The following is a 57,671-nucleotide window of genomic DNA, read 5'->3' on the forward strand; positions in this document are numbered from 1 at the left end:
ATCATAAAAAATTCCCCATCCTTGATCATTATCTGTCTACACTCCAAGTTGTTTTTGAGATAATTATCCGTTATTATTGGGGAATTTCACACCGTTGTTATTAGGGATTTTACCACCGTTGTTTTCAATGGTCTGAAGAAAAGCTGGGTTCTCTACAAAAGCTTGATTATGATACAAGTTATCGTGTTTATCGGAAAACACATTTTGATAGTACCTTGTCTTATAAAGGTCATAAATGGCTGCTTCCAAAAGAATTTGCAGTAAAAGAAATTCTAGTGAAACAATCGCTATCTGGAGTGATGCGTTTCTATTATCAAGGTGAAGAAATTACGGCCATACAAACATCTGCATCTGTTATTTCTTTAGCAGACCAAATAAAAAAGAAACAGAGTGCCGTGGTTGCCGCCCCGCATTCTGTTCCCACAATACCGGTAAATACTCGTTCTCTCTCCGTTTATGACGACCTCGTGAGAGGTGAATCATGAACGAAAACATGAATGAGTATTGCCGAAAGCTAAACTTGTCTGTCATCGCTGAACAATGGTCAGCGATTGCCGATCAAGCAGCTAAAAATAATGTACCATATTCTTCGTTTCTCTTCAGCCTTTTAGAGGCAGAAGTCATTGAAAGACATCAAAGAACGACCAAAACACTTATTAAGCTTTCGAAACTTCCGTTCCGAAAGACACTAGATGAATTTGATTTTACGGTTCAGCCCTCTATTGATGAACGGCGAGTAAAGGAACTAATGACCTTGTCCTTCTTAAAGAACCATGAGAATCCTATCTTCTTAGGCCCACCCGGAATTGGAAAAACACATCTAGCTGTTTCCATCGGACTGCAAGCCATCTCTCATGGGTACAAAACATATTTTATTTCAGCTCATGATCTAGTTTCGCAATTGAGGAAAGCAGACCTTGATCAAAAGCTAGAAAAGAAACTTCGATCTTTTGTAAAACCTAGCCTACTCATCATTGACGAGATGGGCTATATGAAACTTGATAATCACAGTGCTCATTACTTGTTTCAAGTGATTGCACGACGTTACGAAAGAGGTTCAATTATTCTTACATCCAACAAATCATTTGGTGAATGGGGGGATATCATCGGGGATCCAGTAATAGCAACTGCCATGCTAGATCGACTCTTACATCACTCACGCATATTCAACTTAAATGGAGAAAGTTATCGGATGAAAGAAAAGAAGTTACAGAACGAAAAACAGAAGGGTTCGTAAGAACTCCTTCTGGGGATTTTTAAACCGGACATTTTGGGGAAGTTATAGCTGGCCTTGACATCTAACTCAATTCCAAAATTCCGTTGAAGAAAGTGGATGACTTCAGAAGAGAAAATACTTATATCCTTACCTACTGGATAAATTTGTTTATGGAGATTTATAATTCTTTTCAAAGCGCCATGCATCACGACACATTGCAATAATATCACGTTTGGCTGTCCATCCTAGTTCCTGTTTTGCTTTTGAAGCATCGGCATAGCAAGAAGCAATATCCCCAGATCTTCGATCTACGATTTCATAAGGAACTTCAATATCATTAGCTTTTTCAAAAGCTTTCACTAATTCTAGTACACTAGTACCTTTACCGGTTCCCAAATTATAAACATGAACACCTTCAGTTAGATTTTCCAATGCGGCAACATGGCCCTCAGCAAGATCCGCTACATGAATGTAATCGCGAACCCCAGTACCATCCACCGTAGGATAGTCATTTCCAAACACACGTAATTTCTCAAGTTTACCTTTTACTACTTGAGTTACATATGGCATTAGATTATTAGGAATTCCGTTAGGTGCCTCACCTATTTGTCCGCTCTCATGGGCACCTACTGGATTAAAATATCGAAGAATTGAAACTGAAAAAACAGGGTTTGCATTTGCTATATCAGTTAATATTCGTTCACTCATAGCTTTCGTTTCACCATAGGGATTCGTTGTTGGTAGGAGATCCATTGTCTCTATAAAAGGTACTTTATTATCTCCATACACTGTTGCTGATGAGCTAAAGACAAATCGATTTACACCATATTTCTGGCAAGCCTTAGCAAGAACCAAGGTGCTGACGATGTTATTATAATAATAGTCTAGTGGTTTTTCTACAGATTCACCCACTGCCTTAAGACCAGCAAAATGAATAACACCATCAATCTTGTAATTTCTGAAAATAATATCAACAGCTTCTGCATCTGTTACATCTATCTCGTAAAAAGTAACTTCTTTATCAGCTATATCCATGATTTTCATAATAGTCTCACTCTTACTGTTAGAAAGATTATCAGCAACAATGACTGAATGCCCCGCTTCCAACAAAGCAATGCAGGTATGTGAGCCTATATATCCAGCTCCCCCGGTAACTAGAATGTTCATAGAACAATATCTCCTTTTTATAAATTAAATAATCCTTTACATGTAATGCCTATATAATAATTGTTCCTCTTCTCAATGCAACTGTTTGTTATAATATCTCTTTTGTGCACAAAATATTTTAAAAATGAATCTTTTAATAAACCTTTTCTTCTTAATTCCAAGTAACTTTATTAACTTTTAATTTTTTCCAAGGCATCTAAATTCCCGCCTTACCGATATTTCTATATTAATTACAAAAAACTCTCTAGTTTCTTGCAAGTGTTTTAATTTTATTTATACTCTTTGATATCTCATTCCTTTTAACTAAAAGGTAAAATATATAAACAAGACCATAAAACACAAAAGCTGTCCAAGTATTTAAAAACCAACTAGAAATAATAAATAAAGAAACCATATAAATTTCTAATATTATATCTTTAGTTACTTTAATTTTTAGGCATTTTGCTAATAATACCTCAGAAAAAATAGATTTAAATACTAATGCTATTAGGAATGATAATATAGCTAGTTCTAAATTTTTCAAACCAACAGTAAATATTACAGTTAATAGCACACTAAATAATAATGAAATAGCATTGACCATTAGCATTAACCTTTCTTTTCTTAAAGCTTTTAAATAAGTATTTATTAACAAAGCTGTCTTCCCTTCAAATACTACCATTGGAAAAACTAATACCATAAAAATCAAACTCTCTTTATAATTAGGTAACCAATACATTAAAGCTATTTTTATGGGATAATAAAATATTAGGATCAATAACAAAGATGCGCCTAACAGGTGTCTTATTACATTATAAACTTCTGGGAGTTTATCTTGATCAATCCTTTTAAGAATCGGAAAAATTATTATACCTATAGCAGTTATGAAAATCATCAAAAAGTTGGAAATACTTAATGTGAGTGATACTTTTGCAAAGGTAGCTATATCCCACGTTCTTTCAACTCCAAATCGTACAACTCCTATAATTAACATTCCAGCAATGTTAGCAAACATTAATTTATATCCAGCATTTATATTCTGGATTGTTTCTCTAATATTAAAATGAAAGTTTTTCAATGTATTAAATATTATATCTTTACAAAAATATATAGCTACAATCAATGAAATCAATTTACCGATGACGTCAGAAATGATAAAAAATTTAAAACCTACCATATCAAATAGTATAAATAAAGTAACTGAAAAAATAAAAATTACTTTCTCTAACAGAGTAATTTTAGCAAATTCCCTTATCCGATTAGAAGCCTGGAATATATGTATAAGTATATACCGAGAATTTACTATTACTACTAATAATGCAATCATCTTAATAATATATAACCTATCTTTATCATCTAATAGAAAGCTTGATACAGTTACAATAATAATCGAGATAAATAGTTGTGATAGAACTAACATTATGAATTGATTATTAAGTAATCTATAATTCAACTCTTTATAATGTAATCCACCATACCTTAAATATATACCATCGCTCCATCCAAAATGTAAAAATCCTACGTATGATGCATAAAAAACAAACAATTGAAAATAACCATATTCCTCAACACCTAATACTTTTGGCAATATTAGAACAATCAAAATTGATACCGACATTGATATTAAATTCGATATAAATGTGTATGAAAAATTTTTAATTAGATTTAATGCTTTGATATTCATGTTTATACCCCACTAGAATTTTAGACGAAGTAATAATATTCCATATTTAAATTTTCATTTTTGTTGAGTATCGACCAGTTTTAACAAAGATTAGTACTTCAAAATTCACCTTTATTGTTGGTTAAGTTGTCTAATAGCTTGCTCAAGTGTACTCAAGTAGAAAACTATTTATCATTATCGCTTAAGACCTTCAAGAACTTTAAACTAATCGAGTGAGTGGGGGAAATTCTAAAACATTTCCGAACTATGTGATACAATATTACATTAGCTGATTTCATACCAATTTCTTAATCTTTTGCAGGAGTATGGAACCCCCATTGTAACCAAAAATTAACCAAAACATCTTTGCAACACTATACTTCCGTCCTCTTGTGTCATTTAATATGTGTTTATGAGATTGTATAAAACGTAAAACATTTCTTAAATCAACTTTATTCCTTAAATAGGGTAGAAGTGAAATAGTGTTTGCAAATTTATTCGCAAAAAAGGTTTTTACTTGTGTTTTCTCATTTTGTTTTTCACTTTTATATACATGATAATTATTGTAAAAAACCTGAAGCTGGCCCATTATAGCAGAAGATGACATTACATTAGTTATAGATCCCTCTCTCTCTAATCTATAATTCACAACCGGTGTATTAATTAGAAAAAAACTTTGACAAAGACGAATATATCGCATAAAAAATTCACAGTCCTCTGCCCCTATTAAATCAAATTTAAATTGCAACTTATTTTTTTCAATAATTGATCTGCGATAAACATTTTTACCAGCACCCCAAAAAGTGGTCCTACTAATTATCATCTTTGCCAACATATTATTCTGATCAAGTAATTGATGTTCACTATTGATAGGTAAATAATCAATTATTTCTTGACCGTTTGGGTACGTTTTTATTAAAGGACAAATTAGCATATCTATATCAATAATATTCCGCTTAAAAGCTTGCATAATTTTTTCTAGTGTTAATTCCTTCATATAGTCGTCTCCATCTATAAAAAGGAGATACTTTCCTAAAGCAACATCTAGTCCTGCATTACGTGCATCAGATAATCCTCCGTTTTTTTTATGAATAACTTTTATACGGTTATCAGAGGCAGCATATTGGTCACATATATTAGAACAATTATCAGGTGACCCGTCATCTACTAAAATCAATTCAAAATCATTAAATGATTGCCCCAATATACTCTCAATGCATTGAGGTAAATATTTTTCTATATTGTAAATAGGTACTATAATACTAAGAAAAGGCAATCTAATAACCTCCTTTATTACTCAATCTATAACTAGATGTTTTCAATCTGACTCTACGATTTATACTAAAGAGGAACCATGGTAATAAAAAGTACATAATAAAATTTCCAAATATTATCTGAACATTAAATCCCATACTCATAGCAAAAAACAACCCTGTATATGCATATATATACTTAAATTCTATATGTTCTTCATTTTGTGACTTAAAATCAAATCTTAACATTAACCATTGTGCAATTAGCATAAATAATACTGGGAAAAAGGGAAAATATGCATAACTATTACCTATCATCGGAATAATATGAGATACATTTCCTACGTTCAAATAAAGATTAAAATAAACATTGATACGATCATTTTGATCTACATAATTGGAAAGTAAAGGAATAGTTCCCAAAAAATCATTGACTAAAGTAGATAAACCCATTTGGCCTCCAAAAATACCCACCATATCTAAAGACTGGGCAACTACTCGTGGTCCAGAAAAATACTCCTGAAACTGCCCAAAAAGCACATTGAAAATACCTCTATATGGATTTAGGGATGAATCTAGTGCCCAGGTAAATTTATAAATAGAAATCGAGGCAAATATTACCACAGTCATTGAAATAAGAATTCCATAAAATACTTTAGGAGTTTTTGGGAACAAACGAGCCATTACTAACATACATACAATACTTGAAAAAACAATGATCCAACGAGATGTCGAAATGAGCATACCCAAATAAATAAATACAACTAACCAAGCTAAAATTATTAAAAATCCATTATTACTTTTGTCATATATCTTTTTAATAAAGGATAAACTGACCAGCAAAAACCCTAGCCTTAATACCGGAATAATTAGTAAAAAGAATCCTGACATCGGTAATTTAGATATATTTTCAGTGTTATCACCTATTGAGGATAGAGTATTAGGTATTAAAGAATCCGGACTTACTGCTAAAATTATTGGTAGTGTTAACGCCATAAAAATAATAATAATACTTTTATTACTAAGAACCTTAATTGTCAGTTCGGAGCTTGATTGTTGTTTCTTTTTATAGTACAAAATAGCAAATATCGTTATGAAATAAACTGATATAAGTTCGAATACCATTAAGATTATCGCTAAACTCATACTGGTTTGTGATGGATTAGGGCCAAAGCCGAGACCACTATATGCTGACGAAAATACAATTGAAAAAGGTGTTAAAACGTACCGAATAAATATGATTATGTTAGCAACTATAAATACCACACCGTAGTTATAATTAATTTTAGTGAAAACTCCATAATATACTAGGGTACTCACAAAATAACCAAACGGCAATAACCATAGTAAATTATAAGTGGTATTAGTTGTAAATAATAAAGTGTAAATTGTAACGCCAAATGCTAAAATTAACGTGGTAAAAAAAAATCTCTTTTTAAAACCATTTTTAAACTGTAACTCACTTCGCTGTTTCATTGAACCGCTCCTATTGGTTTACACGTTTCACTTTTACAAATTTATAAGCCCTAAACCGTTTTTACGTTATCTACAAATCCTTTATAAAAATTCGTCCTCTTCTTATCTAAAAATTCCTTATCAAATTCTTTAGCCTTTTTAAAACTCCTCTTAGCTTCGGACAGCATCATTTTTTCATCCATCTTTTTAAGCAACTCACATATTTCATCAACTGCACCATTTCTAAATATAAAGTCTTTATTTAATAACTCAGGAATTCCCCCTGTTTTTGATCCTAAAGAAGGACACCCTCTACTCATCGCCTCAACCAAAGCCCTTGGCAATCCTTCTTGCTTACTTGGCTGAATATAAATATCTATATTATCGAGGTAATCAAAAACTTTATCATGAGGTAAGGCTCCTAAAAAGAAAACTTTATCTTCTACACCATATTCTTTTGCAACAGACTTTAAATATTGGTTGTCACCACCTCCAGCGAGATGATATTCAAAATTATGACCTTCTTTATTTAATTTTGATACAGCTTTGATTACATATTCTTGACCCTTATACCGCACATTCACTGCTGCGGTTGTACCAATAATAATTGGCTTGCCTTTTTCCACAAGATTAATTTTTTCGATTCGCTTCTCTAAAGTACCTTTTTCTAGTCTAGGTAGTACCACATCTGAGCAACCAATTGATTTTCCTTTAGTTGGATATCTGCTTTGTAAAAACTCATTCGTAACATATACGGCATACGGGGCATCTGTTAATGTTTTTCTTGTGAAAAGCCACATAAATGGGGCAATTATTTTACCTTTTAAGCTATGATTCCAGAATGCATCCCAAGGGCACCCAACTACTTCAACCAAATATTTTCTATTCATTTTTTGGGCATATCTTACAGCCACTATTCCATAAAAACTTGGCATCCTTACCACAATATAATCATGATTATATACTGCTTTTTTTACTTTTCTAATCACAGTTATAAAGTTCCGAAGATTAACTTTTGTATTAATCAGATCTAAATTTACATTAGTAACTTCGTTATTATCGTTAATTAATTTGGCATGTTCTTTCGTAGCAGAACGTTCATTTGCAAATACAGTTACTTCACCAAACCAATGTAGATATCTTTGAAACACCCCATTATTTAATGAACCACTTGTATAATATTTACCATTTTTATTTATAAATTTATGGCCATGAAAAAAGATCATAATTGCTTCTCCTTTAACCTATCAGATAACTCATGGTGTTTTTGCTCAATAATTTGTCTTTGTTTTTGCAGTTTTAGTCGAATAGTTTCTTGATTCTTGCTTAATTTAACAAAACTTTGAATTGCTTTCTCAGCATCGAACTCACTCATAGAAATTGCATAATCTGCTAGGCCTAAATCTTTCATTATGCCTTGCCCTTTATTCCCTCCATAAGTTATAGCGATTGAAGGTACACTTTCAGATAAAGCAAATATTACTGAATGAAACCTAGTTCCTACTACATAATTAAATCCACTATAAATAGCCTTTAGATCCCTGCTAGTGTAATCTTTGTTCTCGATCATAGAATACTCATCGTTTTTTAACTTTGAAGTAATTTCTAATATACAACTCTTATCACTTTCGTGAGTTGTCTCAGACAATGTGTGATCGATAAAAACAGGGAGGTAATCATTTTCAAAAAGCCATTTTGAAAATAAAACCATATTATTGATATAGTTTTCGTATTTTGTTTTAGGGTCACTACTCCCTGGAAATCTATATGGTCGAGCTGTTATAGCAACTAACTCTCTATTTGGGAAAATTTTTCGTAGTTCATCTAATTCATCATTAGACCGTTCATTTTTATTTAAAGAAAACCCTAGGTCTGGGTACAACTGTGACTCTACGCCAATATCTGAAAGCATTTTTTGCGATATACTCTCCCGTACAGTCACTAATTCGCATCGGCTTAATACTTTACGCACCAACCATTCTACTCTAAACCCCTGAAATGGGCCAAAGGAATTCGGCATCACGTAGATCGGTTTTCTGAATGATTGAGCCAGTAGGATATGAAAAAGTAAATAATATATAGTATAAGAATCGGTTAGTTTCCCACTGGAATGAATAAATCCACCGCCTTTTACGAAACAAGCTTCACTTTCCTTAATCGTATTTAACGTCTGTTTACTTTTTTTAGATAAAAATGGATATAAAATAGTTCGTGTGACCTTTGGAAATATTAATAGACTTCCTATCAGGTCAAATAGAGCGACAGAACCCCATTTTAAAAGTAGTTTAATATTGTAATCATTGTTTTTATTAGACTTAAATTTTCTACCAGGATGTTTTAAAATTGGATTAAGCACTTTAATCCCTATCGATCGAGATTGTTCAGTTAAAGACTCCTTCTCAGCTAACATATAAAATTCTCCATCTAACCCGGACCTCTTAGCTACTTCTATAGTTTGCCAAATAAGTGCTTGATCACCTCGGTTCAAGTCATTATTTGCTGGAAGAATTACGATTTTATTCATCTATTTAGACCTCGCCTTATTAATTTTGGTTATGATGCCGCTATATTTCTTTAATACATTTTCAAAATAGAAATCTTTTATTCTTTTTTTATTTTCCATTGCCATTTTCTCACTTAATTGCTGATCATTCATTATAGCTTTGATATTTTTTGAATATCCATGTACATCTTCTGGACTTATTAAGTACCCACCTTTACCATTGTCGACTAGGTCTGAATTCCCTCTTATATCGGAACCCACTACAGGTAACCCTGCGGCCATAGCCTCCATTAGGGATAAAGAAAGACCTTCCCTATAAGATGGGAAAGCAAATAAATCAGAAGCCTTACAAATTTCATCTATATCATTGCGATAACCCATTAGGATTAATTGTTCTTCTATACCTAATTCTTGGGCCAATGCTTTTAATTGGCTCTCCAAGGGCCCTTGTCCGCAGATTAAGTATTTAATATTTCTATTTTTTATCTTCGCTATTGCTTTAATGATTACTTCATGGTTTTTATTTTTATTTAGCTCGCCGACGGAGAGAATTATAAAGCTATCTTTTTTTACTCCTATTTCTCTTTTCTTTTCGTTCTTATCCACTTCTATTTCATTAAACCTTTTATTATCTAGACCAACACCTGGTATATATTCAATACTATTGGCCTTAAACTTTTTTGCTCTTTTATAATCCTCTTTATTTAAAGTAAGTAATATATCTGTATATCTTGAGAGCCATTTTTCAACAGGGTAATATATCAACCAATTCAGAAATGGTGCTCCTTTGTAAAAATGGAACCCATGTGCTGTATATATAACATTAGTATTTTTTTTCCTAGCATCTTTTGCAGCTAGACGGGTTAAAGCTCCACCCACAGGTGTATGACAATGAATAATATCAAATTCATTGGAGTCAATAATATCTTTTAGTTGTTTATATGTTTTAAAATTATTATATTTAATTGGAGACCTCTCAAAAGGAAGGTTATAATAATTATCGCAATAAGGTATGACACAGTCTTCTTTATTTTCATAATCGTTCTTTGCACAAACAGATGTCTCATACCCATTCTCCTTATACCATTTTAAAAAGGGAATATGGAACACCATGATATGAGCTTTTACGACAGTAGCAACAAACAATACTTTTTTCTTTTCCATTTTCATTTCTCCGTTAATCTTATAGATGTTTCAAAATCATAAATCGTATATCTATTTTTGTATTCATCTATTTGCTTGTCATATACCAAGTCACCAAATACTTTCTTTATTGTGCTAATACTAATTAGTCTTAGGATTAAATTAAACAATTTAGTCATCCTCATCTTGGTCCCATGTAATTCTGCTATCATTTTGACCATTTCTGATGTACATACATAGTCAGCATTCTGAGGGAAGAACAAACCAGATTTAGATTCGTCTATTATTAATCGTAAAAATTCACATAGATTACCAATGTAAATCATACTACGCTTATTCTCAATACTTGGAAATATTGGAAGTTTTCGTGCGAGATTTCCTAATCTTGCATAGTTACCTTTACAACCTTTACCATAAATCATTGGTGGACGAATAAATGCAATCTTAAATTCATTACTCCCTAAGGGGTTTATTAATTCCTCTGCTTGTAGTTTAGATTTGCCATAATTACTTTTAGGTTTAAGTGGGGAGTTTTTATCAATTACACCACTTTCAATTCCATAAACACTCATGGAACTAAGGAATATGAACTGTTTAACACCTTCTCTTTTTGCTTTTTGAGAAACTTCATACGCCAAGTCACGGTTTACCCTATAATAAAGGTGTGCGTTTTCCTTTGTTTCCTTTATATGTGCTATCCCAGCTACATGAAGTACCACATCATACACCGAGAATTCCTTTTCTTTCCAACCATTATTTCTTAAGCTAATACAGTCTATAGAATATTTATCGGGATTTTTTCCAAGCCACTTCACTAGGCTCATCCCTACGTAACTATTTTTACCTGTTATTAATATCTTCTTCATTTAGAAATGCTCTCCTTACTACTAGCAACTTCCTTCTTAGCTCCAGTCCCACCTTCAACAACTCCATCGCTCTTCACAACACTTACAATGGTACCAAAGAAACACTTAACATCCATCCCAAGACTAATCTTCTGAACATACTCCCCATCCAACTTTGCCTTTACCTCAATAGGAAGTTCGTCTCTACCATTAATCTGCGCCCATCCGGTAAGTCCTGGAGGAACATCATTAGCACCATATTTATCTCTTTCTTTTATCAAGTCATACTGATTCCAAAGTGCTGGTCTTGGCCCAATAATACTCATCCGCCCAACAAAGATATTCCAGATCTGTGGTAGCTCATCAAGTGAAGTTTTCCTCAGGAATTTACCCATCTTTGTGATATACTGTTCTGGATTACCTAATAAATGAGTTGGAGTGTCCTTAGGCGTATCTATTCTCATGGTACGAAACTTCAAGATATTAAAATGTGTCTTGTTGATACCGACACGTTTTTGCTTAAACAGAACCGGCCCTCTTGAGTCAATCTTAATAGAAATGATTAAAATTAAATAAATCGGTGATAATACTATAAGTCCAATTAAAGAAAGAATAATATCTATCAATCTTTTAATTTTCATATACATGCGTGTAACACTCCTTAAAAAGCTATTTTTTAGTAAGTTAGGACTTAGTTGGAAATCATTAGACTCTCCATCCAACTACTAATCCACTAAACAACCTAATTAATATACCTGATGTAATATCTATTCAATCTACAAAACATATACAAGAAAATTATTCACTTCATTACACAATAGCCGAGTTTCTACTATTATATATACCTGCAATATTAGCTTCTTTCTTACCTACCCAACATACAAGCGGGATCCTTACAAAAAAGGACCCCACTTGTTTCTTTAATTCACATTCTTCACTAATAATGTTTCTTTTTTATTTGCTAACTCCAAAACATAATCAGATAAAAAACGAGCATCAAATGATTGATGATTTTCAATGAGGTTAGATACTCTCTCATAATCAAATTCGACGGTTTTCCCTATAAAAATCTTTGGGAAAACCTCTTTTTTGTGCACTTCATTTTCCCCTAAGAGTTCTTCATACATCTTCTCACCAGGACGAATACCTGCATATTTAATCCCGATCTCTTCGATGTTGTATCCGGAAAGATGAATAAGGTTCTTTGCTAAGTCTACAATCTTAACGGGTTCTCCCATATCCAAGACGAAGATTTCTCCACCACGAGCTAACGCACCCGCTTGCATAACTAATCGTGAAGCTTCTGGTATCGTCATAAAATACCGGGTCATATCAGGATGTGTAACCGTAACTGGCCCACCAGATTGAATTTGCTTTTTGAACAATGGAATAACTGACCCTCTGCTACCCAAAACATTCCCGAATCGTACAGCTACATAATTTGTCTGGCTTGTTTTATTTAATTGTTGAATGACCATTTCAGCTATTCGTTTCGTTGATCCCATTACATTAGTTGGGTTTACAGCTTTATCAGTAGATACAAGTACAAATGTCTTTACTCCGAACATATCTGCAGCTTCTGCCACATTTTTTGTTCCGATTACATTGTTCTTAACCGCTTCTTTCGGGTTATATTCCATTAACGGCACATGCTTATGAGCAGCAGCATGATAAACTACATCTGGCGCATGTACACTCATTACTTCAAAAATACGGTCACGGTCTTGTACATCTGCAATAATAGGTATAATTTCAAAATCTTTACCGTGTCTATTTCGTAATTCCATGTCGATTTGATAGATGGAGTTTTCACCATGCCCTAATAATAGAAGTTTATTTGGTTTGAATTTGCTTACTTGGCGGCAGATCTCGGAACCAATTGATCCACCAGCCCCTGTAACAAGAATGGTTTTACCCGTAATTTTCTTAGAAATACTTTCCATGTCTAACTGAACGGGTTCTCTTCCTAGTAAGTCCTCAACTTGAACTTCACGGAATTGGTTGACTGCTACTTTACCAGAAACAATATCCTCAATCATAGGCATGATTTGAGTTTTTGCATTTGTTTTGCTGCACTCTTGATATATCTTCTGAATTTCTTTTTTACTTAATGAAGGAATGGCGATAATGATATTTTCAATGTTAAGTTTTTCTACTAATGTCGGAATATCTTTTGTTCTTCCGAAAACCGTTACCCCATAAATTTGCAGCTTTTCTTTTTTAGGGTCATCATCTACAAATCCTACTGGTAGAAGGTCTGTATCGTGACTCTTAATCAACTGGCGTACTAACATGGATCCTGCAGATCCAGCGCCAATGATTAGAGCACGGCTTTTTTTCACTTCTGGGCGTAAGTAATAGTCTCTATACATTCTCCACGAAAAACGAGAACCACCAATTAGAATAATATGTAGCATCCAAGTAATTCCCAATACACGTACATAAACATTACCATTAACAATAAACTGTATAATTGCAGCTGATAGTATAGATAGTGTTACAGCACGTACTATACCCAGCATTTCCCCAATGCTTGCATACTCCCACGCTTTTTGATATAGACGATATTTGAATGCAAACAAATGATGGCTAGCGAGTAAAGCGATGGAGCTAATGACGAGTGTTTTAAATGTATAGATGTTGAAGTAAGGATGAAGAGTGAAATAGCCCATATAAATGGCTGTTAAAACAATCACTGAATCAAGTAAGATCAACATCGATACTCGTTTTTGATAGCTCAAATTAAATCCCTTCTTTTCATTGTATTTATAGGTGTTTAATTTTCATTAAGTTAAGTTCTATTCAACTTAACTTTATTACGTACTAACTTTTATCTTTTCCAGAAGCCGTTCAAGCTCTAGTAATAGCTGAGGACTAATTTCTTTGTCTTTTAACGCAAATTCAATTGTCGTCATAATAAATCCGAGTTTTTCACCAACATCGTAACGAGTTCCTTCAAAATCATAAGCAAACACTCTTTGATACTTATTTAACTTTTGAATTGCATCCGTTAACTGGATTTCTCCGCCTGCACCGGTTTCCTGTTCATCAAGATAAGTGAAAATTTCTGGCGTTAAGATATAACGCCCCATTATCGCTAAGTTAGAAGGAGCAGTACCTTGCTTCGGTTTTTCTACAAAGTTTTTAACACCATATAAGTTATTAAAGCTACTTGATGGTTCAATGATTCCATAACGATGTGTTTGATCTTCTGGCACTTGTTGGACACCAATGATAGAAGCGGTCGTTTCTTCATACTTTTCTATCAGTTGCTTCAAACATGGTTTTTCCGCTTGGACGATGTCATCCCCGAGTAGTACGGCAAAAGGCTCATCTCCAATAAATTTTTTCGCACAATTTACCGCATGACCTAAACCTTTTGGCTCTTTCTGCCGAATATAATGTATATCAGCTAATTTTGAGGACTGTTTGACTTTCTCTAATAAGTCAAACTTACCCTTCTCAAACAGGTTCTGCTCGAGCTCGAAGGCATGGTCGAAATGATCTTCAATCGCTCGTTTGCCTTTACCTGTCACAATAATAATGTCTTCGATGCCCGATTCGATGGCTTCTTCAACGATGTACTGAATCGTTGGTTTGTCCACAATCGGCAGCATTTCTTTAGGCATGGCTTTAGTTGCCGGCAGAAAACGGGTCCCTAATCCTGCTGCCGGAATAATGGCCTTTCTTACTTTTTTCATTATTAAGGTTGTCCTCCTTTAAAAGATTCCTAGAAACTTCTTTTTCCGAATATGAGAAGGAGGTTCAATTAGTATGCTTTCTCCTCTCAAGACTAACTCCGCATTCTCTTGCAGATAATATCTTGTGCTTATTCCATATTGTTTTTCGATGATCTCATATGCTTTTGTGAGATGAAAACCGCGACTGCTCGTATTATGTGCATCTGATGCAATAAAGTGTGCCATGTTTGACTTAATCAGATCGTGTGAGAAATTCATGATTTTCTTTCCAAAGTTACCGATTATAGAATTAGCTGTAATTTGAGTGAGAGCACCTTCAATAATGAGGTCGTATAATAGGACTGGATTCTCTATAATTTCGCTGTTACGTTCAGGGTGAACGATAATCGGTGTATAGTTTCTAAGACTTAATTCATATAGAGTTTCTGCGGCGTATGCTGGGACATTACTTGAAGGAAATTCAATAAGTATATATTTCGACTGGTGGTGCAACGGCAATAAAACATCCCGATCAAGGTCATCAATTAATTCTTTATACAGTCGAATCTCTTGTCCGGGTAAGATATGAAGCGGAATATTTCTTTGACTTAGTTCTGCATTTAATAGATGTACATTCTCTAAAATGGAGCTTTTTTCATTTTCATATCTTCCATTTCGATGATGTGGTGTTGCATAGAGATGCGTGATCCCCTCTCGCACGGCAGCTTCTGCCATTCTTACAGCATCCTCTAAATTCTGAGCTCCATCATCAATTCCCGGCAAAATATGACTATGTATGTCTATCATAGAAGTTCTCCACCTTTTAAAGGACTATAGAACTAGTACTTTTTGTGTACTAGTTCTATTTACTTAATTTCGGAAATCTATCGTTATATTACCATAGATACATAATTTTACAACGGTCATCTTTTGTCGAATAAACATGAATATTGTTAAGTAATTATTAATTCGATCCGTAATAGTAGTAATAATTATCATTTTTCATTTCTTTTGCGTTTAAAACGGTTCCTAAGATCTTCGCATTCGCATGTTCCAGCAACTCTTTTGATTTAACCGCTGCTTCAATTTCTGTCTTTCCACTTGAAATAACCAGAATGACGCCATCCACGCGATGGGCTAACAACTGAGCATCCGTTACGGCCATAACGGGCGGTGTATCAAATAAGACGTAATCGTATAATGAGCTTGCTTCTTCTATTAGATGAGTCATAGACTTTGAATCTATTAATTCAGATGGATTCGGCGGTACTGGTCCACTCGGCAGTACGTCTACATCTGGAATCTTTGTCGAGACCACCGCATCTTTAAGCGTGGTTTGACGCGTTAAGACATTTGTTACACCATAAATATTACTCACTTTAAAGGTGTAATGGACTGTTGGTTTTCGAAGGTCTCCATCAATGAGAAGTACTCTTTTCCCTTGTTGTGCGAGGACTACCGCTAAATTCGCAACCGTTGTGGACTTCCCTTCTCCAGGGCCTGATGAAGTAACCATCAACGTTTTAAACTCTTTATCGATCGAAGCAAATTGGATGTTTGTACGAATGGTACGATATTGTTCTGAAATCGGTGATTTTGGATTAATGTGTGTGATTAAGCTTCGCTGGGTTAGATCTTGAATGGTCTTTCTGAACTTACGACTCAAGGGTTTCACTTCCCATCCGTTTACTTGCTGCTTTCTTTGAAAAAGGTGCTTTTTCATCGTCTACTGAAATCTTAGGTATCGCCCCAAGAACAGGCAGTCCAAGTATGTTTTGAATATCTTCTTCTGTTTTTATGGTGTTATCCAAGTACTCCAGTAAGAACGCAATTCCGATACCTGCCATCAATCCAACCACTAATGCGATCGCAATGTTTAGCAATGGTTTCGGTTTGATTGGAGAAGGGTTGTCTTTTAGCACAGCCGGAGAAAGAATCTTTACGTTATTAATTTCCATAATTTCATCCACTTCATCTCTAAAAGTTTCTGAAATGGCATTTGCAATCTTAACTGCTTGAGCAGGATCTTCATCTTGAACCGTTAAACTGAACACTTGTGAATTTTGTTCACTGTTGACGGTAATTTTACTTATTAATGTGTCAGTTGATTGCTTCAACTTTAAATCTTCAACCACTATGTCTAAAATGGCAGGGCTTGTTATTATCAATTTATATGTGTTGATCATTTCTACGTTCGTACGGATTTGGTTTGGATCTAGCGTGGCTTGTTCATTAGATTTTTGGTTAACCAGAATCTGCGTCGAAGCTTGGTAAACCGGTGTAAGAATAAAATAAGAGATCACACCACTCACTGCCACAGCAACTGCTGCGATAAGCGCAATTAACATCAAACGTTTGCGCAGTGTTTGAGCAATATCTTTCAAGGAAATCGTTTCTTCCATAAATGCCTCCATCTATGTATTGATTAATTTTTAAGTTCGTTGTATTATATCATACTTATTTGTCAAATTAGGGATTTTTTTATAAAAGTTTGTAATACTTGGCAGGTTATTAACATTATTGTAACATAATTATTACAAAAAATAATTTGTTATTGTATTTAGATTATTCAATAAAAGATTGACGTGGTATACTTTTTGTAGCGATCGAATTCAAAAGGAAAGAAGCGAATAAATCACATGATCAAATTCTTGAAAATAGCAGCAATTGTTCTCGGACTAGCTGTAGTTGGAGTTGGCGGATATGTTTATTATCTTTATGATTCCGCAAAAGATGCCGTAACGGAAATGCATGAAAAAGTAGAAACGGATAAACCGAAGCCAATCGTAACGGGTAATGAGGAAGATTTGAAACCAATCTCTATCGTGCTGCTTGGTGTTGATGAGCGTGAAGGTGATAGCGGCCGATCGGATACGATGATCATTGTTACCGTTGATCCGAAAGACGACAAGATGCTTATGTTCAGCATCCCCCGTGACACACGGACCGAAATTGTTGGAAAAGGTATGGACGATAAAATTAACCACGCTTATGCGTTCGGTGGAACACAGATGGCGATGGATACGGTAGAGAATTTCCTTGATACACCTATTGACTATTATGTAAAGGTTAATATGGAATCGTTTCGAGACATCGTGAATGCAGTTGGCGGTGTGGAAGTAAATAATCCATTTGCATTTAAAGAAGGAGAATATACATTTCCAGAAGGACCTCAAGAGCTAAATGGTGATCAAGCCTTAGCTTATGCAAGAATGAGATACCAAGATCCGAAAGGTGATTTGGGCCGTAACGATCGTCAGCGTCAAGTCATCACTTCTATTATTGATAAAGGGGCACGCGTTTCTTCTATTACAAAGTTCGATAACATTCTTGATATTTTAAGTGAAAATGTGAAAACAAATATGACGTTCCAAGAGATGAAAGACATTCAAAAGAACTATAAAAGTGCTAGACATAACATCAAATCTACTGAAATTAAGAGTTCAGGCAAGATGATCGGTGGCACCTATTATGGGATTGTCGATGAAACTGAAAAAGAACGTATCCACAATCTTTTGAATGAATATTTGAAATAATAGGTATTTGGAACCAGACCTTGTAATGGTCTGGTTTTTTGTTATACTTTTTTAATGTAATAATTTTTGAAGAGAATTGTTGATAAATAAATAGTGATTGTGTTATTTTTTGCACTTAATATTTTTGTGAAAAAGTAATTATTTTTTCGTAATATTTCGACAAAAAATCTTAATTTACACCCATTACCAATTTCATATGAATATGATACCATGATTATAGTAGTATTAAACGAGGAGGAACCGTCTTTGACTACGATTTCCGTTTTAATGGTAGAGCCGTCAAAACGCCCGTCCATTGTGTCGATCGATAATGATTTGAGAACGTTTGAAAACATCGTGAATGGTCCTTTAGATATGCAGCCATTTTACCGTTCACCTTTTAAGATTGTATGTAACGTCGATAATGGCTATGAACTTACATACGGCAAGAAAAAACCGCGTGACAGCTTTTTCATCGTAAAGCACGATGGCCAGTTTAAAGGCATTGACCGAGCTGAAGCTGAAGAAGTCCGTGATTATCTCAAAGAGAAAATGAAGAAGTGGAAGTAATGAAAAGCTAGCATTTGATGCCGGCTTTTTTATTTTGGCTAAGGTTAAGCATCCAGCCAGTTGTATGAAGGTCTCGTTCTAAAAGCAGCGTGATGTAACGAGTGTTTCAACCTTAGCGTTCTCTACTCCTACTAAGCGGACACTATACTGACTTAACACTTCAAATGGGATGAATGTGTCGAAAGGTGTCGGCCTGTGAGTATATTTTATTTTCTGTGAGAATACAGTAAAAACTCGTGAGATTAAGATTCGTTTTCGTTAGATTATCGGCAAAACCCGTGAAATTAACCAACCTAGGAGCTTTTTAGCCTAGGAAAAGTGCTAAAAAAATCAGTTTAAAAGCATGTACCATGTTTATTCCATTGTGAGATGGGAAGAAAGGAGTTATGAGAGATCAAAAAGGAGTGATGTAGAAAATGTCTAACCAAAATCATCCAACAGGACAACCCGCTCAGCACCAAAACCAACAGCCAGGTGTGGAATCGGAAATGACACCACGTCCACAATCTGAAAGTCCAACTTATAAAGGAAGCGGAAAACTGAAGAACAAATCTACCCTAATTACAGGTGGTGACAGTGGAATCGGTAAAGCAGCTGCAATCGCCTTTGCAAAGGAAGGCGCTAATGTAGCCATCGTTTATTTAGAGGAATCTGGTGATGCAGAAGAAACAAAGAGACAAATAGAAGAAGAAGGCGTGAAGTGCTTACTTATTCGAGGAGATATTGGAGATGAGTCGTTCTGTGAACAGGCAGTTCGTGATGTGGTCGGTTCGTTCGGCGGACTTGACGTACTTGTGAACAATGCAGCAGAGCAGCACCCTCAGCAAAACTTTGAAGATATTACAGCTGAACAATTAGAAAAAACGTTCCGCACAAACATTTTCTCTATGTTCCACTTAACAAAAGCCGCTCTTCCTCATTTGAAACAAGGAAGCAGCATCATTAATACGGCTTCAATCACGGCGTATCAGGGACACCCGGAACTGATCGATTACGCTTCAACAAAAGGAGCGATCGTTTCGTTCACCCGTTCGTTATCGAATAACTTAGTGAAAAAAGGGATTCGCGTGAACGGAGTGGCACCTGGTCCGATCTGGACGCCGCTCATTCCTTCAACTTTTACAGCGGATAAAGTGGAACAGTTCGGAAAAGATACGCCGATGGGTCGTCCGGGACAGCCGGAGGAACTTGCACCAGCTTATGTGTACTTGGCAAGTGAAGACTCTTCCTACGTTTCCGGGCAGATGATTCATATTAATGGTGGTAATGTTGTGAATGGATAATGAAAAAAGCCGGCGCTGGTAAAATAGCGTCGGTTTTTTAAATGGTATAATCCAAACTTGGCTGAAACTCTCTGAACTTGTAGTGTACCAGTTTTGAAGTATTCCACCTTTTCTCCATGAGATTCAATTTCTTTTTTACGTAATCAAAAGGAGCAGTTCCTTTATATTCATCACCAAGGTAAATCTCACATTCGTTATTTCCTAAATAAACGACCTTTATAATGTAGCCATTCAGATGACAGATATACAAACCGTTGCCTAAGCGGATCACGCTTCACACCTCTTCTTTCAAGGAATGTTTCCAAGCTTCATAGGCAAGGAAAGCACGTATTTCTTCCTTATTAATTCCTATTTCCTTCGCTTGCGTAACAAGCTCAACCCATTCAGGATCAAGCTGCTCGACCTGAATATTTAACAGTTGTTCCACAGGTACCTCCAACGCTTTAGCCAATTTTTGTATCATATGCGCAGACGGGTTGGTTTTATGACTTTCAATGCTGCTTAAATAGCCTTTTGATATTCTTGCCTTCTTGGCAAGCTTCGTGATGCTGAGACCTTTTCTTAATCGAAGCTTTTTTATTTGCTTTCCGAGACTATCATTCATGATTAACAACTTCCTTTGCTATAAAACCTCCTCTTTATCCAGAACAGCTTTTACAATATAGCGGTGGGTTGGATTTTTCATGGGATGACACGTAATCAAGGTAAGGGTGCTTTCAGATGCATCTTTTTTGAGCACTGACAAATCATCAGGCAGCACGATCATTTCGTCGATAATTCGATATGTAAGCTTTTTGTCTTTCGTTATTACGCGGATCGTGTCCCCCACTTCCACTTCAGGCAAGCGGTTGAACTGCTTTCCATACGTGTAACTCCGATGAGCAGCAATCGCCGAATTTCCAACCTCCCCAACAGGAGAGGTGCCTTTTAGATGTCCCGCTGCTACTTTTAAATTAGCTTGGGAGGCACCTTCCATGATCGGGATGGTTAAATCGATCTTGTTAATTTCGAGCTTGCCGATGATTCCGTTCTTTGTTTTTTGAGGAGTGGGTGTGTTCTTAGGCTGACTTTCATCTAAAAAAACATCATCCAGCTGTTGGTAGCTCTGTAGGATTTCAGAATCTTCATCGCTAGATTCCCAGTCTTCCAACAGCTGCTTTTCCTGATAGGAGTAGTACATACTTTTAGCTTTCGGATAAAACATCGTACTCAAGCCTGCTGCAATCAAGAGATAGGCGAGCCACTTCATCCCTTACCCTCGTTTAAAAGGATTTGGAATGATAGATTTCTTGATGAGCAACAGACCAAGTCCAGCGAGTGAGATGAAGAATCCAGACAAAATGATGAATATCGGATTATCCTCACCAGTCTGTGGCAGTGAACCTGTATTTTTGCTTGGCGGGTCAGCCGGTTTCGTTGGTGTCGGGTTGTTGCTTGGTGGTTCATTTGTACCCGGCGGCTCATTATCGTTCGGTGGCGGTTCGTTGTCATCTGGAGGATCCGGTGGGTCTCCATCGTCCGGTGGATCTGGTGGATCTCCGTCATCTGGCGGATCTGGTGGATCTCCATCGTCTGGTGGATCCGGTGGATCTCCGTCGTCCGGAGGATCTGGTGGGTCTCCGTCATCTGGTGGGTCTGGTGGATTGTTTCGACCCTCAGCATACAAAATGAACTCAACTTCAGTACCTAAACCTTGGAACTCATTACCTGATGAGAAAGGAAACTCAACGGTTAGAGTTATTTTTTCTTGAGAATGACTAGAGAGTGCCCGCGGGGCCAAACCCGTAAACGAACCTAGGCTCCCATCATATAAAACAGTCGAATTGTCCTTAACTTCTAGTTGAAGCTGATTGTATAAAAGATCAGACCCGGATTTTTTACGAGAATTAAAATTATAGGTGAAGTTTTGGTTTCCGTTATTTTGAATCGTAAGTTCACGAATCATTAGATCTCCGGGTTTGAGATTTGATACATTAAATAACACGTCTGCAGGTAAAGTAGCCAGATCAATTTCCTTTACAGCTGTATCTGCACCTGTTTTTCCCGTTGGTAAAAACAAGACAACAGTTAGAATAAAAATTGAATAGATAGCAATTAATTTTAAGTGTGATTTTTTCATTGTTTAACCTCACTTTAAATTCGTTTGAGGCTATAGCAAAAGGCGGGCTAAACCCGCCTTCTCTTTTAAAAATTAACAATATCTTAGTCTTCAGATCCTGCTCTTTCGTTAATATTTGATCCAGCACCATTAGCTCCATCGTTACTTGTATGCTCTTTCGCACCCCACTGGTTAGCTGTGAAATTGAATGTAACATCTGCTTTATCATTCATAAATTCATTTCCAGCAGTTCCTTTAAATGTAATTTTAATAACAAGTTTGTCATTATCAGACGGAACAACCGGAATACCTGTATAAGCTCCATCAGTATTAACAGGAGCAACGTTTAAATAATCACCTTCATGTACGATTCCTGCAGCTGCCCAATCTGCTGATGTAAATGTATCGAGGTCATGTAAAGTAATTCCGTGTGACGGCTCAATAAGCTTAAAGTTAGCTACAGGATCGGATGCGCCTGGAATATAATCTGCATATAGGAGTTCAACATTAAATTGGTCTAATATCTCTTGATCAGTATTTACGCCACCTAAATCTGAATCTCCATTGAGATTTGCTCCCCCATCTGTTACATCAATCACAGTGTCTAATAGTACATTTTTAATTGCTAATGTACCTTTATTTGATAAAACAATTTCTCTTTGCATACTGTCACCAGGTTTTAAGTTCTGAAGGTCAAAATTCATTGGAACTGTTCCATTAGCTGCTATTCCTAAATCCAATGTTCCTGTTTTAAAAATATTATCAGTTTTTTCTGTATCAGAAAACGCTGCCCAAGTTCCCCCACCGATCATCGCCAATCCTAGTGCACCAGATGCTACCCCTAAACCTAACTTCTTCTTGATACTCATTAACATTTTCCTCCCTATCGCCCACTCTTCATGGGTATGTAGTTTTTATATTGAGCCCCCATTTGGGGGATTCAACCAAAGTTAATTAACCATTAATTGTTGTTTCTTTGTTTTTTGATGGATCTAATTCTCTTACTGTTTGCCAGACCGTAATCCCGGAGTAAATCAATAAGAACAAACCCGGCAGTATTAAAAGCATTGCTGTGCCCTCTTTTGATTTTGCAAAATCCATCGTATAGCCTAAGAAAGGTATCGTAAATCCTTTGTATTCACCTACAACATTCTTGGAAAATATTGGGTCTTTATCCGGATCTTCGTTGTTATCACCCTTGGTAATATATTGTGTTTGTTCACCTTGACCTCGCACTTCCAAAACTCTGTGAGTTACAAGTGAGTTATCTTCTTTTAGGAATGTAATAATATCGCCTTTTTGAAAACGAGTCATATCTCCGTCTGGTTTTATCGCGATAATAGATCCTGTTTGAATGCTCGGTTCCATTGATCCTGAAAGAACTGTTTTTAATTGATAACCCAAGAAGTTCGGTTCTCCACCAGAAGCTTTAGATGAAATGACGACAAAGGCCATGAATAATAGAGATAAAAATAATATGGAAGTAATGATTCTGCTCATCCAAATCTTTGCTTTAATCAAAATTTTTCACCTCAGAATTTTTATTGTGTATCTGTACCTGAATTTGGTTCATCTTCAGATTCTTCCTCTGTACGTTCTTGTTGTGTACTATCCGAGCTCTCATTACTGCTTTCTTCTGTTTCATCTGGTGTTTCTTGCTGTTCTGGTTCTTCGTTAGGAGGAGTCGCTTCATCATTAGTCTCTGTTTCATCAGGTACCTGCGTACCTTCTTCCTGCTGAGGAGTATCTGCTGGTAGTTCGGCATTGCTATCAGGTTGTTCTACATTATTTAAACTCGGAAAGATAACAGTGATTTCACTGCTCCATAGGTCTTTTTCAGGATTACCATTTCCTCCTCCTGTACCGTTTGGATCACCGTGGAGTGGTCTTTGAAAAGCTCTAAACATGTATTTGCCTGACTCTGTGGGTGTATACTCAAGGGAATGTTCTTCATTAACTGCTAACTTAGGAACAGTACCACTACTAACTTTTGTTCCATTCTTTGGACTTCCTGATCCTATTGGTGTCCTATAAACTTCATAAATTACTGTTCCAGCCATATCTTCATTACCAACATTTTTAATAATGGCTGTAATTCCTTTATAGTCCCCGATAACAGGGTCTATAAATTCCAAGGAACTTCGATCCCAAACTACATCATCATCCGGTGGAATATCCCATTGTGCCGTAATAGAAAAACCTGTTGTTTCAATATCATTAAATAATGCATTTGTAGTCCCTATCAGAGATATCAACGAAAAGGTAGTAGTTAATACAATCATTGCTAACTTTACACATAAGATGTATGCCCAATGTTTATTTCTAAATTTCCTAAGCCGTTTATTTCTTATGACAATCCCCACCTTTGCAAGAGGATGATTTTTGTTCGTTTTAAAGAACATTTATGTTGTTATTATAGAACGTAATACCTAGTTTAAAAACCCTCATTTAAGGTCATTTATGTTCTTTTCAGCGTACAAATGTACTAATTACCTTCCTTTTTCTTCAATTTTCATAAAATATTGTAATTTTTAAAGTACATTATGTTCATTTTAAAGAACAATTTTAATGTAGACTATAAGGCTCCTAAATATTGTGTATTTGAATAACCTAATATCAAGTTATAACACGTCTAATTTAGGGGGTGCCCTGTGTCTATGGTTAAAATGAAGTATCACAGAATAATGCTGAAGTACTTTATAAAAGTTGAAATGATGGCAAACTGGAAGCAAAATTTTCAAAGAAAATCGATTATCACGATAATATGATTCAATTATTTCTAACGAGGGTTGTTCGTTAAAATTGTTACGAAGCTGTCTCAATTGGAACTTTAAGTTCTTATTGGAAAAGCTTTATATTTTGAACGTTGGGCAAGTGTCGAAAGGTGTCTCCTCGCGAGTATATTTATATTTCAGTGAAATTCCGGCAAAAACTCGTGAAATTAGGATACATTTTCGTGAGATTATCAGCAAAACTCGTGAGATTAATCCCCGTATGGTCTTCCCTGGCTTAATAAAAGCCGCAAAAGTACCCTGAAGACACCCCACCATTCAAATAAAGAACAGTTTTGTTTCCAAACTGCACTTTATCCCATAAAAAAGAGGACGGCCGCTATAGTTCCGGTTCATCCTCTTTTTAATTTGCTTTATTCCCAACTAGCATAGAGTGCAATTGGGTCATACTCGTTTAGTCAGCCGGTTGTTTAATTGAAACAAATATTGGAGAGACATCGACTAATACTATAAATAACTATTAGTTATTACAAAATATAACAAAATATTCCCTATTTTTTAAATTTATGGTAATTTTAGGATGATAAACATTCAGGAGGCGAAAAAATGGGGAAGAAGATTATTTTATGTTTGTTTTTGTTGGGAACGGTACTATTTTTTGATCAAGAGAAAACATATGCAGGCTGTGGTTCAGGTAGCAGTTCCATTTTAGACAATGATAACAATGGCTTCGATTCACCTGATAATGATTATTCTGGTAGTTGGAAACACGAATATTCGACGAACTCTTATAGGGGTGATCATCGTTACGCAGCACCTACAAGCAGTGGATATAACCTTTACTGGTGGTATTTTAGTTCATGTTCATTGACAGGCACATCAAAAGTATATCTTTGGAATACAAAATTTAATGCTACAAGTGTAACTTATGTTGCAACAAACTCCTCAGGGTCACAGATCACATCAAAAAGCATTAACCAAAGAAACGCTCCTGGTGGATGGAGCTCGTTACTTTCCTTCAGTAAACCCATATCGACTATACGCTTATCACACTCATACAATAATGATGGTGGGGCAGGAGCAGACGGAATTCAACTGAATTACAATTAAATACTAGGAGGTTCTTATGAAGAAATTAAATCAATTACTCGGTCTTATATCCTTATCGGGATTCATTCTTTTATTTAGTATACCGAATCAGCTGTCATTTAATAGTGACAATCAAACTAAAATAAAGTCTCATGTTAATGCAGAATCAAGTCAAACACAAATAGAACTTCTAAGTAGTAAGACAGAAGTTCAAGAAAAGATGTTGAACAGTATACACCACTTTAATAACGCAAAGGGTTCTTTTGTTTACGCAAGTAACGATGTAGGCTTTCATTATTCCATTGATTATCATGTCAAACTGAATAATAGTATAAAAGTAAAAGTGAACGTAAAAAATGCCAAAGGCACAACCGAAACCTTCTTATCAGATGAAGAAGCAACGGAAATCGATCATAAGAGTAAACAATATATGTCAACAAAGATGGGTACAAAATTAAGTAAAGGTACTGAACTTAAAATTAAAGATGCCATTAAGACAAATGCTTCGGGTCAAAAAGAATATACCTACCCTGATACAAATATCAATTTAGGAATGGCCAGCAATTCTCTTCAAAGTTCAGAGATCGCACTTGGGTTTCTAGAAGATCATAACTTATGGGGAATCTCAGGAACAGAAATATTTCTGGATAGAAACGTTACGGTTATCGAAGGAAGTTTAAGTGATTCCTATAGATATAAATTAAATACCGAAGACTTCAAGATTTGGATGGATACCCAAACAGGAATTCTTCTAAAATTTGAAACCTATGATAAAGATCATAACAAAGTCGATTATCTAGAGACAACAAAAATAAAAATTGATAGCGTAGACCTAAATTCTAGTAAAGTTACAAAATCAGATCTAAAAGGCTATAAAAAGTTTAATTAACTCCAAAGTTTACAGAAATTTTATTCATATATACCAAAACCTTTGGAAAGTGAAATCCAAAGGTTTTTTCATTACACTTGCTTAATTCCTGCACCACATAAGGGGATAACAATTTTTTCTTCAGATGTACGATGATATTTTAAATAACCTGCATAGTTGGCGGCTGTTGTTGGTTCTACATAAAAGCCTTTGTGAGCGAGTTCGACACGTGCCTGAGTAATTTCTTCTTCTGAAGTAGTTATAAAATGGCCTTTCGTTGCTCTGACTGCCTCTAGAATATGAGCAGAACGGGCGGGTTTTGCAATGGCGATTCCTTCTGCCAAAGTTCCGGTGTTCTTTACTTCAGCAACCGCTTGATTGGTAATAAACGCGTTGGCTAACGGTGCACAGTTTTCTGCTTGGACCGCGACGATTTTCGGTATTTTATTTGTAACGCCACTCTCCATCAATTCCCTGAATCCGTAGTAAGCTCCCAATAACAACGTTCCATTGCCAACAGGGATTATGAGCGTATCCGGAACGGACTGCATGTGCTCCCAAATTTCATAAGCGTATGTTTTTGTGCCTTCATAAAAGAATGGATTGTACACGTGGCTTGCGTAAAAGGTTTTTTCTTCTGTTACGGCTTGTTGCGCGGTTTCTGCTACATCTTCTCTAGTGCCTTTGATTGCGCGGATCGTTGCACCGTGAGCCTTAATCTGAGCTACCTTTTTAGGAGACGTTGATTCACTAAGGAAGATATCACATGCGATACCAGCACGTTTTGCATACGCCGCAATCGATGTTCCGGCGTTCCCGCTGCTATCCGCGATTACCTTCGTAACACCCAGTTCTTTTGCTTTAGCGATCAATACAGCTGCACCGCGATCTTTAAAGGATAAGGTTGGCATCATATAATCGACTTTTACGAACGTTTTCGGTTCTTTTTCATCCAAAACGATTAATGGTGTGTTTCCTTCTCCCATCGATACCGATTTCCATATGTCTGATTTAAACGGCAGAACATGCTGATATCTCCACATTGTTGGCATTTCGTTTTGAAGTCGGGAAGGATCAAACGAAACATTTTCCTTTACGAGATCTAACATACCTCCACATTTACATCGCCATACAAGCTCTGTTACGTTGTACCTGGTAGAACAAGAATGACATTCGAATTGTTCACTCATACACCATCCTCCTTTTCTGGCTTTTATGTAAATGTTCTTTGAAACATCAAAAAGCCCTGCCGAAATAGGACAGAGCTTTACTTCTTATTATTGTTTGATTGGCGATGGATGTACCCCGGGGGGAATCGGACATTCATATGGAATGCCTTTTCTTTTTTCCTTGAACTCTTTTTTAGCCCGTTCCAGTAATTCCGGATTCTGTAGAAGTTCTAATACGGTACCCGCTAATGTCTTCCCTGCTTGAAGCATTCCTTTATGCGCAATAGGTGTTGCGCCTTGTGAGACAAGCTGCCAGGAATGCAACGGTGTTCCGAACACAAAGCTCGAACCCCAGAACTGAGCAGTAGGAACGACCCAGCTGACATCCCCTACATCAGATGAACCGAATAAAACTTCATTCGTTTTATGATATGGAACGAGTTTAGATAGAAATGGAGATTGAACTTCCTCTGTGAACGCTTGGCCAGAGGTCTTCGTAATCTCATTCTTTGTGTTTTGAATATCTTCCTTCGTGATTTGCTGGTGGATATCGGATGCAAACTTCATCTCCTCTTCTTCATAAACAGGCAGACCAAACTTCTCCAGGTTCTCATGCATCACTTTTCCTAGTTCGTGATTTGGAATATAATTTGAACACGCTTTATCGAAGCGAACCTCCATCTTAGTTTCCGTCATGAGGGCAGCACCTTTTGCGATATTGACGACTCTTTCGTAAATGCTTTTTACATCTGGCATTTTAGGCGCGCGGATGAGATATAATACTTCCGCTTCAGCCTGTACGACGTTCGGCGAGAAGCCACCCGTGTTTACGATTGAATAATGAACCCTTGCTTCAGGAATGATGTGTTCGCGCAAGTAATTCACTCCAACGTTCATCAACTCAACAGCGTCCAACGCACTTCTTCCGAGATGGGGAGAGTTTGCGGCATGAGAAGCTTTGCCTTTAAACATAAAATACACCTGGTAGTTTGCGAGCGTAGAGAGCGAGAAGATGCCCGAAAACGAACCTGGGTGCCAAGTTAGTGCACAATCTACATCGTCAAACAGCCCTTCCCGTACCATATACGTTTTGCCTGAGCCGCCTTCTTCACCAGGGCATCCGTAATATTTAATCGTTCCTTTTACATTGTGTTTTTCCATGTATTTTTTAACGGCAACAGCTGCAGCTAGTGGAGCTGTCCCAAGCAGATTATGCCCGCAGCCATGTCCGTTACCATTTTCAACGACAGGATCGATGGTCGTAATGCCTGATTTTTGGCTTAAGCCGGAGAGGGCATCAAATTCACCTAATAAGGAGATCACCGGTTTACCGCTTCCGAAGCTAGCGATGAACGCGGTTTTGATTCCGCCTACTCCTCTTTTAACCTTGAACCCTTCATTTTCGAGTGTTTGAGCCAACAATTCTGCTGAGTTATATTCTTCAAATCGCGTTTCGGCATAATCCCAGATTCGATCACTGATGCGAATGAATTCTTCCCGGTTTTCTTCTATTAACTGGTCGATTTCAGAAACATAATCTTTTGTTTCGGTTCTCATAAAACCACCTCATCCTTTTTTAGACGGTCAATGTTTAAGACGAACTTGGATAAACAATTGACAGCCATGATCATGGAATCTTCCTGGATGTCGAACTTTTCATTGTGGTGTCCTGCGGCAAGTGTTGTGCCGAATATGACGTAAGAAGCCAACCCGCCGTTCTTTTTTACACGGTCCATCATATATGTCGCATCTTCAGAACCTGCTGCGTTCGGTGACTCGCTGAGAACCGAATTGACTTCATCTACTTCTGAAGCAATTTTTTCAATAAAATCTTTAAGCGTTTCACTTGAATCACTTGTTTTGGCTTCGCCGACGATATCATAGCTGACTTCCACATCATGCATAACGGCTGACCCCTTTATGATGTTAAGCGCATTCTGCAAAATGTATTCATTGATCTCAGACGTTTCACCGCGTGTCTCGATTTTTAATTCAGCAGATGCCGGTATGATGTTGCGTCCGCTTCCGGCTTTTAGTACACCCACATTGACACGGGACTGGCCGCTGCTGTGTCTTGGGATGCTGTGAAGGTTCAATACTGCCGAAGCTGCCGCCAGGAGCGCATTCTTTCCTTCTTCTGGATTTCCGCCGGCATGCGCCGCTTTCCCTTTGTACGCGACATCGATTTTTGTCGTGGATAGGAAACCATTTGCTCCACTCACCACAACACCCGCTGGAATACCGGTTCCGATATGAGAGGCGATAAACACGTCAACATCATCCAACACTCCCGCTTCGACCATCGACTTAGCCCCGCGAACTCCTTCTTCTGCCGGCTGGAAGATGATCTTGATGGTTCCGGATAGCTCATCTTTTATCTCTGATAACAGTTTTGCCAAGCCAAGGCCAATTGACGTATGCGCATCATGACCGCAAGCATGCATCATACCTTGGTTGATAGAATCATAGCCTTCTTGAAATGGAACATGGTCTTCACTTTTGGCTTCTTGGATGTCGAGCGCATCCATGTCAAAGCGAAGCCCAATCACCGGTCCGGGCTTGTTTGTTTTTAAGATCCCGACGACACCTGTAAAACCGCCTAAGAATACAGGAAGCCACTTCGGATCAGCCCCTTGCTCCAATGCTCTTTTTTCCTGTTCTTTTAAAAAGTGGGCTGGCGGCACTCCCATTCTCGCATTTTCATCCACGACTTCTTTTCCTGCCTTAATCTCATAGCCCCACTCTTCTAAACGGGTTGCGACAAGTGATGCGGTCCTGAACTCCACCCACCCGGATTCTGCATACTTATGAAAATCTCTCCGCCACTCTACCATTTTTGGATAAATATCTTTTACTAGATTTGTCTCTGTCTTTCCCATCTTTTTCACGCTCCATCTATTTTTTAGCACTGAAAAAGGAGAAGATATAAGCCTCCCCCTTGTCACGTAAACTACTTTATATACATGCTAACCCCAGGGCCGATCGGAATGCCGAGGAGTCCAAAAGCAAGCAGCAGAATGATCCAAATCGTTAGGAACACGATGGTGTAAGGAATCATCAAAGCCATAAGCGTCCCGATCCCTGCTTTTTTATCATATTCGTTCATGAACGCCAGCAATATCGCAAAATACGGATTGAGCGGTGTCACCATGTTAGTAGATGATTCACCGATTCGGTACGCCACCTGGATAAAGGCAGGGTGATAGTTTAATAGCATCAGCATCGGGATGAATACCGGTGCTTCCAGTGCCCAGAGCGCGGATCCGCTGATAATGAACAAACTTAGAATGGCTGTTAAAAAGACAAACCCAATAATGACCGGGAGCCCTGTCAGATCCATGTGTGCGAGTAGATCAGCAGAATTCACCGCAATCAGCGTGGAAAGGTTGCTCCAGTTAAAGTAAGCGATAAACTGCGCGATCGCAAAGACCAAAACGATATATCCAGCCATGTCCCTGATGGAGTCTGTCATCAATTCCGGCACATCGCTCACTTTATTGATTTTTTTCATGGACGCACCAAAGGTTACACCGACTGTCACAAAGAACAGGAAGATAATCGGGATGATTCCATCCAGGAATGGTGATGGAATGATGCCACCTTCCTCGTTTCTAAGCGGGGAATTTGGGAAAAAGACGGCAAGTGCAACCACGCCAATGTAAAGAAGTGCCGCAAACAGCGTGTTTCGAAGTGCTTTTGACTCTAACGGATTCCCTTCAAAATCGAGTTCCTTCTTTTCCGCATTCCCCTCATATTTTCCGAGGCGCGGTTCAATGAACTTTTCAGTTAGGAGACCACCTGCGATTGTTAAAACAATTGTAGAGATACTCATGAAGTACCAGTTATCTACTGGTGTCACGACAACATCAGGATTGATGGTTGTTGAAATTTCCGTTGAGATCCCTGATAAAAGTGCATCCGTTCCCGCAATTAGGATATTAGCTGTAAATCCAATACCAGACGAGGCAAAACCTGCAGCAAGACCTGCCAACGGATTGCGTCCAAGAGAGTAAAAGACGACAGCGGCGAGTGGGGGAATAATAACGAACGCCGCATCAGACGCAATATTCCCCATGATCCCGATAAAGAACACCGTATACGTGATGATCGATTTATGCGCTTTGATGATCGTCTTCTTAATGACACTTTCAAATAGACCTACTCTTTGAGCCATACCGATTCCAAGCATCATTGTCAGTACTAGTCCAAGCGGCTTGAAACCCGTAAAGTTCTCGAGCATGGACGTTAACATGAACTTCAACCCTTCACCGGATAACAGGCTTTTTACTTGGAGTACATCCCCTGAACCCGGGTGTTTCACCGAAACGTTGAAGAGACTTACGACAAACGAGATCAAAATCATGAATAGTGCAAGATACACGAACAGCATAAACGGATGAGGCAGTTTGTTCCCAACCCGCTCGATCACGTTTAAAAAACGAGAAAACCCTTTTTCCTTGGAAGATTGAACATCAGAAGCCAGTTGCGGCATTTTTATTCCCCCCTTTTATTAATTACGGACATTTTCCTTTAATATTCCTATAATAAGTATTCTGTATAATCTGACAATTTTCCTTCTTTTTTTATAAAAATTTTTGAAAGAAAGTTTTTTAGGGAGATATTGTTGGAAGGATCGAGAGTCTTTTATACGAAGCGAGGGAAGGTTGAGTGATACTAAGGTTTTCTGAGCGAAACGAGGGAGGTTTTGAGCGATGCTCGGGTATTCGGAGCGAAACGAAGGTAGTTTTGAGCGATACTCAAGTTTTCTGAGCGAACGTGTAACAGAATAAAAGAACACGTACCATAAAACCCATTTAACTAAAGCGTTTCGCCAACTCTATCGATATTAGAAACCTTCATTACCGAATGTCGTCTAATCTTTAAAAAGGAGTGAATATGTGATGAAAAGCGTTAAACGATTACGTTCTCTTACTTTATTTTTGTCACTATTATTAGTATTCGGTTGCAATAGTAATGCCAAAAATAATCAAATTAACTTCGATATAATCGCAAGTGAAAAAACTTTGCCTATTCATTTCAATGAAATTGCGTTTGAAGAACAATATTTGGTTAGAAAACTAGTTAATCAATCAGAATTTGAAGATACCTGGAACTTATATGCATTCGAAAGTAAAACTCCGAACGTTGACCTTAAAGAAAAAGATGTTTTTTTCATTGGAGTTCATGAATCCGGAAGTTGTCCTTACAAGATAAGAAATATTAAACGAAACTCTGACAACAAAACGATAACCGTACCTTTGTCAGAACCAAACGGTGCTTGTACTTCCGATGCAACACCGAGAACATTGGTAATCCAAATTGATAAAGAAAAATCCAAAGATATAGAGAGCGTAGTTATTGTTCAAAGCGGAGTAGAAACAAGCGTACCGTTAAAGAACTAAAAATTAGAACAAAGGAAAAAAGAAAGCGGACTTACCGTCCACTCCCTAGTTTTATATCAAACTCATAAATTTTTTTTGGCCGTCCTCTATTACCCGACTGCTCTTCCCCTGACACTTTTACAAGTTCAAGCCGTTCCATTTCGGATAAAATCCTTCGGGCATTTCGTTCAGTCCCCTTCAGCCAGACGGCTAATTCCTGAGACGTGATCTGTGTTTTTTTGTAATGATAAGCTAGTGACTGGATCTTGCTCACGATCGCCGGAGAGATGGTGGCATCCTTAAGCCGATTCTCCCATTTTTCTCCCCATACTCTGCCGTTATAAGATATGGTTTCTAAAGAGCGGGACTGTTCGATCACCTGCTTATCTTCATTGATCAGAATGATGACGGGTGTGTCGTGTTTACGGGCGTACTGGAATGCAAGGCGCACATTTTGCTCTGCCTCTAATGCTGTTAAACCATACCCGAGTCCGATCCTTACCTGCAGCTTACTGTGCAGTTTTGCCTCTTCCATAAGTTGCAATAAGGAATTATCATGCAGATGAAGCTCGACCTCGCCTCTCGTTGAATAGATAAAAAAGTGCCCGTCTCCGATCTGTACGAAGGAGCCTCTAATCACTTCCGCGTAATCAAGCAGCAGCCTTTTCAGCTCCAATTCCTGGTGTTTCATCTTATAGGAATAAAAATGATCTTGCGGAACATCTGTCGGGTGGAAAACTTCAATTCCCACGATGGCCGTTTGTGCCTTCTTGTACCAAGCGGATTCTCCCCGCTCTTTTAAGAACTGAAGCATCAGCTGGATGGAAGGAACGTCTGGTGTCACCCTGTAACATGGAATGCCAAGCTCTTTTAAACGTGCATAAACCGCTTGAATACATGTCACGGCAACATCAATTTCCCCTTTGTTGTACAACTCCACATGAAAATGGACGATATCATCTGCAGGCAAGTAGCCCGTGTATGGGAAGGTCGAAACTTTCAAAGAATGGATGGAATTCTGGATGGCTTTGATCCCTTTTTCCTGTATCGTATCGAGGCTGATTTTTTTTAACAGCTTTTGTTCATGTACCTGTGCCTCCAGCAGCGTTTTATATAGACTGTTCCCATTAAGCGGGACATAACTGCCTTCTTCTTCAAGAATTAAACGGTTGTTTAACGCAAAATAATAAGGAGCCTGTCCAGAGAAGAACCACTGATCAACATAGGGTTTATTCTGTAAAATAATATCTTTCGTTTCTTCTATCTTTTGATAAGGAAAAGGAATGATCTCAATCTTGTTAAACCCTTTCGCTGCATTTTTCACGAGATTGATCGAATCCTGAGGCCCAACAACCCCCAACCGGATTCTCATCGATCAATTCCTTGCTTCTTGTTGTAAGTAACCGACAAGGATATCAACTCCTAAACGTAAATCTTCGAGTGCTGCATATTCTTCAGGGTGATGACTCAAACCATCACGGCACTTGATAAAAACTAAACTGGACGGCCATTTTTTACTCATGTTCATGACGTCATGACCTGCCCCGCTTTCCATAACCAAGCAACGATGGCCGAGTGACTCACCGATCTCTTTTAGTTTAATCGAAAGATCCTCATCAAGTTGTATGGAAGCATTATGAACGAGTACTTCTATGTTTATGTTAACGTTTTTCTCTTTTTCGATGGACGAACACTTTTCTTTAACCAATGCTTTAAACTGTTCTTTTAACGCATCATCCACACTACGGATATCAACACCAAGCTCGACTATCCCTGGGATCACGTTCATCGCATTCGGCTTGATGGTTAGTGTACTCGCGGTCGCAACGATTGGGTATGGGTTCTCTTTGGAAAATTGTTCCGCTTTTTCCGAGATAAACGTGATGAGTGGTGCTGCGGCGACTAAAGCATCTTGTCTCATGCCCATTGGTGTTGTTCCGGTATGTCCCATCTTGCCTTCGATTTTGATTTTTAACCGAATCGGACAAGCTACAGCAGTCGCAATACCAAAATCAGTTCCTGCGTTTTCGATCCTCAAACCTTGTTCGATATGAAGTTCAACGAAAGATTTAATTTCATTTTCTTCGCGTTCCGCATATCGAATCATGTCCCAGTTTAACCCTCTGCTTTCAACAACTTGTTTGATGGTATAACCCGCTTCATCTTTCACCTTTTCCAGCTCTTTCAGTTTGATGATGCCGGACATCGCTTTACTGCCAATGGTTGAGATGGGAAACCTCGAGGACTCTTCTGATGCAAAACAGATCACTTCGATCGGATGGTCTGGCTGAAACCCGTTATCTCTAAGTTCTTTAATGGCCGCTAATGCACAAAGGATGCCTGCCACCCCGTCATATCCGCCACCACCTTTTACCGTATCGAGGTGCGAACCAAGAGTAACCGCCTGCAATGAAGCATTATGGTTCTCTGGGTTCCACCTTGCAATCACGTTCCCAGCTTGATCCCTTCTGACGGTTAACCCCAGTCTTTCAGCTATTTTTATAAATCCATCATGTGCTTCCCACCCTTCTGAACTAAAACCTAATCTTGAAAATCCGTCCGGTTGATTCATGTCCTGTACCAGATTTAATTGAAGGAGATGCTGCTCTAACCACTGTTCGATACTGACCACACTTTGCTCCAATCGCTTTTCCTCCTTTTCCAGATTAATTTAAAGAATAATTCCGTAAATATTCCGATAATAAATAAATTACGCCAATGCGTGTTAATCTCCTTTCACAAGTTTCAAAAAGTAAGTAAAAAGCCTATTGGTAGAGTAACTTTTTTTAATGGTTTCTTACTATTATAATTTTCTAAATTTTTAAAATAATATATTGACTATACATAATCTATCTATATATACTTGATTTGAAGCTAAAACTTCAATTTTTACTATTTTTGAAGTTTTTACATCATATTAAAGGAGGTAATGCATTTGAGAAAACAAGAGGAATTCATAGAAGATCCCAGATTCGCACAGTGTAACAAAGAAATGTGGGCTACCTTAGGCTTGTTTGTTGTCAACATCCTTCTAGTTGGAGGTATTTCCCTTTGGTTTGGACTTAATAAATCAGCCGATTCCATGAGTTATATTCTTGGTTTTCCCGCTTGGTTCTTCTGGGGCTGTTTGGTCGGAACAATTGTTTTTTGTATTCTTCCCTACTTTATGATCAAGGTATTTTTTAAAGATATGTCCATTGAAGCTGAGGATGAAAGGTAGGTGTTCATTAAATGAAGTGGGATGTTCTCATACCGATCGTTCTTTCTTTAATCATTACATTTTTAATCGGGGGCGTGCTCCACAAATATATGAAAGTTAAAAACACAAGCTTCCAGGAGGATTACTTTATAGGCGGACGTTCTCTTGGTCCATTTGTGTTAACATTTACTCTTTTAGCCTCAGCAGCTAGTGCAGGTACTTTTATTGGCTCACCGGGAGTCGCCTATAATTCCGGTTTTAGTTGGGTACTTATTTTACTGACACAAGTAGGAATGGGCGTTTATATTCTAGGAATTCTCGGGAAGAAGTTCGCTATTGTGGCAAGAAAAATTAATGCGGTCACTTTAACGGACTTTTTTAAGGAAAGGTATCAAAGTAAAGCCGTTGTATTAGGCAGTTCAATAGGAGTCATTCTTTTCATCAGTGCTTATATGGTCGCTCAGTTTGTAGGTGGCGCAAGAATTCTTGAGTCTATTACAGGATTACCTTATAAAACAGGATTAATTATTTTTGGATTGGCAGTTGTCCTTTATACGGTCTACGGCGGTTTTAGAGCAGTTGCGATAACCGATGCGATCCAAGGTGTCATCATGATCTTGGGAGGCGTCCTCCTTTGGATATTCTTTTTGGTTAAAACGGAAGGATTTAGCGGTTTAATAGGCAAGCTGGCTACGGAACATCCAGAAATGGTTGAATTGCCAGGACCTTCAGGAGCAACCCCATTAATGCTTTTTTCTTATTTCATGCTTTTCGGAATTGCTGCCATTGGATTACCGCATGCTTCCGTTAGAGGAATGACCTTTAAAAATACGGAATCCATGCATAAATCGATTATCTACAGCGGATTAGTTATGGCATTATTTAGTATCGGTTTCGCTACTCTCGGTCCATTCGTAAAGGTATTATATCCAGATATTTCAGTACCGGACATGGCATTACCAACATTAATACTGGATATTATGCCAGGATGGGTAGCTGGAATCGTTTTATCAGCACCACTTGCAGCTATTATGTCAACAGTCAACTCTATGCTGCTCGTTACCAGTGCTTCAGTTGTTAAAGATATTTATTTAAACTATATCAATCCAACTGCTAGTGAAAAGAAGATTTCAAAGCTTTCCTATTTTACTACGCTCATTATCGGAGTTGGTGTCGTTTTATTTGCCCTAACCCCACCCGACTATCTGCAATTCCTTGTGGTGTATGCAATCGGTGGTCTGGAGGCTACTTTTTTTGCTCCTATTGTTTTTGGTCTTTATTGGAAGAGGGCCACTACATGGGGAGCAATCGTTTCTATGTATGCGGGATTAATTAGCTATATCGTTCTCGGCGAGTTATATCCCAATCCGTTTGGAATGCAGACTATTGTTACAGCAACAGCACTATCGGTTCTCATTATGATTATAGTAAGTTATTTGACTCCTCAACCATCTCAACAAATTATTAATAAATTTTGGGGCGTGCAAAAAAACAGCTCCACGATTAAGAAGGCAATTGGATAAACATAGAGAGGTAAAACACCAACATGAAGCAGCTTAAAGAAAGAATCAGGATCAACTTCGAACAATTAACAAAAAGACAACAAATTGTTGCTAAATATATTAGTGACAATAGTGATAAAGTGGCTTTTTATACAGCAAAAGAACTTGGAGATATAACGAACACTAGTGAGTCAACGGTCATACGTTTTTGTTATAACCTTGGATTTTCAGGCTACAGCGATCTGCAAAAACTGATCCAAGATACCGTTTTAAGCGAAAAACAAAAGGATCCACTAGAAAACTATCTAAATTCTACTGGTTCAATCGTCGAAAGCAACCATCTTGTAGAACACACACTCACTGAAGACATTTCTTATATCAGCAAACTATCATCTTCTATAAATGAAGAATACCTACAGTCTATTATTAATAAAATAATAGATTCAGAAAACCGTTTTGTAGTGGGATTCAGGAGTTCCCATGCACCAGCTAGCTGGCTCACATTCAGTTTGAATGTCGTGATCGGCAAGACCCAAATGTATCGAGGGGATACAGATGATGCGATCTATTTAATATCACAGATTACATATAAAAGTTTAGTAATCGCATTCTCTCTCCCTCGCTATACACAAGAGACCGTGACCTTTGTTAAAGCAGCAAAGAAAAAAGGAGCCACTATACTCGCCATAACAGATAACGAACTCTCCCCGGTCGGTATTCATGCAGATTATATATTGAAAGTGGAGACCCCTTCCCCATCTGCTTTGAAAGGGATGCCTATTATTTTTTCACTTCTCAATATATTGGTTAACGGAGTCGCGGTAACCGGATGGGAGGAAGTACAAAAGAGATTGGAAGAATACGAGAATATAAGCCAAGACTTCTCCCCTTTTGTAAAACCAGATTAAGTTTAGCTTAATGAAAGGAATACACGTATGGAAATTGAAAAAATCGTTCTACACCGGTTAAAAATGCCTTTGAAAACTGCTTTTGAAACAAGTTTTGGAAGATTGACCTATAAAGATTTTTTGGTGGTATGTGTTCATGGTGATGGTCAAACAGGATATGGGGAGAGTGTATCATTGCCTTTCCCTATCTATAATGAAGAAACCACTGACACTGTTAAATATATGCTTAAAGAATTCATCATCCCTAAGCTCCTGAAACTTGATGGGATCGATCATCCGGAACAATTGCAGTCTATTTTCAAACCCATTCGTCGTAATCAAATGGCAAAAGCTGCGATTGAAGGTGCTGTATGGGACTTGTATGGCAAGAAAAAAGGAATATCTCTCGCAGAAGCTTTAGGAGGAACCAAAAAAGAAATTGATGTAGGTGTAAGCATAGGGATTGAGCCCGGAATTCCTGAAGTTTTAGAGAAGGTAGAATCATTTATTAATCAGGGCTATAAAAAGATCAAGCTGAAAATCAAACCTGGTTTCGATATAGAACCGATAGCAGCTATAAGAGACCGTTTCGGGCCTGATATCCCGCTCATGGCTGATGCAAACTCTGCTTATACCCTTAAAGATATCCATTTGTTAAAACAACTTGATCCTTTTCATTTAATGATGATTGAGCAGCCTCTTGCTCATGATGACATTATTGATCATGTAAAGTTGCAAAGTGAACTTTCAACACCTATCTGCTTAGATGAAAGTATCCATTCCTATGAAGATGCAAGAAAAGCAATTGAAATAGGAGCTTGTAAAATAATCAACATTAAAATTGGACGCGTTGGCGGTTTGACAGAGGCAGTCAAAATACACGACTTATGTAAAAGTAATGGAATCCCCGTATGGTGCGGCGGCATGCTTGAGGCAGGTATCGGACGTGCCCATAACATCGCACTTTCATCATTGGATAATTTCCTTATTCCAGGGGACACTTCTGCCTCAAACCGGTATTGGGAAACAGATATTGTTACACCAGAGGTTGATTTCCTTCGTCCGGGAACATTAGCAGTTCCTACGGGTTATGGAATTGGGTATGAGATCAACGAAAAAGTAGTAGAGAAATATAGGCTGGGAACAGAATCATTCTCAAGAGAAAAGTCCATCTATTAAATAACAGGAGGTATATCTATGTTTGATTTTATTATTAAAAACGGACATGTTTATGACGGAACGGAAAATCCTTGGACGAAATCTGATATTGGAATTAAAGATGGTATCATTAGCAGAATTGGTGATTTATCCAGTGAAAATGCAAAAAGAGTGATTCATGCAGAAAAACTCGCTGTAACCCCCGGTTTTATTGACACGCATGTTCATTCAGACCTTCTTTGTACGAGACCTGAAATTCATAAAATCAAAGTATTACAGGGAGTTACTACAGAATTATTTGGACAGGATGGTATATCAGTAGCTCCCGTATCTGAAACAACCAAACCTCTTTGGCAGAAGCAACTAAAAGGGTTAAACGGTGATATTGGAGATTGGCCTTGGAATACAATCGAGGAATATTTGAATTTTTTAGATCACTCCGATATAGCCGGGAATGCCACTTACCTCGTTCCTCACGGGGCTGTACGTACATTGGTTATGGGCTTTGACGGCAGAAAAGCCACCAAAGAAGAAATGGTTAAAATGAGAGAGTTGGTTGAAGAAGGGATGAAACAAGGCGCTGTAGGGCTTTCATCCGGACTAGTCTATCCTCCAAACGTTTACTCATGCAAAGAAGAACTGATTGAAATCTGCAAAGGCGCCTCGAAATATGATGGTTGTTTTGTGGTCCACATACGTAATGAAAGTAACAAGTCATTGGAAGCACTTGAAGAAGTCATTGATGTGGCAAGGCAGTCCGGTGTGAGACTGCATGTTTCCCATTTTAAAGTTGCCGGAAAAGTGAATCGTTCAAAATATGAACAGGCTCTTATCAGAATGGATGAAGCTAGGAATGAAGGTATAGAAGTAACGTTTGACCAATACCCTTATACGGCGGGGTCAACCGTTTTTCATGCTATCTTACCTCCGTGGATGCATTCAGGCGGAACCTCAAACTTGCTGGAAAAATTAAGAGATTCTGAAATACAGGCTAAGATAAAAGATGATTTTAAAAATAACTCAGACTATGAAAATTGGGTGTTAAATTGCGGATGGGATAATATCATCCTTACTTCTGTTACAACCGAAAACAATCGGTGGGTAGAAGGAAAGAACATGATTGAAATAGCTGAATCATTAAACCTTGAACCAGCAGATGCAGCCTTCAAACTCCTCCTTGAGGAAAATGGAGGAATTACGATGCTTATACATTGGGGTGATGAAGAGGTTATTACGGGTGGTATGAAACATCCCTTGCAAATTGTAGGTTCGGATGGCATCTTCGGAGGTAAACCTCACCCACGCTTGTATGGCACTTACCCTAGAGTGTTGGGACACTTTGTAAGAGATAAACAAGCTCTTACACTCGAACAAGCCATTCGGAAAATGTCGGGTGCACCTGCCCAATTGCTACGTTTAAAGAATCGAGGTATTCTGCGAGAAGGTTATGCAGCAGATATTGTGATTTTTGATCCGCAAAATATACGGGATAATGCTACTTATGAAGATCCGTTACAGGAACCAACGGGCATCCACTATGTTTTTGTTAACGGTCAACTAGCTGCTGAGAACGGAAAATATTTAGGGGTAACCGCTGGGAAAGTGTTAAGACGGGAGTCCGAATATGCTACAAACCTATCTGTTTAAAGAAATAAAAGAACTGCATCATTTACAGGAGGCCGTTAAGCTGCAAATGGAAACATGGGGGAAAGAAGTTATATCTTCTCTTCCCCAATTAGTAGCTTCCATTCATAACGGAGGTTGTGTAATTGGTGTCTTTGAGGATGAACGTTTAATCGGTTTTTGTTATGGTTTTCCCGGTATTAGTGAAACACAACCAAAACCTTATTTGGTTTCACACATGATGGCCATACATCCTGACTATCGGAATCAAAAACTCGGTGAAAAATTAAAGTTTAAACAAAGAGAATGGGCCCTAAATAAAGGCTTTGACAGAATGATATGGACCTTTGACCCGTTAGAGATTAAGAATGGCTATCTAAACCTTACAAAGCTAGGTGGTCATGTAAAAACGTATATCAAATCCTATTATGGCGAGATGAATGACAAACTTAACAAGGGTACGCCTTCTGATCGATTCCTGTTGGAATGGGAACTGCAATCTCCTGTTGTTATAGAAGCTTCCAAGGGCATAAAAAATACTTCACCTCATTGGAATAACTATCCCTTATATTTTAATTTTTCATTAAATAGAGAAATTCCTCATGCAGGGAGTATTAAAGACGTTTCTAATGAGAGTGGTGTATTGGTTCCAGTACCCAAGCAAATTCAAAGACTGAAAAAAATATCCCCTGAAGCAGCCATTAACTGGCGAATGGAGATCAGAAATGCAGTTACAAGACTTCTATCTAGCGATTACATCTTGAGGGGTGCTTTATTAGACTCAGACATCGGCTATTATGTCTTTGAAAAATCAGGGGTGAATGTAAATGAAAGCTATAAAACGCTGGACGAATCATAACAGCCAACTTATTTTTGATATTTTTACACATTTTAATACAAATCCAGAGGTTAGTTGGAAAGAAGAAAAAACTAAGGAATTTATCCTGCAGGAAGCTCAAAATTTAGATTTTGATGTTGAAACATTTGAAGATCATTGTGGTGTTGTCTTAAATTGGTACGGTGAAGAGAATGGAAGTACAATAGCACTTCGAGCTGACATGGATGCTTTATGGCAGAATGTTGATGGAAAGTGGAAAGCCAACCATTCATGCGGACATGATGCTCATATGACAATGGCTTTAGCCGCAGCTCATTGTTTAAAACAATTGGGCTTTAAACCGTTGGCGGGAAATGTAAAATTTATTTTTCAGCCAGCTGAGGAGACTGGAAAAGGAGCTTTGGCTTTAATTCAAAATAAAGTCTTGGAGAATGTAGATTATTTGCTTGGTATCCATGTGCGCCCCAAGATAGAAATGGAGATGTCCCATGCATCCCCCGCCATTTATCATGGTGCGGCAACTCTCTTACAAGGAACAATCAAAGGGATTCAGGCACATGGTTCAAGACCCAATTATGGCATAAACGTTATCGATTCTCTAGGTTCGATTATCGCTGCTGTTAACGCTGTAAAAGTAGATCCTACGGTACCAAGCTCAGTTAAGGTCACTCAGGTCCATGCTGGTGGAAGTAACATCAATGTTATTCCCGATGAAGCCACTTTTTGTATAGATGTACGTTCACAAACCAATCAATCCATGGAAGAACTTCTTAGGAAAGTAAATGCTGCGGTCTTATATGCTGGCAAAGCCAATGGAGCCGAAGTGAATTTAGATATAAGTGCTCAAATGGCTGCAGCTAATCAGAACAGTGAAATGGAAGCTATCATTAGTTCTGTTATTACTGATATCCTCGGGCCAGAAGCCCTTGTCCCTCCTCCTGTCACACCTGGCGGAGAAGATTTTCATTTTTATACGACCGAATATCCGAAATTAAAAGCAACCATGATTGGGTTAGGAACAGATCTTGAGCCAGGACTCCACCATCCGAATATGACTTTTGATCACGATGCTTTACTAAATGGCACAGCGTTACTCGCCTATTCCATTATTAAACTATTTGAACATACAGGGAACAAAGCGGTGTATGATCATTATCATTTTGATAGAATATAAAGGAGATCCACTAACTCCTTAACGGGTCTCTTTTGGAGGAGAAAACCGTAATTCGTATCCTTTTAGCAGGTGAAATAGCATTATAATTGGATATTCAAATAACAATCAAAAACGACCAGAATTGTCTGGTCGTTTTCCTATGCCTTATTCCTTTAATGCACTCGTTTGTTGAAGAAGTATTATTGATCATCTACTCCTGTATAGTAATGACACTGATATATTCGATCCTTGTCTTTTACTGTTTTCTTTCTCCAAAAAAATTATTAGAAATCCTTTATCTCTTATGTAAGGTAGTTCGAAAAAATTCAGATCTTATCCTCCTCTTTTATTCAAGAAAAGTACCTGATTGTGGAATAAGAAAGTAAAATTATACTGGATTAATTATTGGTCTTCATCATCAGCTAATTCTCCACTCCAGTTACAATAAAAATATTAAATTCCCTTGTACTTAGATCTCATCATTTTTCTTATGATTAATTTGACTATGGGCTCATCAGCCTACTGAAATCATTAGTATAATCATTAGTATTGCCCTTTACATGTATACATTCTTATTTTATAACTAAAGAACAGAAAGAACAGTGGATCAAACCACTGTATTATTTATATATTTATAAAAAATTTAGACTATTGACGCATATAAGACGTATCGGATGTTACCTATTAAAATCGTGGAGGATAAAACTATGAGCAACTATACGTATTCGGAGCCACGCGGACTTAGACTGTCCGTCATTAAAGCATCCCCCAACAACATTATCCTGAAAGAGATCAACAAGAACGTCGCGTCTGGAGTAGACACTGGAATCAACGGCGGATTCTTCTACAGCAGTGATTTGCTCTCTATTGCAGTCAACAATGATATCCCGGCTTGTGGAGTCGCGGGAGCATATGGCTCGGGATGGTACAATGAGAAATACGCTCGCGGAACGCTCGTATGGGATAGATCGACTGGCGTTTACAGCGTCCAAGTAGTGAAAAGCGCGGCGGAATTGGATGTGTCTGATCGTAGCAACTATTGGGCGCAGGGGGGAATCAGCATGAGCCTCCAAGATGACGCTAATTGGGAAGCAGTCGCAACGGCCCAAGGTATGCCTAACATGACAGGAAGCACATACCGGACCGCTCTTATATGGAACAGTGGATTCAACATCTGGCTTGTTATCTCGGAAGAAGCTTGCACAGCGAAAGCATTCCGTGGGGCCGTGAAGTATCTCGTTGGCTCCGGGACTATTGTTGACGGAATCTTCTTGGATAGCGGCGGCTCCACTCAGATGAAATGTACGGAAAATACGTTCTCCGGTGATGGACGTTCTGTTGTGCAGATGATTGCAATTATCACGCCATAAGGAAGTGGGCCGAAATGAATATGATGCTTGTAACCCGTCATTAATGCAAAACGATGGAGTGGATAAGCGGGACACCGAGACGATCTACGACGAAGCGCTCGGAGATCGCCGCTCCCTCATCATTCATGGGAGTTGGAAGACACGCCGTCGTTCGGTGAATTTTCTTAATGCTTTTATTTCTTGCTATTTACTACGCGATTTAAGTAGTCATTGGATGTTTTCTCCCTCAAAAGAGAACCCGTTAACTAACCCCTGGATCTCCCTTTTTTAAGTTATTTAATTTGTAGACGTTAATTTAATTAAGTCCTTTCTGATAATATTCCTTCATCACTTCACTCGGAACCATATTTCCACCAGTTCCCCATACAATATGTGATCCACTTTCCATTTTTTCCTGTAATTTATGTTTCGTTACGTATTCTTGACCATCCGGGTGGGAATGAAGCTGAATCGGCCCATAAAAACCAGCAAGTGCAGATGGCTCAAGGTAAATATTTTCCTGATCTGCAAGTGTTCGGAGGAAAGAATAGAGTCTCTCGTCTTGAATGGTATAGCAGCCGCTCAGCTGATGACCAATCATGTTTCCAACAAAACTCGAAGGTCTGCCAACTGCTAATCCATCAGCATCTGTTATATTATCAATACCAAGCTCCTGTACTGAAATTTTATCTTGTAACCCTGTCATCTGACCGATCAAAAAACATGGTGAGTGTGTCGGTTCTGCAAAAAAGCAATGAACATGTTCACCAAATTCCATTTTTAGACCATACGTTATTCCCCCGGGTCCTCCACCTACTCCACAAGGCAGATATACAAATAACGGATGTTCCGCGTTAACCGAAATATTCATTTCATCAAGCTGCTGTTTTAATCTTGAAGCCGCTACAGCATAACCTAAAAAGAGATCCTTAGAGTTTTCATCATCAATAAAATAACAAGTAGGGTCCGAAGCTGCCTGTTTTCGTCCCTCTTCGACTGCTTTACTATAGTCTGACTGATACTCTACAACCTTTACTCCCTTGCTCCTTAATAAGTCTTTTTTCCACTGTTTTGCGTCTGCGGACATATGTACAGTTGCTTTAAAACCTAAACGAGCACTTATGATTCCGATACTTAAACCCAAATTACCTGTTGAACCAACCGCAATCGAAAATTGGAAGAAAAATTGTTTAAATCTTGGCTTATCTAAATCTGCATAGGAATCAGAAATGGAAAGCATATCGTGTTCTATGGCAAGTTTTTCTGCGTGTTTCAATACTTCATAGATTCCGCCTCTCGCCTTTATGGAACCAGATATAGGCAAGTGACTATCACACTTCAATAGGAGCTTGCCTTTTATATCAATCTCATAATCTTTTTCCAGAACCCTTTTCATTTTTGGAATTTCAATAAGAGGAGACTCGATGATTCCTTTAGCTGGAGTCGTCTCAGGAAATGCTTTTTCAATGAATGGAGCAAACCTTTTTAAACGTTCTGAAGCATCTACAATGTCCTCTTTACTCAATGAGGCATTATGGTTGTTCGAGGTATCATTTTTATTTATCCAGAACACTTCATTTGTTTTTATTATTTCATTTAGAAGTGGATAGTCTTCTATCCATTCTTCAATTCTTTTTCCTTCGATTACCTTGTTCATTATTATTGATTACCTCCTTCTTAGGGTTAAGGTAAAGATATTATGAAACTTCTAATACTTACTTTAATTTTATCAGTTATAAGAAAAGTAAAAAAGCAAGGGGACAGACCCGGGTCTGTCCCCTTACATTTTTTATTATGAAACCACTACGACGATTGTCTCGTCTTACTGTCGGATGTGCATCATAAGGAGGCTAGCTTTCTTGAAAAATGAAAGATTGAGGGATTCCATAAGTATAGATGGAATGAGTAATGCCGACGCCATCCTCTACTTAATGAGTCTACATGTTCGTCAAGAATTGGCAACAGTCGGAAGCTATCACGCAGGATATTTTTGTAACAATGTTTGCCGAACTTGATACATTTCGTATAGATGATACATCTCTGCGGAGATGGGTTTATTCGATCGCGATCCGAAAAACAAAAAAACATATGGATAGCTGGACGTATCGCAAACAGAAGTTTATGGGGAAACCCAATTCGTCTGTTCGTAAAAATAAATCCGTGTCTGAAGATCGATTGTTGTACGATGTGGTTCTGGATTTGCCGATTAAATATCGTGAAATGATTGTCCTTCATTTTTATTGTCAGTTTTCAGTAGAGGAAATTAGCCAGTTGTTAAAATTGAGGCATTCCAAAGTAACGTTACGGCTAAATCAAGGAAAAAAACTGATGCAAAAATCCCTTGAGACACTAGGAGGTGAGTTTTCATGGGAGATCACCTGAACCGAATGAAAAAAATTATGGATGAACATATTTCTTTGGGTTCTGTATTTACCGAAAAAGATGAACAGAATATTTTACGTAAAATTCACGAGCATAAGAAACTGCCTGTTTCGAAAAAGCGTCCCTTCATTCCCGCTTTATTAACGGTGGCATTGTTTGCAGGTCTAGTGTTGTTTACTTACTCTTTCTTTGAAACATCTATAGAATCTAATCAGCAAGCAGTTCATGATAAAACTGATAAAACAAAAAAAACTGAGAATGAAGTTAAAGTAGAAACAAAAGATGAGTCTAAAGCTACTCCTATTGATCCAGTTATTTATTTTAGTGATCCTAAAGGTGAAGTGGTCATAAATAAAGAAACGAACACTCTTAAAATTTCAGGAAGTGTGACGAATCCAGCAAATGAATTAAGTCCCCAATATGCTGTTAAAGTTAATATCTTAAACCCAAAGTTAGAAGGATCTCTGCAGGAATTAGAAATTCGATTTAAGGATGCCCAATATGCTAATACGGGAGCAGGATCCACTAATAAATTTTGGGAAGAGGTACCGCTTTTAAAAGAAATATCAAAGTCTGATCTTGAGAACCAAGTACAAATCTCATTCACGATAGATAAGAAGGTTGTTAAGACACATATTATTGAAAACATTAAAGTGATTGATGAACCACCTGTCGAAAAACAGACGATGAGAATAGAAGAAATAAAAGAAAAGTTAGCTCGAGGAATGACTCAGGAAGAAATTCAAGCACAATTTGGAAATAAGTACACAGAAGTTAGAGGCGCAATGGATAATCAAAACTTATGGCGCTTCGATATCGGTGCAGATCCAAGTTACAATTATCAGGCAGATGATCGGATCACAGATTCCATTGATAACAAAGGGTTATTAAATGGAACAGTTGACACTATTTTATTTGTTGAATGGGATGAGAACTTAAAAGTAAACAGCTTTAGTTTTTATAACATGCTGCAATACGGTTATATGTATAGTTATCACGTTCTGGAAGATGGACAGGTAAAAGAAGATCATAAAAATTCTGGTGGTATATATGATTAATAATAATCGGTAGAAAAAGCTGGCTCTTAAAGCCAGCTCTTTATGTATGTCCACGTGAGGTGGAAAAACAAGATATTTGTATTTGTTTGGGGTCAGTCCCCAAACAATTTAGTGGTAAAATTATACTTATATTCTATAATAATGAAACTTGTGGCGCGATTGGGTCGTCTTACTTCTGGAAAGGCAATTGTAAGGGGGTTGTTAAGTGAAAAATCAGGGGTTAAAGGAAAATGTCAGCATTGCGGGGATGAGTAACGATGATGCGATTGTTTTCCTTATGAGAACATACGGGGAAGAAATAAAACGTCTTGTGTATACGTTCGTTAAGAACTGGCAGCAGGCAGAAGACATTACTCAAGATGTTTTTGTTACGTTATATACAAAGCTTGATACCTTTCGGGGAGATTCAGCTGTGCGAAGCTGGATTTACTCGATTGCTATAAACAGGTCTAAGGATTTTTTAAAGAGCTGGAGTTACAGAAAGTTGGCCTTCACAGATAAATTTATGAATGATCGAAAAGATAGTGCGCATTCAGCTGAAGATGGAGTCCTTACTAATAGTGAAGATCAGCTCTTATACCAAGCCGTACTCTCGCTATCTATTAAATATCGTGAAGTTATTTTATTACACTACTATAAAGATTTCTCTATTCGTGAAATATGTGATCTTCTTTCAATGAATGAGTCCACGGTTAAAACGCGCTTAAGTCGTGCAAGGAAGCTGCTGCAAGAGCAATACCTCGAACTTGGAGGTGAGAGATAATGGAGAATCGCCTTCATCACTTAAATAAAATCATAGACAATGAAATGTCTAAAACACCGGTATTTACCGAGAAAGATGAACAAAATGTTTTAGCCGCCATTAAAAGTACTCCACCTACAAGAATGGCAAACAAGAAGAAAACAGTGGTCCCTAAACTTTTAACTGCTGCACTATTTGCTGGAATTATCTTCACTTCCTACACTGTGATTGATAATTATTTGACACCTGAAACAGCGATAAAGGAAAAAAAGCCTGAAACGAGATATGCCCAGGAGTTTACACAGGCTTCAAGCAAGATCACTTATGACGTAAGTACCCGTGAGCTAACAATTGAAGGTACTGTTAAAAATACTACTAATTTTAATAGTGAACCATTCCAAGCTAGAGTTAACGTCTTGAAGAACGACTTATCTACAGATTTAGGTACAAATAGTCTTAATCTTGATGTCCCATCAAACAATGTGTTAAGCCCTGATGAACCTTATTCATTTGAAAAAGTGATCAATCTCGACTTAGGAATTGTTGATGAAAACACGTTTAAGGATGCTATTCAAATTGAGATATTCAGCAAAACAAAAACATTAACTTCTTTTGTCATCACTAATGTTGAATACAAGATACCTCATGGTGAAAAGCCAGTAGAAGAAAATGAAGTTACATCTGAAAAAGATACCACAAATGCTAAAGATAAACCTGAAGAATCCGTGATAGGAACTAAACCAGAGCAAGATGAAGGAAAAAATCAAGCTAACCCCATTGTGAAAGAAGATGAGATCCCTGAACCTTCTTTGGCTGAACTTGAGCAATTATACGGTAAGAAAAAAACACCATTTGGGAATGTTCCTGTTGAAGGACGTGTACAGAATCAAACCTTTTATTTAAATGGTATAACCCTAGGAATGACAAAGGAAGAAACTCTTCAAATCCTCGGACCATACGACAAATTTAGTAAAGATAAGACAAATAAGGAAGATCCGTCATCCGCACAGTGGAAGATGGTAACAGCAGACAAGAATTCAATAAAGAATGATTCTGAGTTCAGTATTGTTTATAACGCCGATCAAAAGGTGAATTATATTAGCTTCTTTACTCTCCATAATTCATATGTGGAGGAATGGGAAAAAGCATTGGGAGAACCTTATCATGTAACAGAATATGGGGAGACTTTCTATTATTTTAAAGAAACGAAACAAATGTTATCTCTTGATGCCGTTTACTATGATTACGGATACAATCATTACGATGTCACATTATGGCATGAAGAGAATCCCGAGGAATATAAGAACGCGGTTGATTGATTTTCGCCCAAAAACATCCCCCAAATTCACTATTAAAAGTGAATTTGGGGGTTTTAGTGTTAAAAGACTATCTATTTTTTATAATTAAATTTATTTTACCCCCAGGAATTCTTGTGATTGAAGGGCATTTTTATATTCCGTTTTTAGTTCGTCCACAACCTCTTTAATTGTGGACACTTTTTTAATGCTCCCTACCCCCTGACCAGCTGACCAGATATCTTTCCATGCTTTTGCTTTTGACTCAGAAAAAGATAAATCCACCTCTTTTTTCTTAAGATTTTCTATATCAAATCCCGCTTTTTGTAAGGAAGGCAGAAGATAGTTACCATTAATTCCGCTTATTGCATCTGTATAGATGAGATCTTCCAATGTCGATTCAATCAGCATCTGTCTGTATTCTTCACTAGCAGATGATTCTTCTGTTGCGATAAAACGGGTACCCATATAAACCAAGTCTGCTCCAAGAATTTTGGCCGCTAATATCTCTTCACCCGTAGAAATTGCGCCTGCTAGAATCGTTATGCCATCCCAGAACTCTTTTACTGCTTTTAAAAATGCAAATGGATTTAACGTTCCCCCATGACCTCCTGCCCCGCTGCATACTAAGATCAACCCATCGATTCCAGTTTTGGCAGCTTTACGTGCATGATCTAGTGAGATAACATCAGAGAAAACAAGTCCGCCGTAGCTATGAACGATTTTCGCTACATCACTAGGATTACCGAGTGATGTTATCACAACAGGCGGTTCATATTTTTTTATTAACTCTAAGTCTTCTTCAAATCTTTTATTTGTCCGATGTACGATTAAATTGACACCCCAAGGAGCGATTTTCGCAGCTGGATTCTCTTGTTGTACTTGTTTAAGTTCTTCTGAAATACGAATCATCCAGTTTTCTAAAAGTTCCGATGTTCGTGCATTTAATAGAGGAAACGTACCGATAATTCCATTTTTGCAGCTTTCAATTACCATATCAGGACTTGATACTAAAAACATGGGAGCATTAATAACAGGTAATGCGAGTGGGTTCGACAGGCTTAATGGCAATTTATTTAACATATTCCTTCATCCTTTCAATAAAGAAACTTAAATTCTATCTTTAACTTCCACAATCCCCTCACCAATCCTTTAATTTTAATTTATAGGGGTAGTAATATTTTTCTAACATTACATTTATATTACAGCCATTTTCTGACAACATTTTCTTATTTGCTTGTATATAATCAATTTGTGTTAGGGAATTTTACCTACCTATCCTTCAGACAAGGGCAAACATTCTCGAAAGAAATGGGCGCAAAGCCACGGGTCTAAGGCTACTGCTAAGATCGCCGGGTTACCTGAACAAAATAGCTTATCTGGAGGGATTTTTTAGTGGAGAATACTTCAACGTTGGATCGAGAGTGGATTGAATTGATGAAAGAAGCTAGAGATCACGGTTTCACTAAAGAAGAAATAATCACTTTTTTAAAGAACCCCCAATTAATAATGGCTGAATATCTTTTGGAAAATATTAAGTAGTAAACAGGACTTAGATTTTATTTACTTCCCTATTGTAAGAAGATATAATAAAGGCAAATTCTACTTAAATGGGGATTGCGATGATGATTGGTGAACGAGTTAAAAAATACCGAACTGAAAAAGGCCTCTCCATTACAGCTTTAGCTGATAAAGCAGGGGTAGCTAAATCGTACATAAGTGCATTAGAACGTAATATTCAACAGAATCCATCTATTCAGCTTCTTGAAAAGATTGCGGATGTATTGAATATTTCTGTAGATCACTTAATCAAACCTGAAGTTGACACGCAAAACCTGGACCAGGAATGGGCCGATCTTGTTAAAGAAGCCATGGGTTCCGGTGTAAGTAAAGAACAATTTAAAGAGTTCCTTGAATTTAATAAATGGAAAAACAAACAAAATTAAAGTAGCCACCAGATAATGAGATCTAGTGGCTTTTTCGTTGATCTTTTTTGGATGTCTTCGTGGAAAGAACAAAAGGAGGATTTGTCTTTTTATGGGGTCAGACCCGGGTCTGACCCCATGTCGAAAAACCATGTTTCATGCCTCTTCATTAAGGGTAAAAGATAAGGGTGTTTGTTATTTTTTGAGCCTATGGAGGATTTGCTGATGAATAAGACGCCGAATGAATTATTTGATACTCAAAAAAATGTAGATATAAATGGTTCTTCTTTTAAATGGGATACGTCCAAAGGTGTCTTCCAATTTGAAGGCGGAGACGTCATGCTGTTTTGGATCGATTCTGCGTTTAAAGTTTTCCTGGATTCTATTGAGGAAATTACGGGCGAAGGTACAGCTGACCTGGTTTTTGAAACGGCTGGCTATCGAACTGGATTGGTAGTAAGTGATTTTTATAAGAATACGATTGGCGATATTAAAAATTCGATAGAAGCTCTACCGAACATATATGTAACAGCCGGCTGGGGCAAAACATTTATAGATGTAGACTTAGAAAAGAAAGAAGCTGTTATTACAATATCGAACAGCTGGGAAATAAAAGTTAAAAAAGCACAAGGCAGCAAACGTATGGGGCGCTTCTTACCTGGTCACTGGGCTGGTGTTTTCACAGGGTTGTTTGACTCGTATATGTGGTATGAAGTATTAAAAGAAGAATCTACTGATGATTTGTTAAAAATAAAAGTTTATGAATCTGCTATTACACCAAGCGATAACATCCGTGACCTTGTCCAGCGTGAAGAACAAAATGAAATCATGAAGCTCGAGGCGATGGTTGAGAATCGTACAAGAGAACTCACTGATTTGATAAGAGAAATTTCCTCACCCATCATACCGGTAACTGATCATATTGTAGTTATTCCGTTGATTGGTAAATATAATGAACTGCGTTCCAAAGATATGTTGGAGCATACACTTACGGCGTTGCCGAAGCACCGAGCGAAGTTTGTGATTTTAGATTTAACCGGTATTAAATCCATTGATTCTGAAATGATAGATATGCTAAATAAACTCGTTTCTTCTGCCCGATTGTTCGGAATGGAAACGCTGCTCGTAGGCATCTCACCAGAGTTGAGTATGGAAGTGACGAAACACCAATATTCCCTTGGAGACAGTACTTATTTCAGAAACCTGAAGCATGCGATTCATTTTGCTTTTGCTAAAGAAGGCATGTTCATTCAAGAACCGAATCAGCCTTAATAATATATTGTGATAGCCACGCTGAGATTAAACTCGGCGTGGCTTTTATTTTGTAGCATTTATAAGGTATTCACCATTCTTGTCCACCTGAAATGAACAAAAACGGTGAATGTATTTGTCTGGGGACAGACCCCGGGTCTGTCCCCAGATGTCCCAATTTCTTTAAACCTCAACATTCGTCTATGCAACTTGTCTCTACCTACATATGATATATAGAAACCGAAGTCAGAGATAAGAAATCGGTTATCATTCTGTGAGGTGAATTATTAATGTGTTTTAAATGTGGAGATTTTGACCACTGCAAGTTCGACAAAAAACGTGACAAACACGACTTCTGTGACAGGAAGAAAGACGACAAAAAGAAGAGAAAGCATGACTGGAAATGTGAATCTTCTTCCTCATCTAGTTCCGACCACCGCAAGAAGGACAAAAAGAAGAAACACGACTGGAAATGTGAATCTTCTTCATCTTCTTCCTCATCTAGCTCCGAGCACTTCAAGTGCAAGAAGTCCAGAAAGAAGAAGCGCAGACACGATTGCTGTAATCGCAGACACGATTGCTTCGATCCTTGGGCAAAAATCTTGTTCTGTTAAAAAAAAGGAGTCCGAAGTTATCGGGCTCCTTTTCCTTTTATAAGTTACAGACGTTTTGTTCCAATATAACGAGGCTTCCAGTATGAGTTACTCATCTCAGAAATCGTTACACCTGTTGATGAACCGGCATGGATGAACTTACCGTTACCAATGTAGATTCCCATATGAGATGCACCTGGTTCGTAAGTTTCAAAGAATACGAGATCTCCCACTGCTTGGCTGTATACTTTGTAACCCGTGTTAGCCCACATATCCTTAACGGTTCTTGGCAGATAGATGTTATGAGAGTTTCTAAATACATAATTGATATACCCTGAGCAGTCGAATCCATCAGGGCTTGTCCCGCCCCACTTATAAGGCGTCCCTACATAACGCTTTGCATAATCTACTAGATAGGAGTTGTTAACGTTATAGACTCCTAGCTTGTTAAACGTGTTGCGTCCTGCAACACCATCTGCTGTTAAACCTTTTGCTCGCTGAAAGCTCATAACCGCACTCTTTGTATAAGAACCGTAATAAGTAGTCGGCGATCCGCTATATGTAAAATAACCTTTATCGCGCAATATTGTTTGAAGTGTTTTTACATCTGAATGTGTCATTGTAGGACGAAGTGTTTGATCTCCGATGTTTGCGAAAGCTTGTACTGGCGACAATAATAAAGCCGTTCCTATAACTGATGTTGCTATCCATTTTTTCATAATATATCCCTAACCCCTTTTATTTTCCAAGTAATCTATTATTATCCTACTATAGAAAAAGGGAGTTGTGTTTTACGCTTGCATTACGAAAAATAGGTAAAACGCCCTCTTGCAAAATTATATTTTCAATAAATATTCTATTGTCTTTTTTCAAGGTTCTTAGTTAGGTTTAGGTCGTATATAATATCCATCCAGCTCCGCAAGACCTTCTCGTAACAAAATTTCTTCAATATCTAAACTATTATTTCTAAAATAGTGACTCCCATTTAACATAAAGGCTTCACCACAACTTGTAGCTGTGATGGTAAATGTAGAATATGAGTATTCATAATCGTCCCCAGAAATTGAACCAGAAACGCCAGTATGAACACAATTATCATTTATTTTCACTTTGTTCCCTAGTTCATCTATATAATAGTACTTATTTTCAATGATTCCTTCACTTTCTGGTAGTGAAGTAATTCCATAACCTTGTTCATTTACATTTATTACTTTGTAATCGTCAATTTTTTGGGGTTCAGGAGCATGTTTTATATTATGTAAAATAGTAATTTCACCTTCATAACCCTTTGGAATTAAATAATAATCATGGGTTTCCTTTTCGGAAATATCAACTAATTTAAAAGTAAAATACATTGCAAAAGTTACTACAAGAATTAGAAACATCCCATTTAATATTAAATCCTTTTTACCTAATCGCTCACTATTTTTACTTAGCCACTCGTCTGTTAACAAAAAGAGAACCGCACATGCTATAGCGTAAATGCTTAATCCTCCAATTATAAAGTAAGTTAAAAATGCAAAGAAAATATGTAATAAGGTTGAGAATGCAAACCGATATTTAGTAAATTTTTTTGTCAATTTATCACTTAAAATGGAAACAGGTATTGCATACATAAAATTTCCTGTTAAAACAAAAAAGGAAACTATTAAAATAGTAAATAATTCACTAGTAAAACCAGATAAGATAAGAATTAATAAAGCGTAAATTCCTACAAACAAAATTGTAGTATAAAATGCTACATTTATTTTTCTGAAAAGGTTATCACCCATAACTCAACCACCTCTTGCATGTGAATTACTTCACATAAAGTATACCTTTTTTAAACAATATATAATATAAAAAACCCACCTAATAAAGGTAGGTTCTAATATAATTTATTAACCAACAATCTCACCCAGCGTCTCAGCAAAATTCTTCGACTGTGCAATCGAACCAAACTGACGGACTTTTTGTTTCGATCCATAAAAGAGCAGCTCACCTTCTTTTAATATCAAGAATGCGGTGCAGAGCGTTTCAAGCTCTTGTGCGTCATGACTGGAATAAAGGATCGTCTTCCCTTCATTCCCGAGCTGCCTAAGGTCATTCACGATTTCCTGTTTCGCTGAAATATCGATCCCCACTGTTGGTTCATCGAGAATCAGTATTTCAGGGTCATGCAGCATGGCAATTAAGATGTTGAGCTTACGCTGATTACCACCAGACAGGTGTTTTACTTTTTTATCAAGATGCTCGGCCAGTTTCCACTCTTCACAACGCCTCATCCAGCTTTCTTCAGATGAATTCTTAGCTAGCTTTGCAAAAAAGCGCAGGTTTTCTCTTGCTGTCAGCTCGTGATACACGGCGATCTCCTGTGGTACGTAACCAATTTTCTCGCGGATTTTTTTCGTTTCCTTTTTTGAATCCATTCCATCGATTCGAACAGTTCCCTTTGTTTCTCTCATAATCGTTGCGATGATTTTTAGAAGAGTAGACTTTCCAGCACCATTCGGACCAACAACGCCGACTGTTTCCCCTTTTTCGATATAAAAGTTTATTTCCTTCAGAACTTCTTTCCTGCCGAACTTTTTTGATAGATTTTCTGCTGTGATCAAGCGCTGTCACCTGCCTTTATTGTTGAAAGTCCGTATAGTATGATACTGATTCCGACAAAGACCCATGCAATCATGAGTGTTTCCTGATTTAATGCTGAGATGATCCAATATTGAGGTGTCCATTGGGCTGCTTTTTCTAAAAAGCTTGAAAGTTCGTCACTCGGGAAGAAAGTTCCGCTCAAAAGTGAAGTTGCCAGTACGACAAATAGTGTTACGGCTTGCCACGTTCGGTTAGAATGCACAAAGTAAGCAAACAAAAGGGATAAGGCATTCAAAAACAGCACATAGCCAAGCAATGCTACAATGGTCGAGGCATTCAAAACTAGTTCATCTTTCCACAAGCCGAAACCGATCAATAAAATCAGCAGCTCAACCTGAAGGATCAGTACGCCAAGCGCGTTTCCTCCCCAATAAAGTGAGAACCGGCCAACTGAATACGGAACCCGGGACCTCATGCCTGAATCACGGTCTTTGATCGGCCAGCTATTCCACAAAAAGCTGAACAGCATAAGA

General features: G+C 37.6%; 57 protein-coding genes and 1 riboswitch (1 of these 58 running past the window's edge). Of the genes, 24 read left to right on the forward strand and 33 right to left on the reverse strand.

Annotation, left to right across the window (positions count from 1 at the left end; translation table 11 throughout):
• Positions 1-215: 215 nt before the first annotated feature.
• The gene (locus M3196_RS07980) at positions 216-485 is read left to right on the forward strand and encodes a hypothetical protein (protein WP_251321754.1); all 270 of its coding nucleotides are present in this window, start codon (positions 216-218) and stop codon (positions 483-485) included.
• Complete coding sequence (istB, locus tag M3196_RS07985; RefSeq protein WP_251321755.1) at positions 482-1,237, forward strand: IS21-like element helper ATPase IstB; 756 nt, start codon at positions 482-484, stop codon at positions 1,235-1,237. Before M3196_RS07980 ends, istB begins: the two co-directional genes overlap by 4 nt.
• Positions 1,238-1,384: 147 nt before the next feature.
• On the opposite strand, the gene galE is transcribed toward istB, so the two are convergent.
• The 14 genes from galE to M3196_RS08055 all read right to left on the reverse strand — a co-directional run bounded on the left by galE (position 1,385) and on the right by M3196_RS08055 (position 17,306).
• Complete coding sequence (gene galE / locus M3196_RS07990) at positions 1,385-2,383, reverse strand: UDP-glucose 4-epimerase GalE (RefSeq protein WP_251321756.1); 999 nt, start codon at positions 2,381-2,383, stop codon at positions 1,385-1,387.
• Positions 2,384-2,627: 244 nt separating this feature from the next.
• Positions 2,628-4,046 carry a hypothetical protein gene (locus M3196_RS07995; protein ID WP_251321757.1) on the reverse strand — a complete coding sequence of 473 codons (1,419 nt, stop codon included), beginning with the start codon at positions 4,044-4,046 and terminating at the stop codon, positions 2,628-2,630.
• Between the two features lie 274 nt (positions 4,047-4,320).
• Positions 4,321-5,301: a glycosyltransferase family 2 protein gene (locus M3196_RS08000; RefSeq protein ID WP_251321758.1), complete on the reverse strand. Its 981-nt coding sequence runs from the start codon at positions 5,299-5,301 to the stop codon at positions 4,321-4,323.
• 1 nt (position 5,302) lies between these two features.
• Entirely contained in the window at positions 5,303-6,754 is a 1,452-nt protein-coding gene (locus M3196_RS08005) for a hypothetical protein (protein ID WP_251321759.1), read from the reverse strand.
• A gap of 50 nt (positions 6,755-6,804) precedes the next feature.
• Positions 6,805-7,959 (reverse strand): glycosyltransferase, encoded by a 1,155-nt coding sequence (locus M3196_RS08010; protein WP_251321760.1) that lies wholly within the window; start codon positions 7,957-7,959, stop codon positions 6,805-6,807.
• Positions 7,956-9,257 (reverse strand): polysaccharide pyruvyl transferase family protein, encoded by a 1,302-nt coding sequence (locus M3196_RS08015; protein WP_251321761.1) that lies wholly within the window; start codon positions 9,255-9,257, stop codon positions 7,956-7,958. The genes M3196_RS08010 and M3196_RS08015 overlap by 4 nt, the downstream gene beginning before the upstream one ends.
• Positions 9,258-10,400, reverse strand: coding sequence for a glycosyltransferase family 4 protein (locus M3196_RS08020; protein ID WP_251321762.1), 1,143 nt, complete (start codon positions 10,398-10,400; stop codon positions 9,258-9,260). It lies immediately after the preceding gene.
• Positions 10,401-10,402: 2 nt separating this feature from the next.
• A complete protein-coding gene (locus M3196_RS08025) occupies positions 10,403-11,245 on the reverse strand; it encodes an NAD-dependent epimerase/dehydratase family protein (RefSeq protein WP_251321763.1) in 843 nt (280 codons plus the stop codon).
• Positions 11,242-11,871: a sugar transferase gene (locus M3196_RS08030; protein WP_251321764.1), complete on the reverse strand. Its 630-nt coding sequence runs from the start codon at positions 11,869-11,871 to the stop codon at positions 11,242-11,244. The genes M3196_RS08025 and M3196_RS08030 overlap by 4 nt, the downstream gene beginning before the upstream one ends.
• 273 nt (positions 11,872-12,144) lie before the next feature.
• Positions 12,145-13,965 carry a polysaccharide biosynthesis protein gene (locus M3196_RS08035; RefSeq protein WP_276531308.1) on the reverse strand — a complete coding sequence of 607 codons (1,821 nt, stop codon included), beginning with the start codon at positions 13,963-13,965 and terminating at the stop codon, positions 12,145-12,147.
• A 75-nt stretch (positions 13,966-14,040) separates the two neighbouring features.
• Positions 14,041-14,925 (reverse strand): UTP--glucose-1-phosphate uridylyltransferase GalU, encoded by an 885-nt coding sequence (galU, locus tag M3196_RS08040; protein WP_251321765.1) that lies wholly within the window; start codon positions 14,923-14,925, stop codon positions 14,041-14,043.
• An 18-nt stretch (positions 14,926-14,943) separates the two neighbouring features.
• Positions 14,944-15,711, reverse strand: coding sequence for a tyrosine-protein phosphatase (locus M3196_RS08045; protein ID WP_251321766.1), 768 nt, complete (start codon positions 15,709-15,711; stop codon positions 14,944-14,946).
• 157 nt (positions 15,712-15,868) lie between these two features.
• Positions 15,869-16,570, reverse strand: coding sequence for a CpsD/CapB family tyrosine-protein kinase (locus tag M3196_RS08050; RefSeq protein ID WP_251321767.1), 702 nt, complete (start codon positions 16,568-16,570; stop codon positions 15,869-15,871).
• Positions 16,560-17,306: a YveK family protein gene (locus tag M3196_RS08055; RefSeq protein ID WP_251321768.1), complete on the reverse strand. Its 747-nt coding sequence runs from the start codon at positions 17,304-17,306 to the stop codon at positions 16,560-16,562. The genes M3196_RS08050 and M3196_RS08055 overlap by 11 nt, the downstream gene beginning before the upstream one ends.
• 237 nt (positions 17,307-17,543) lie before the next feature.
• Here M3196_RS08055 and M3196_RS08060 point away from each other — a divergent pair, with 237 nt between their 5' ends.
• The 3 genes from M3196_RS08060 to M3196_RS08070 all read left to right on the forward strand — a co-directional run bounded on the left by M3196_RS08060 (position 17,544) and on the right by M3196_RS08070 (position 20,272).
• Entirely contained in the window at positions 17,544-18,440 is an 897-nt protein-coding gene (locus tag M3196_RS08060; RefSeq protein WP_251321769.1) for an LCP family protein, read from the forward strand.
• Between the two features lie 246 nt (positions 18,441-18,686).
• Positions 18,687-18,989, forward strand: coding sequence for a DUF3846 domain-containing protein (locus M3196_RS08065; protein ID WP_251321770.1), 303 nt, complete (start codon positions 18,687-18,689; stop codon positions 18,987-18,989).
• Between the two features lie 416 nt (positions 18,990-19,405).
• Positions 19,406-20,272 (forward strand): SDR family oxidoreductase, encoded by an 867-nt coding sequence (locus M3196_RS08070; RefSeq protein WP_251321771.1) that lies wholly within the window; start codon positions 19,406-19,408, stop codon positions 20,270-20,272.
• Positions 20,273-20,309: 37 nt separating this feature from the next.
• Here M3196_RS08070 and M3196_RS08075 read toward each other — a convergent pair whose 3' ends face one another.
• The 7 genes from M3196_RS08075 to tapA form a co-directional block, all read right to left on the reverse strand.
• The gene (locus M3196_RS08075) at positions 20,310-20,543 is read right to left on the reverse strand and encodes a hypothetical protein (RefSeq protein ID WP_251321772.1); all 234 of its coding nucleotides are present in this window, start codon (positions 20,541-20,543) and stop codon (positions 20,310-20,312) included.
• 3 nt (positions 20,544-20,546) lie between these two features.
• Positions 20,547-20,876, reverse strand: coding sequence for a helix-turn-helix domain-containing protein (locus tag M3196_RS08080; protein ID WP_251321773.1), 330 nt, complete (start codon positions 20,874-20,876; stop codon positions 20,547-20,549).
• A gap of 18 nt (positions 20,877-20,894) precedes the next feature.
• Complete coding sequence (locus M3196_RS08085) at positions 20,895-21,521, reverse strand: class D sortase (protein ID WP_251321774.1); 627 nt, start codon at positions 21,519-21,521, stop codon at positions 20,895-20,897.
• Positions 21,522-21,524: 3 nt separating this feature from the next.
• A complete protein-coding gene (locus M3196_RS08090) occupies positions 21,525-22,391 on the reverse strand; it encodes a TasA family protein (RefSeq protein ID WP_251321775.1) in 867 nt (288 codons plus the stop codon).
• Between the two features lie 83 nt (positions 22,392-22,474).
• A complete protein-coding gene (locus tag M3196_RS08095) occupies positions 22,475-23,239 on the reverse strand; it encodes a TasA family protein (protein ID WP_251321776.1) in 765 nt (254 codons plus the stop codon).
• Between the two features lie 85 nt (positions 23,240-23,324).
• Entirely contained in the window at positions 23,325-23,891 is a 567-nt protein-coding gene (sipW, locus tag M3196_RS08100) for a signal peptidase I SipW (protein WP_251321777.1), read from the reverse strand.
• A 20-nt stretch (positions 23,892-23,911) separates the two neighbouring features.
• A complete protein-coding gene (gene tapA / locus M3196_RS08105) occupies positions 23,912-24,772 on the reverse strand; it encodes an amyloid fiber anchoring/assembly protein TapA (RefSeq protein ID WP_251321778.1) in 861 nt (286 codons plus the stop codon).
• A 936-nt stretch (positions 24,773-25,708) separates the two neighbouring features.
• On the opposite strand from tapA, the gene M3196_RS08110 reads away from it, so the two are divergent.
• Complete coding sequence (locus M3196_RS08110) at positions 25,709-26,212, forward strand: hypothetical protein (protein ID WP_251321779.1); 504 nt, start codon at positions 25,709-25,711, stop codon at positions 26,210-26,212.
• A 16-nt stretch (positions 26,213-26,228) separates the two neighbouring features.
• Positions 26,229-27,080 (forward strand): sigma-E factor regulatory protein RseB domain-containing protein, encoded by an 852-nt coding sequence (locus tag M3196_RS08115; protein ID WP_251321780.1) that lies wholly within the window; start codon positions 26,229-26,231, stop codon positions 27,078-27,080.
• A gap of 71 nt (positions 27,081-27,151) precedes the next feature.
• On the opposite strand, the gene M3196_RS08120 is transcribed toward M3196_RS08115, so the two are convergent.
• From M3196_RS08120 to M3196_RS08135, 4 genes are all read right to left on the reverse strand, one after another.
• On the reverse strand, positions 27,152-28,249 hold the full coding sequence (locus M3196_RS08120; protein ID WP_251321781.1) for a threonine synthase: 1,098 nt from the start codon (positions 28,247-28,249) through the stop codon (positions 27,152-27,154).
• 87 nt (positions 28,250-28,336) lie between these two features.
• Complete coding sequence (locus M3196_RS08125; RefSeq protein WP_251321782.1) at positions 28,337-29,785, reverse strand: M20 family metallopeptidase; 1,449 nt, start codon at positions 29,783-29,785, stop codon at positions 28,337-28,339.
• A complete protein-coding gene (locus tag M3196_RS08130) occupies positions 29,782-31,107 on the reverse strand; it encodes an amidohydrolase (protein ID WP_251321783.1) in 1,326 nt (441 codons plus the stop codon). The genes M3196_RS08125 and M3196_RS08130 overlap by 4 nt, the downstream gene beginning before the upstream one ends.
• A 71-nt stretch (positions 31,108-31,178) precedes the next feature.
• Positions 31,179-32,720 (reverse strand): AbgT family transporter, encoded by a 1,542-nt coding sequence (locus M3196_RS08135; RefSeq protein WP_251321784.1) that lies wholly within the window; start codon positions 32,718-32,720, stop codon positions 31,179-31,181.
• 409 nt (positions 32,721-33,129) lie between these two features.
• On the opposite strand from M3196_RS08135, the gene M3196_RS08140 reads away from it, so the two are divergent.
• Positions 33,130-33,630: a hypothetical protein gene (locus M3196_RS08140; protein WP_251321785.1), complete on the forward strand. Its 501-nt coding sequence runs from the start codon at positions 33,130-33,132 to the stop codon at positions 33,628-33,630.
• A gap of 31 nt (positions 33,631-33,661) precedes the next feature.
• Here the strand turns inward: M3196_RS08140 and M3196_RS08145 are convergent, their stop codons facing one another.
• Entirely contained in the window at positions 33,662-34,981 is a 1,320-nt protein-coding gene (locus M3196_RS08145) for a hypothetical protein (protein WP_251321786.1), read from the reverse strand.
• A gap of 3 nt (positions 34,982-34,984) precedes the next feature.
• Complete coding sequence (locus M3196_RS08150) at positions 34,985-36,253, reverse strand: M20 family metallo-hydrolase (RefSeq protein ID WP_276531309.1); 1,269 nt, start codon at positions 36,251-36,253, stop codon at positions 34,985-34,987.
• 291 nt (positions 36,254-36,544) lie between these two features.
• On the opposite strand from M3196_RS08150, the gene M3196_RS08155 reads away from it, so the two are divergent.
• The 8 genes from M3196_RS08155 (at position 36,545) to M3196_RS08190 (ending at position 45,339) form a co-directional block, all read left to right on the forward strand.
• Entirely contained in the window at positions 36,545-36,829 is a 285-nt protein-coding gene (locus M3196_RS08155; protein ID WP_425310989.1) for a YhdT family protein, read from the forward strand.
• Positions 36,830-36,840: 11 nt separating this feature from the next.
• Positions 36,841-38,331, forward strand: a complete 1,491-nt coding sequence (gene panF / locus M3196_RS08160; protein ID WP_251321788.1) for a sodium/pantothenate symporter — start codon at positions 36,841-36,843, stop codon at positions 38,329-38,331.
• Positions 38,332-38,354: 23 nt separating this feature from the next.
• The gene (locus M3196_RS08165) at positions 38,355-39,218 is read left to right on the forward strand and encodes a MurR/RpiR family transcriptional regulator (RefSeq protein WP_251321789.1); all 864 of its coding nucleotides are present in this window, start codon (positions 38,355-38,357) and stop codon (positions 39,216-39,218) included.
• Positions 39,219-39,245: 27 nt separating this feature from the next.
• Positions 39,246-40,376 carry an o-succinylbenzoate synthase gene (gene menC, locus M3196_RS08170; RefSeq protein WP_251321790.1) on the forward strand — a complete coding sequence of 377 codons (1,131 nt, stop codon included), beginning with the start codon at positions 39,246-39,248 and terminating at the stop codon, positions 40,374-40,376.
• An 18-nt stretch (positions 40,377-40,394) separates the two neighbouring features.
• Entirely contained in the window at positions 40,395-42,002 is a 1,608-nt protein-coding gene (locus M3196_RS08175; RefSeq protein WP_251321791.1) for an N-acyl-D-amino-acid deacylase family protein, read from the forward strand.
• Positions 41,980-42,837, forward strand: coding sequence for a GNAT family N-acetyltransferase (locus M3196_RS08180; protein ID WP_251321792.1), 858 nt, complete (start codon positions 41,980-41,982; stop codon positions 42,835-42,837). Before M3196_RS08175 ends, M3196_RS08180 begins: the two co-directional genes overlap by 23 nt.
• Positions 42,806-43,990 carry a M20 peptidase aminoacylase family protein gene (locus M3196_RS08185; RefSeq protein ID WP_251321793.1) on the forward strand — a complete coding sequence of 395 codons (1,185 nt, stop codon included), beginning with the start codon at positions 42,806-42,808 and terminating at the stop codon, positions 43,988-43,990. The genes M3196_RS08180 and M3196_RS08185 overlap by 32 nt, the downstream gene beginning before the upstream one ends.
• A 1,040-nt stretch (positions 43,991-45,030) precedes the next feature.
• A complete protein-coding gene (locus M3196_RS08190) occupies positions 45,031-45,339 on the forward strand; it encodes a hypothetical protein (RefSeq protein ID WP_251321794.1) in 309 nt (102 codons plus the stop codon).
• Positions 45,340-45,634: 295 nt separating this feature from the next.
• Here the strand turns inward: M3196_RS08190 and M3196_RS08195 are convergent, their stop codons facing one another.
• Positions 45,635-46,975 carry a D-serine ammonia-lyase gene (locus M3196_RS08195; protein WP_251321795.1) on the reverse strand — a complete coding sequence of 447 codons (1,341 nt, stop codon included), beginning with the start codon at positions 46,973-46,975 and terminating at the stop codon, positions 45,635-45,637.
• A 284-nt stretch (positions 46,976-47,259) separates the two neighbouring features.
• On the opposite strand from M3196_RS08195, the gene M3196_RS08200 reads away from it, so the two are divergent.
• From M3196_RS08200 to M3196_RS08215, 4 genes are all read left to right on the forward strand, one after another.
• The gene (locus tag M3196_RS08200; protein WP_251321796.1) at positions 47,260-47,700 is read left to right on the forward strand and encodes a sigma factor-like helix-turn-helix DNA-binding protein; all 441 of its coding nucleotides are present in this window, start codon (positions 47,260-47,262) and stop codon (positions 47,698-47,700) included.
• Entirely contained in the window at positions 47,685-48,758 is a 1,074-nt protein-coding gene (locus M3196_RS08205; RefSeq protein WP_251321797.1) for a hypothetical protein, read from the forward strand. The genes M3196_RS08200 and M3196_RS08205 overlap by 16 nt, the downstream gene beginning before the upstream one ends.
• A gap of 205 nt (positions 48,759-48,963) precedes the next feature.
• On the forward strand, positions 48,964-49,521 hold the full coding sequence (locus tag M3196_RS08210) for a sigma-70 family RNA polymerase sigma factor (RefSeq protein ID WP_251321798.1): 558 nt from the start codon (positions 48,964-48,966) through the stop codon (positions 49,519-49,521).
• Complete coding sequence (locus M3196_RS08215) at positions 49,521-50,819, forward strand: hypothetical protein (RefSeq protein WP_251321799.1); 1,299 nt, start codon at positions 49,521-49,523, stop codon at positions 50,817-50,819. The genes M3196_RS08210 and M3196_RS08215 overlap by 1 nt, the downstream gene beginning before the upstream one ends.
• Positions 50,820-50,909: 90 nt before the next feature.
• Here M3196_RS08215 and M3196_RS08220 read toward each other — a convergent pair whose 3' ends face one another.
• The gene (locus M3196_RS08220; protein WP_251321800.1) at positions 50,910-51,878 is read right to left on the reverse strand and encodes an NAD(P)H-dependent flavin oxidoreductase; all 969 of its coding nucleotides are present in this window, start codon (positions 51,876-51,878) and stop codon (positions 50,910-50,912) included.
• A 198-nt stretch (positions 51,879-52,076) separates the two neighbouring features.
• A riboswitch (cyclic di-GMP riboswitch) is annotated at positions 52,077-52,160 on the forward strand.
• Positions 52,161-52,190: 30 nt separating this feature from the next.
• Here M3196_RS08220 and M3196_RS08225 point away from each other — a divergent pair.
• From M3196_RS08225 to M3196_RS08240, 4 genes are all read left to right on the forward strand, one after another.
• Positions 52,191-52,337, forward strand: a complete 147-nt coding sequence (locus tag M3196_RS08225) for an anti-repressor SinI family protein (RefSeq protein ID WP_251321801.1) — start codon at positions 52,191-52,193, stop codon at positions 52,335-52,337.
• 83 nt (positions 52,338-52,420) lie between these two features.
• Positions 52,421-52,741: a helix-turn-helix domain-containing protein gene (locus tag M3196_RS08230; RefSeq protein ID WP_251321802.1), complete on the forward strand. Its 321-nt coding sequence runs from the start codon at positions 52,421-52,423 to the stop codon at positions 52,739-52,741.
• A gap of 204 nt (positions 52,742-52,945) precedes the next feature.
• Positions 52,946-53,992 (forward strand): STAS domain-containing protein, encoded by a 1,047-nt coding sequence (locus tag M3196_RS08235; RefSeq protein WP_251321803.1) that lies wholly within the window; start codon positions 52,946-52,948, stop codon positions 53,990-53,992.
• 282 nt (positions 53,993-54,274) lie between these two features.
• On the forward strand, positions 54,275-54,628 hold the full coding sequence (locus M3196_RS08240) for a hypothetical protein (protein ID WP_251321804.1): 354 nt from the start codon (positions 54,275-54,277) through the stop codon (positions 54,626-54,628).
• Position 54,629: 1 nt separating this feature from the next.
• Here the strand turns inward: M3196_RS08240 and M3196_RS08245 are convergent, their stop codons facing one another.
• The 4 genes from M3196_RS08245 to M3196_RS08260 all read right to left on the reverse strand — a co-directional run.
• On the reverse strand, positions 54,630-55,283 hold the full coding sequence (locus tag M3196_RS08245; protein WP_251321805.1) for an NlpC/P60 family protein: 654 nt from the start codon (positions 55,281-55,283) through the stop codon (positions 54,630-54,632).
• Positions 55,284-55,442: 159 nt separating this feature from the next.
• The gene (locus tag M3196_RS08250; protein WP_251321806.1) at positions 55,443-56,336 is read right to left on the reverse strand and encodes a DUF6843 domain-containing protein; all 894 of its coding nucleotides are present in this window, start codon (positions 56,334-56,336) and stop codon (positions 55,443-55,445) included.
• 108 nt (positions 56,337-56,444) lie between these two features.
• Positions 56,445-57,158 carry an ABC transporter ATP-binding protein gene (locus M3196_RS08255; protein ID WP_251321807.1) on the reverse strand — a complete coding sequence of 238 codons (714 nt, stop codon included), beginning with the start codon at positions 57,156-57,158 and terminating at the stop codon, positions 56,445-56,447.
• Positions 57,155-57,671, reverse strand: partial view of an ABC transporter permease gene (locus M3196_RS08260; protein ID WP_251321808.1) — the end only. Its footprint extends 647 nt past the window's final position; 517 of the gene's 1,164 nt are visible here — the last part of the coding sequence; its start codon lies beyond the right edge, outside the window; its stop codon occupies positions 57,155-57,157. Before M3196_RS08260 ends, M3196_RS08255 begins: the two co-directional genes overlap by 4 nt.

This window comes from Fictibacillus nanhaiensis, from assembly GCF_023715445.1.
Taxonomy (GTDB): Bacteria; Bacillota; Bacilli; order Bacillales; family Fictibacillaceae; genus Fictibacillus; species Fictibacillus nanhaiensis_D.

Coding starts and splice junctions, on each gene's coding strand:
- M3196_RS08185 (WP_251321793.1), top strand. CDS start 42,806: ATGAAAGCTATAAAACGCTGGACGAATCATAACAGCCAACTTATTTTT.
- menC (WP_251321790.1), top strand. CDS start 39,246: ATGGAAATTGAAAAAATCGTTCTACACCGGTTAAAAATGCCTTTGAAA.
- M3196_RS08215 (WP_251321799.1), top strand. CDS start 49,521: ATGGAGAATCGCCTTCATCACTTAAATAAAATCATAGACAATGAAATG.
- M3196_RS08085 (WP_251321774.1), bottom strand. CDS start 21,521: ATGAAGTGGCTCGCCTATCTCTTGATTGCAGCAGGCTTGAGTACGATG.
- M3196_RS08120 (WP_251321781.1), bottom strand. CDS start 28,249: ATGAGTGAACAATTCGAATGTCATTCTTGTTCTACCAGGTACAACGTA.
- istB (WP_251321755.1), top strand. CDS start 482: ATGAACGAAAACATGAATGAGTATTGCCGAAAGCTAAACTTGTCTGTC.
- M3196_RS08200 (WP_251321796.1), top strand. CDS start 47,260: ATGTTCGTCAAGAATTGGCAACAGTCGGAAGCTATCACGCAGGATATT.
- M3196_RS08130 (WP_251321783.1), bottom strand. CDS start 31,107: ATGGGAAAGACAGAGACAAATCTAGTAAAAGATATTTATCCAAAAATG.
- M3196_RS08230 (WP_251321802.1), top strand. CDS start 52,421: ATGATTGGTGAACGAGTTAAAAAATACCGAACTGAAAAAGGCCTCTCC.
- M3196_RS08165 (WP_251321789.1), top strand. CDS start 38,355: ATGAAGCAGCTTAAAGAAAGAATCAGGATCAACTTCGAACAATTAACA.
- M3196_RS08030 (WP_251321764.1), bottom strand. CDS start 11,871: ATGTATATGAAAATTAAAAGATTGATAGATATTATTCTTTCTTTAATT.
- M3196_RS08015 (WP_251321761.1), bottom strand. CDS start 9,257: ATGAATAAAATCGTAATTCTTCCAGCAAATAATGACTTGAACCGAGGT.
- M3196_RS08115 (WP_251321780.1), top strand. CDS start 26,229: ATGAAGAAATTAAATCAATTACTCGGTCTTATATCCTTATCGGGATTC.
- M3196_RS08055 (WP_251321768.1), bottom strand. CDS start 17,306: ATGGAAGAAACGATTTCCTTGAAAGATATTGCTCAAACACTGCGCAAA.
- M3196_RS08070 (WP_251321771.1), top strand. CDS start 19,406: ATGTCTAACCAAAATCATCCAACAGGACAACCCGCTCAGCACCAAAAC.
- M3196_RS07995 (WP_251321757.1), bottom strand. CDS start 4,046: ATGAATATCAAAGCATTAAATCTAATTAAAAATTTTTCATACACATTT.
- tapA (WP_251321778.1), bottom strand. CDS start 24,772: ATGTTCTTTAAAACGAACAAAAATCATCCTCTTGCAAAGGTGGGGATT.
- M3196_RS08140 (WP_251321785.1), top strand. CDS start 33,130: ATGAAAAGCGTTAAACGATTACGTTCTCTTACTTTATTTTTGTCACTA.
- M3196_RS08110 (WP_251321779.1), top strand. CDS start 25,709: ATGGGGAAGAAGATTATTTTATGTTTGTTTTTGTTGGGAACGGTACTA.
- M3196_RS08020 (WP_251321762.1), bottom strand. CDS start 10,400: ATGGAAAAGAAAAAAGTATTGTTTGTTGCTACTGTCGTAAAAGCTCAT.
- M3196_RS08005 (WP_251321759.1), bottom strand. CDS start 6,754: ATGAAACAGCGAAGTGAGTTACAGTTTAAAAATGGTTTTAAAAAGAGA.
- galU (WP_251321765.1), bottom strand. CDS start 14,925: ATGAAAAAAGTAAGAAAGGCCATTATTCCGGCAGCAGGATTAGGGACC.
- M3196_RS08235 (WP_251321803.1), top strand. CDS start 52,946: ATGAATAAGACGCCGAATGAATTATTTGATACTCAAAAAAATGTAGAT.
- M3196_RS08045 (WP_251321766.1), bottom strand. CDS start 15,711: ATGATAGACATACATAGTCATATTTTGCCGGGAATTGATGATGGAGCT.
- panF (WP_251321788.1), top strand. CDS start 36,841: ATGAAGTGGGATGTTCTCATACCGATCGTTCTTTCTTTAATCATTACA.
- M3196_RS08245 (WP_251321805.1), bottom strand. CDS start 55,283: ATGAAAAAATGGATAGCAACATCAGTTATAGGAACGGCTTTATTATTG.
- M3196_RS08180 (WP_251321792.1), top strand. CDS start 41,980: ATGCTACAAACCTATCTGTTTAAAGAAATAAAAGAACTGCATCATTTA.
- M3196_RS08025 (WP_251321763.1), bottom strand. CDS start 11,245: ATGAAGAAGATATTAATAACAGGTAAAAATAGTTACGTAGGGATGAGC.
- M3196_RS08190 (WP_251321794.1), top strand. CDS start 45,031: ATGAGCCTCCAAGATGACGCTAATTGGGAAGCAGTCGCAACGGCCCAA.
- M3196_RS08145 (WP_251321786.1), bottom strand. CDS start 34,981: ATGAGAATCCGGTTGGGGGTTGTTGGGCCTCAGGATTCGATCAATCTC.
- M3196_RS08175 (WP_251321791.1), top strand. CDS start 40,395: ATGTTTGATTTTATTATTAAAAACGGACATGTTTATGACGGAACGGAA.
- M3196_RS08195 (WP_251321795.1), bottom strand. CDS start 46,975: ATGAACAAGGTAATCGAAGGAAAAAGAATTGAAGAATGGATAGAAGAC.
- M3196_RS08135 (WP_251321784.1), bottom strand. CDS start 32,720: ATGCCGCAACTGGCTTCTGATGTTCAATCTTCCAAGGAAAAAGGGTTT.
- M3196_RS08250 (WP_251321806.1), bottom strand. CDS start 56,336: ATGGGTGATAACCTTTTCAGAAAAATAAATGTAGCATTTTATACTACA.
- M3196_RS08095 (WP_251321776.1), bottom strand. CDS start 23,239: ATGAGTATCAAGAAGAAGTTAGGTTTAGGGGTAGCATCTGGTGCACTA.
- M3196_RS08205 (WP_251321797.1), top strand. CDS start 47,685: ATGGGAGATCACCTGAACCGAATGAAAAAAATTATGGATGAACATATT.
- M3196_RS08090 (WP_251321775.1), bottom strand. CDS start 22,391: ATGAAAAAATCACACTTAAAATTAATTGCTATCTATTCAATTTTTATT.
- M3196_RS08125 (WP_251321782.1), bottom strand. CDS start 29,785: ATGAGAACCGAAACAAAAGATTATGTTTCTGAAATCGACCAGTTAATA.
- M3196_RS08080 (WP_251321773.1), bottom strand. CDS start 20,876: ATGAATGATAGTCTCGGAAAGCAAATAAAAAAGCTTCGATTAAGAAAA.
- M3196_RS08060 (WP_251321769.1), top strand. CDS start 17,544: ATGATCAAATTCTTGAAAATAGCAGCAATTGTTCTCGGACTAGCTGTA.
- M3196_RS08010 (WP_251321760.1), bottom strand. CDS start 7,959: ATGATCTTTTTTCATGGCCATAAATTTATAAATAAAAATGGTAAATAT.
- M3196_RS08220 (WP_251321800.1), bottom strand. CDS start 51,878: ATGTTAAATAAATTGCCATTAAGCCTGTCGAACCCACTCGCATTACCT.
- galE (WP_251321756.1), bottom strand. CDS start 2,383: ATGAACATTCTAGTTACCGGGGGAGCTGGATATATAGGCTCACATACC.